Genomic DNA, 57,671 nt, shown 5'->3' with positions numbered 1-57,671 from the left:
TTGAGGACCTTGCCGTCGCGCTTGACGACCATCGTGTGCTTCTTGGCGTCGACGGTGGTGACCTGGCTGCGGCCGATCGTGAAGCTCACGGTCTTGGCCTGCTTGCCGTAGACGCCGGGCCGGCCCTCGACGCCGTCGAGATCGAGGGTGACGGTGACCTTCGTACCGGCCGCCCAGTACTGCTCGGGACGGAAGTCGAGGCGGTCGTTGCCGAACCAGTGGCCCTGGACGTCGACCGCGGGCTCGGTCTTGAACTTGATGGCCTTCTCGACGTCGTCGGGGTGCGTGATGCCCCGCGTGAAGTGGACCGAGAAGGGCATTCCCACGCCGACCTTGGAACCGTCCTCGGGCGTGTAGATGCCGACGAAGGTGTTCTTGGGGGTGAGGGTGGTGAACGCCGACTCCTCGGCCGCCTGACGGCCGTCGGAGTCCTTGGCCACCGCGTGGACCTTGTACTTGGTGGCCGAGGCGAGGTGGGTCGAGGGCGTCCAGGTGGCGCCCCCGTCCGTGATCTTGCCCTCGACCGCGTTGCCCTTGGTGTCCTCGACCTTGACCTCGGTCAGCTTGCCCTTGGCGGCGGACACCTTGAGGGCACCGCTGGTCTTCACATCGGCGGCGCCGTCCTTGGGGGCGATGGTCACCACGGCCTGCGAGGCCTTGGTGTCCGCCGTACTGGAACTGCCGGCACTCCTGCCCTTGCCGTCCCCGGACCCGGTGTCCGAGTCCCCTCCCCCGCCGCAGGCGGTCACGGCGAGCAGCAGGACGCCCAGCAGGAGTGCCAGGATTCCCTTGCCCTTGTGTGTCCGCGCGCCAACCGACGCCCCCGATATCGGTCGCCCGTTCAAAATGGTTCTCCCCTCGCACGGCCTGATCAGGCCCGCACTCCAGCGCGTCCCACGCGCGTATCGCGCTAATTAATCACACGACCTGGAGCGATGGCTCCCCGGGAATGTCACTGTTCAGTCCCAACTTCGGCCGTACGGGGTGCCACTGGAGCACATCATGCGCGTACCCCTATGTCGGGCTACTTCACCGTGCCACCCGCTTTCCACTGCTTCCAGCGCATGTTCCATCCTCCGAGCCCGTTGTCGGGAGCGACCTCTTTGTCCTTGCTGTTGACGACCTCGATGACGTCCCCGACGAGGCTGCGGTCGAAGAACCAGCCCGCCGGGGTGTCCGAGCTGCCGCCCTTCACGTCCCTCAGCCCCACACAGCCGTGGCTGACATTGGTGTTGCCGAAGGCGTCCGGCGCCCAGTAGTTGCCGTGCAGGAAGGTCCCGGAGTCGGTGAGCCGCATCGCGTGGGGGACGTCCGGGATGTTGTACTCGCCGCCGAAACCGACCGTGCGGCTGTTCATCCGCGTCATCTCCAGCATCTCCATGACGACCATTTTCCCGTTGTACGTCGTCCTCTTGGGAGCGCCCGCCGTGATCGGCACCGTGGCGAGAAGGTCACCGTCGCGGCGTACCTCCATGGTGTGCTCGGCGGCGTCGACGAGCGAGACCTGGCTGCGTCCGACGGTGAACGAGAAGGTCTTGGACTGGAGTCCGTACACACCCGGTGCCGCCTCGACGTCGCGCAGTCGCAGTCCGACCGTGACCTTCGTCCCCGGTTTCCAGTAGTTCCGCGGGCGGAAGTCGAGGCGGTCCTTGCCGAACCAGTGCGGCCGGATCTCGACGGCGGGCTTCGCTGTCACCTGGATGGCGCGCTCGACGGCGGCCCGGTTCTCGATCTCCCGGTTGAATTCGAGCGAGACGATCATTCCGGTGCCGACGGTGGACCGGTTCTCCGGAGTGACGTATCCGATGAACCGCTCGCCGGGGACGGCCGTCGTGAACGTCGTGTGCCGTGCCGAGCGCCGCCCGTGCTCGTCGAGAGCCACCACGTCGACGGTGTACTTGGCCGCCAGGGCGAGCCGCGGATCGTCGGGTTTCCAGGTCAGGCCGTCGTCGGTGATGTGCCCGGGCACCCGTGAATCCTGCGCGTCCTGGGACTTGACGACCTTCACGGATTCCAGCCGCCCACTGGGCACCCGCACCTTGAGCGGCTCGTCGGGGCGTACGCCCTTGCTGTCGTCGCCCGGCCAGACGCGGATGGCGTCCTCGGGCGACTGTGGTTTGCCGAACACCTCGTCGATCGGGTCCGAGGTGCAGCCGGACGCTCCGGCCAGCAGGCCGGCCCAGGTCAGTACGGCGGCCAGCGCGGCCCCTGCGCGCCGCGCGCGCGTCTGTACGTGCTTCACGTCGGGCCCAACGACTGTGCCCCTCTGGGGAAACGTGAGTGCGAGGCACGCTCTGGGCAGAACAGTGGGGAGGACGACGCGATGGGGAGCCGCGGCCGGGACGCCGCACGCCCCTTTTTCGGGTCGTTCCATGAGCCGCGGGAGGCTGAACCGGTGTCGAGCGCACCCGAGCAGGAGGCAGTCCAGGAAGGGCGTGCCGTGGGCGGCGGGCTGCCCGCGCAGTCGGCCGCTCCCGCGCTGAACGGCGCCCGGGCGCCGCACGACGACACCGGGGCCCGGCGGCCGGCGGCGCCCGCCGTGTCCGTGTGGCCGGGCGCCCCGACCCCGCTCGGTTCGCGCTTCCGCGTCGGCCCCGACGGCGTCGCGGGCACCAACTTCGCCCTCTGGGCGGGCGGCGCGGAAGCCGTGGACCTGTGTCTCTTCGACGAGCGGGACGGTGAGATCCACGAGACCCGCGTACCGCTCACCGAACTCACCCATGAGATCTGGCACGGCTTCGTCCCCGACGTACTGCCCGGCCGCCGTTACGGCTACCGCGTGCACGGCCGCTGGGACCCGTGGACCGGCGCCCGCTGGAACCCGGCGAAGCTGCTCCTCGACCCGTACGCCCGCGCCGTCGACGGTGACTTCAGCCTGCCGCCCGAGGTGTACGGGCACGTCCGGGACTGGCCCCAGCAGCAGGTCGCCGACACCGTGCGCGACGACCGGGACTCGGCGCCGTACGTCCCCAAGGGTGTCGTCGTCCACGATGACGACGACTGGTCGGACGACCACCGCCCCAAGACCCCGTGGGCGGACTCGGTGATCTACGAACTGCATGTGCGGGGGTTCACCCGACTGCATCCGGGCATTCCGGAGGAGTTGCGGGGCACGTACGCCGGGCTGGCGCATCCGGCCGCGATCGAGCACCTGGTGAAGCTCGGCGTGACCGCCGTGGAACTGCTGCCGGTGCACCAGTTCGCGCACGAGGACCATCTGCTGCGGCGGGGGCTGAAGAACTACTGGGGCTACAACTCGATCGGCTACTTCGCGCCGCACGCGGGATACGCCGCGTCCGGGACGACCGGGCAGCAGGTCGGCGAGTTCAAGCGGATGGTGCGCGCGCTGCACGCCGCGGGGATCGAGGTCATCCTCGACGTGGTCTACAACCACACCGCGGAGGCGGGCGAGTTGGGACCGATGCTGTCGCTGCGCGGCATCGACAACCGGGGGTACTACCGGCTGCAGTCGGACGCCCGGCGATACGCGGACTACACAGGGTGCGGGAACACCTTGCACGTGGTGCAGCCGCATGTGCTGCGGCTGATCACGGACTCGCTGCGGTACTGGGTGACGGAGATGGGGGTGGACGGTTTCCGCTTCGATCTCGCCGCGGCGCTCGCCCGCTCCATGCACGACGTCGACATGCTGTCGCCGTTCCTCGCCGTCATCGCCCAGGATCCGGTGCTGCGTCGGGTGAAGCTGATCGCGGAGCCCTGGGACGTGGGATCCGGGGGATATCAGGTGGGGTCCTTCCCCCCGCTGTGGACGGAGTGGAACGACCGGTACCGGAACGCCGTACGGGATTTCTGGCGGGGCGCGCTGCCGGACGTACGGGATCTGGGGTACCGGCTGTCGGGGTCGAGCGACCTCTACGCCTGGGGCGGTCGCCGGCCGTACGCCTCGGTGAATTTCGTGACCGCGCATGACGGTTTCACACTGCGGGATCTCGTGTCGTACGAGCGCAAGCACAACGAGGCGAACGGGGAAGGGAACCGGGACGGTTCCGACGACAACCGGGCGTGGAACTGCGGGGCGGAGGGGGAGACGGGCGACGAGCGCGTACGAGGGCTGCGGCGCCGGCAGTTGAGGAATCTGCTGACGACGCTGCTGCTGTCCACCGGGGTGCCGATGCTGGTCGCCGGGGACGAGTTCGGGCGGACTCAGCGCGGCAACAACAACGCGTACTGCCAGGACAACGAGATCAGCTGGGTCGACTGGTCGCATCTCGACGATCCCGGGTGGCGGGCGCTGTTCGAGCTGACGTCCCGGCTGATCGCTCTGCGGCATGAGCATCCCGTGCTGCGGCGCCGTGCCTTCTTCTCCGGGCGGGCCCATTCGGCCGACGGGTTGCGGGACTTGGCGTGGTTCACCGCTCGGGGCACGGAGATGACGGAGCGGGACTGGTACGCGCCCGCCGCGACGCTGGGCATGTATCTGTCCGGGCGGGACATTCCCGGGCGGGACGCCCGTGGGGTGCCCGTCGTGGACGACAGCTTCCTCGCCGTGCTGCACGGCGGGGATCGGCCGGTGAGTTTCGTTCTTCCGGGGATGCCTTGGGCCGAGCGGTACGAGGTGGTTGTCGATACGTCCCGGGAGGAGCAGGGGGAGGCTCCGGGGGTGGTGCACCGGGCGGGGGCGGCGGTTACCGTGCCGGCGCGGGCTGTGCTGCTGCTCCGGGTGGTGGGGTAGGGAGTGTGAGCCGGCTGCGGGTGGGTGGGGGCTGGTCCAAAAGATTACGCAGTTCCCCGCGCCCCTTTTAGGGGCGCGGGGAACTGCGCAATCTTTTAGGGGGGTCTGGGGGCGCAGCCCCCAGGGATGGGACGGGTAGGGGCGGCGGGGGCGAGGTGGCCCGGCGTCCACACCATGGACGGTGGCTTGACCTGCGGGGCTTCTCGCTGGCAGCGTCCATGGTCATGAGGCCCTCCGCTGATCACCCGTGCGCGCTCGTCGCGCTCGTGGAGCGGCGCCACGTCGACCTGTGCCGGCAGTCCAGCGCCATCTGTCGCTGACCGAGCCCGCAGGCTCCTCGCGCCCCCTCTCACTCCCTCTTCCTTCTCCGAGGATCCCTCATGTCCGAAATATCCCGTCGGGCTTTCGGTGGGCTGGTTGGTGGCGGTGCCGTGACCGCCGTCGCCGGCACGGCCACCACCGCCGAAGCCACCACCGCCGAAGCCGCCCCCACCGAGCGCCCGTTCCAGGCCCGTACCGCCTCCCCCGCGTCCGCCCGGCGCCCCAACCTCCTGGTCATCCTGGGTGACGACCTCGGCTGGGCCGACCTCTCCTCGTACGGCGCACCGCACATCAGGACGCCGAACCTGGACCGGCTGGCGCGCCAGGGGGTGCGGTTCACCGACGCGTACTCCGGGTCCGCCACCTGCTCGCCGACCCGGTTCAGCCTGTACACCGGCCGCTATCCGGGCCGTACGAAGGGCGGGCTCGCCGAGCCCATCGCGAACAGGACCCAGGGTCTGGACCCGAACCACCCCACGCTCGCCTCACTGCTGAAGAAGGCGGGCTACTCGACCGCGCTGATCGGCAAGTGGCACTGCGGCTGGCTGCCGGACTACAGCCCCACGAAGTCGGGTTGGGACGAGTTCTTCGGCAACCACGGGGGCGTGCTGGAGTACTTCTCCAAGCTCGGTCAGCTCGGCGACTACGACCTCTACGAGGGGGACGCGACCTACAAGGACCTGCGCTACTACACCGAGGTCCTGACCGAGCGTGCCGTGGAGTACGTCGGCCGGAAGCACGACAAGCCGTGGCTGCTCAACCTCAACTTCACCACCCCGCACTGGCCTTGGCTCAGCGAGGACGACGCCGAGACCGGTGCCGGGATCGCCGCGAAGATCCGGGCCGCCGGGAGTCAGGCCGAGGTCACCGCCGCGCTCCTGCACAACGACGGCGGCTCGGTGGAGAAGTACACGCAGATGGTGGAGAGCCTGGACGCCGCCGTCGGTGAGGTGCTCACCGCCCTGCGCCGCTCCGGGCAGGAGGAGAACACCGTGGTGTTCTTCGCCAGCGACAACGGCGGTGAGCGCTTCTCGTACCTGTGGCCGCTCAGCGGTGAGAAGGCCTCGCTGCTGGAGGGCGGCATCCGGGTGCCGGCCATCGTGCGCTGGCCGGACCGGATCGACGGTCACCAGGTCAGTCACGAGCCCAACTTCTCGCCCGACTGGACCGCGACCCTGCTGGAGCTGGGCGGCGCCCGGCCCGACCCGGCGTATCCGCTGGACGGCACCAGCCTCGCGGGCTATCTGCTGCGGGGCGAGAAGCTGCCGGAGCGGGAGCTGTTCTGGCGGGTGCGGGCCAACCGGGCGCTGCGGCGCGGGGACTGGAAGTACTACCAGGACGCGAACGGCAAGGACCATCTCTACGACCTCGCCCGCGACGCCCGTGAACAGGCCGATCTCGCGCCGGACCGGCCGGAGCTGCTCGCCGAGCTGAAGGCGGCCTGGGAGAAGACCGCGGGCGGGCTGCTGCCCTACCCGGCCGCGTAACCGGCCGGTCGCGCGGTCAGCCGAGGATCCCCCGGTCGTACGCCACCGCCACCGCCGCCGCGCGGTCCTTCACGCCCAACTTGGCGTACAGGTGCGTGAGGTGGGTCTTCACCGTGGCCTCGCTGATGAACAGGACGCGGGCGATCTCACGGTTCGACGTCCCCTTGGCGACCAGGGCCAGCACTTCGCGCTCGCGCGCGGAGAGCGGCTCGTTGCCGGGAGCCTGGGGGCTGCGGACCGCGGAGACCAGGCGGGAGGCGACGGCGGGAGACAGCACCGTACGGCCTTCCGCCGCCGCGCGGACGGCGGTGAAGAGTTCGTCGCGCGGGGCGTCCTTCAACAGATATCCGGTCGCGCCCGCCTCGATCGCGGGGAGGGTGTCCGAGTCGGTGTCGTAGGTCGTCAGGACCAGTACCTTCGCACGGGCCGAGCGGCGGGTCAGCCGGGCGATGGCCTCGACTCCGCCGCCGCCGGGCATGCGCAGGTCCATCAGGATCACGTCCGGGTCGAGGGCGGCGGCCCGTTCCACGGCCTCGATGCCGTTGGAGGCCTCGCCCAGGACCCGGAATCCGGGCGCGGACTCGAACATGCCGCGCAGGCCGTCCCGTACGACGGGGTGGTCGTCGACGATCAGCAGGGTGATCGCCTTGTGTGCGGTCGCGTCATCGGTCATCGCGGACCAACGGTACGCGAGCCGAGACCGCCGTGCCGTGACCCGGCTCGGCCTCGATCGTGAGGGTGCCGGCGATGCGTTCGGCGCGGGCGCGCATGCCGTCGAGGCCGAAGCCGCCTGTGCGGGTGCGTTCGGGGAGGGCGTCCGGGTCGAAGCCGCGGCCGTCGTCGCGGATGTCGAGGATGACCTCGTCGCCCAGGAAGGAGAGGGTGACACCGAGGCGGGTGGCCCGGGCGTGCCGGGCGGCGTTCGACAGGGCCTCCTGGACGATCCTGAGGAGGGTCGCCGCGAGCTCCTCGTGGAGCTGCTCGGCGGTGCCGGTGACGGTGAACTCGGCGCGTATGCCCGTCCGTTCGGCCCATTCGGCGACCGTCTTCTTCAGCGCCTCCGGCAGGCCGTCGTCGGCCAGCGCGACGGGAGCGAGGTTGTGCACCGAGCGGCGGGCCTCGCCGAGGCTGTGGCGGGCGAGGGCGGAGGCGCGTTCGAGGTGGGTGCGGGCGATGGTCAAGTCGGGTGCGCTCGCCACGACTTGGAGCTGGGCGATGATTCCGGTCAGGCCCTGGGCGATCGTGTCGTGGATTTCGGCGGCAAGACGGCGGCGCTCGTCGGCGACCCCGGCTTCCCGTGCCTGGACGAGGAGTTGGGCGTGGAGGGCGGCGTTCTCGTCGAGGGCCTGCTGCAGGGCGGCGTTGGTGCGTTCGAGTTCGGCGATGGTCTCGGTGCGCTCGCGGGAGCGCTGTGTCTCCTGCGTGGTGAGATGGGCGACCGCCATCTGCAGGCCGGAGTTGGCGACCAGGAGCGCGGCGAAGAGAACCCACTGGAGCGCGCTCCCGAACGGCATCCCGCCGGCCTGCGCACCGGCCACGATGACCGCGCTGGCGAGCAGTCCGATCCGCTGCCGCACCACGCCCGGGATCAGTTCGTCGGCGTCCATGTAGCCGGAGGCGGCGTAGAACGCGAAGAACGGGTCGATCCAGGTGAGGGCGAAGGCGAGGGCCCAGCGGACAACGTAGTACACCGTGCCCGCCCGCGACGGGGTCCGGCCGCGGCCCGGACGCCGGGAGCGGGTGCCGTGCCACCACAGCTGGAGGACGAGCGCGGCACCAGCCAGGGCCCAGCCGGTGTACCACTCGGCGGTGGAGTAGTCGAACAGACCGGAGGAGGCGAGCGCGAGGACGACACTGATACCGAGCAGCCCGTACGGCCCCCACGTGTGCAGCTGCTCCCAGCGCCGATCGATCTGCCGGTCCCTGGTGGTCATCTCCCCAGTCTGCACGGCCGCCTCCCCTACTCCCAGCGGAACCAGCGCGAGGCGCCGGCCGTCAGCAGCACGGTCCAGGCCACCAGCACGCCCAGGTGCGCCCAGCCGGGCCAGTGCCCGGCCGCCGCCCGGTTCAGGGCCTCGGCGGCGGCGCCGAACGGCGTGTAGCCGACGATCCGCGCCATGACGTCCGGCATGGACTGCACCGGGATCCACACCCCCGCGCAGAACATCATCGGGAAGAACACGGCCGACCCGATGGCGCCCGCGATCTTCGTCGTCCGGGACAGCGCGGAGACCACCGCGCCCAGCGCGAGCGCGGCCAGGATCGCGAGGAGCAGGGCGAGGAGATAGCCGTACGGCTGCTCGGGCAGTCGTACGTCGAAGGCGAGGCGGCCGACGATCAGCGCACACAGGGCGGAGGCCAGGGCAGCCGTGCCGTAGACCAGCATCTGGGCGGCGAGCAGGGCGGACGGGCGGACCGGGGTGGTGGACATGCGGCGCAGGATGCCGCGCTCGCGGTAGCCGGTGAGGTTCTGCGGCATCGACTGGAGCGCGCCGACGATCATGCCGAGCAGCACGGTCACCGGGACGTACACGTCGACCGTGCGCAGGCCGCCCAGGTCGGCGTCGTGCTGGCGGAAGCCCGGGATGGAACCCAGGATCACCAGGAGCAGGGTGGGGAACGCCAGGATCCAGAAGAGGGCGCCCGGTTCACGGCGGAAGAGGCGCAACTCGGTGCGCAGGACGGCGGTGTTCATGCGGTGACCTCCGTCAGGTCCAGGAACGCGTCGTCCAGCGTGGCGTCGGACACGCGGAGTTGGTGGGCCGTGATGTGGTTGCGGGCGAGCAGCGTGATGACCGCGTTGACGGTCTCGTCGGTGCCGGAGAGTGTGATCCGGCCGTCCTTGTGCTCGACCGACGCGAGCGCGGGCAGCGCGTTCAGGTCACCCTCGTCCAGCGGGGCGGAGGGCGTGAAGCTGATGACGGTGGAGCCTGCTGAACGGCGGATCAGCCCTGCCGGGGTGTCCAGGGCGGCCACCCGGCCCTTGTCGATCACGGCGATCCGGTCGCACAGGCGCTGCGCCTCCTCCATGAAGTGCGTGACGAGCAGGACGGTGACCCCGCTCGCCCGGACGTCCTCGATGAGCTGCCAGGTGTCGCGGCGGGCGCGCGGGTCGAGTCCGGTGGTCAGTTCGTCGAGGACGACGACGCGGGGGTTGCCGATGAGGGCGAGCGCGATGAACAAGCGCTGTTTCTGACCGCCGGAGAGCTTCGCGAAGCGCGTGGTGAGCCTGGCGGTCAGGCCGAGGCGTTCGGCGAGGGGCTGCCAGTCGGCGGGGTTCGGGTAGAAGGCGGCGTACAGCTCCAGTGCCTCGCGGACGGTGAGCTTGGCCTGGAGCTCGCTCTCCTGGAGCTGGGCGCCGAGGACGCGGGCGACCTGCTCGTGGTCGGCGACGGGGTCGAGGCCGGAGACCCGGACGCGGCCCGCGTCGGGGACGCGCAGGCCCTCGACGCATTCGACGGTGGTGGTCTTGCCGGCGCCGTTCGGGCCGAGGATCCCGAAGATCTCGCCCTCCTCGACGGCGAAGGAGACACCGTCGACGACGGCCCGGCCGCCGTAGGACTTGCGTAGTCCGCTGACTTCGATGACTGACATGCTCCGAGGGTCCCGGGGAGGCGGCGGGCGGCACATCGGCCATCGCGCTCGAAGCGGCATCAGCCGATCGGTTGATGCCGCGGTACGACCTGCTGATCGACCTGCAATGAGATCGTTGAACGATTCAGGACCGGCCAAAACTCGGTGGGCACTGTCAGTGGTGAACCGTAGGCTCGCCGATGATGCCCACAACAGATGCAGTGACCAAGGATCGTGTCGACCGTTCGACCGTACGCAGCCTGTTGCGCCTGTGGCCGTATGTGCGGCCGGTGCGGGTGCGGCTGTTCGGCGCGGCCTTGGTCGCGGTGGTCGCCTCCTGTACGGGCCTGGTGTTCCCGCTCGTCCTGAAGTGGATGGTGGACGGTCCGGTGGCCGGCCACGATCCGGCGGGCGTCTGGCTCGGGGCGCTGTATCTGCTGCTGCTCGGGCTGGCCGAGGCAGGGCTGTTCGGGCTGCGGCGGTGGCTGGTGGCGCGGCCGCTGGCGGGGGTCGAGGCGGCGATGCGGGCGGATCTGTACCGGCATCTGCAGCGCCTCCCGGTCGCCTTCCACGACCGCTGGGCCTCCGGTCAGCTGCTGTCCCGGGGCACCACGGACCTGATGCTGGTGCGCATGTTCCTGGCGTTCCCGCTGACCTTCCTGCTGGTCAACTCCGTGACGATCCTGGTGGGCGTGGCCATCATGCTGGCCCAGGAGTGGACGCTCGGGCTGGTGCTGCTCGCTCCCGCCGTCCCCGTCATGATCGTCTGCTGGCTCTTCGAGCGGCGCTACTCGGAGGTGGCCCGGCGCTCCCAGGACCAGGTCGGTGATCTGACGACGGTCGTCGAGGAGAGCGTGCTCGGCATCCGTATCATCAAGGGCTTCGGCCGCCATCGCAGCCAGGCCCGCGCCTTCCGCGAGCTGTCCGGGACCCTGCGCGGCACGGAACTCGTCAAGGCCCGTCTCCTCGCCTCCATCTGGGCCGTCATCGTCACCCTGCCCGAACTCGCCATCGGCGCCGCCCTCGTCCTCGGCACGGTCCAGGTCGCCGACGGCCACCTCTCCGCCGGCACGCTGGTGGCCTTCCTCTCGACGGCCCTCGCGCTGCGCTGGCCCGTCGACTCCATCGGCTTCCTCCTCGCGATGAGCCAGGAGGCGGGGACGGCGACGGAACGGTATTTCGAGGTGATGGACGCGGCTCCTGAGGCGGAGACCGCTGGGTCCGGCGCTATTGCTGTGCCGGGCGCCGATGCGAAGAAGTCCAGGGACGACGGGCTTCGGTTCCACAGCGTCCGGTTCCGCTATCCAGATGCCCCGAAGGACACCGCCCCCGTCCTGGACCGCATAGACCTCCACATCCGCCCCGGCGAAAGCATGGCCCTCGTAGGCGCGACCGGCACGGGCAAAACCACCCTGACCGCGCTCGTCCCCCGCCTCCACGAGGTGACATCGGGCCGCATCACCCTGGACGGCGAGGACATCACCCAGATGTCCAGAGACACGCTGCGCGAACTCGTCGCCGTGGCCTTCGAGGAGCCCACCCTCTTCTCGGCGACGGTCGGCGAGAACGTCCTCATGGGCGCCGAAGACACCGCGGGCGAGGCCGAGTTGGACCGCGCCCTCGCCGTCGCACAGGCGGACTTCGCGCACGCGCTGCCGCAGGGCACCGCGACACAGGTCGGGGAGCAGGGCCTCAGCCTGTCGGGCGGGCAGCGCCAGCGTCTCGCGCTGGCGAGGGCGGTGGTCGGCCGCCCCCGCTTCCTCGTGCTCGACGACCCGCTGTCGGCCCTGGACGTGCACACGGAGGCCGCGGTCGAGGCCGCCCTGCGCCGGGTGCTCGCGGAGACGACCGCCCTGATCGTGGCGCACCGCCCGTCCACGGTCCTGCTCGCCGACCGCGTGGCCCTGCTCTCCGGCGGCCGCATCGCCGCGGTCGGCACCCACCACGAACTGCTGCGCACGAACGCCGAGTACGCCCATCTGATGTCGGGTGCAGAGGAGGACGACCGATGACGGCGGCGCCCACGACCACCGCGCCGAACAAGGAGCCGGACAGGGAACCGGACAAGGACCGGCCGGGCCGGGAACCCGAGCGGTACACGGACCCTTTCGACCGCGACACGCTCCCCACTCCCCCGGGCGCGACCGCCGCGCTGCTGCGCTCCCTGCTCGCCCCGCTCAGGGCCCGGGTGGTCGTGACCACCGTCCTGCTGCTCCTCCAGCAGGCCGCGGTGCAGGCGGGCCCGCTGCTCGTGGCGTACGCCCTCGACCGCGCCGTACCGGCGTTCCGGCACGACGACCACGGCCCGCTCATCGTGGTGGGCGTCGGGTATCTGCTGTGTTCGCTGGTCTCCGGCGGACTCCAGTACGCCTTCATCATCGCCTCGGCCCGCGTCAACCAGGACGTGCTGCTCGATCTGCGCGGCCGGATCTTCCGCCATGCGCAGGCGCTGAGCATCGACTTCCATGAGCGGTACACCTCAGGCCGGCTGATCTCCCGCTCCACGACGGACGTCGAGTCATTGCGCGAGCTGCTCAGCGAGGGTCTGCAGGAGCTCGTCACGGTCATCCTGTCGTTCGTCTACATCTCGGCGATGCTGCTCTGGCTGGACCTGGGCCTCGGTGCGGTGGCGGTGGTGTCCTTCGTGCCGCTGTATCTGCTCATCCGCCTCTACCAGCGCCGCGCGGGCCGTATCTTCGCCCGGCGGTCGACCGCGATCGCCGCCGTGATCGTGAAGTTCGCGGAGACGATGAACGGTATCCGCCCGGTGCGCGCGTTCCGCCGTGAGGCCGCCAACGACGCGGACTTCCGGGTGCTCAACCAGCGCCACGAGAAGACGAACGGCGACGCGCTGCTGGAGATGGCCCGCTATGTCGTCGGCTCCCGCCTGGTCGCCAACACGGCGGTCGCGGGGATCGTGCTGTGGGGCGCGTACCGGGTGGCCTCGGGGTCGCTGGCGCTGGGTGTGCTGGCCGCCGCGGTGCTCTATCTGCGCCGTCTGTACGACCCGATCGACCGGCTCGGTATGTTCCTCAACTCGTACCAGTCCGCGGCGGCTTCGCTGGAGAAGATCGCGGGCCTGCTGGCCCAGACGCCGTCCGTGCCGGAGCCGTCCGCGCCGAAGCAGCTGCCCGCTCTCGCGTCGGAGCACCCCGGCCGCGAGGTCGTCTTCGACGACGTCCGCTTCGCGTACCGCACCGGCGGCGAGATCCTCCCCGCCTTCTCGCTCACGCTCCCCGCCGGGCAGACGGTGGCCGTGGTCGGCTCGACGGGCGCGGGCAAGTCGACGCTGGCCAAGCTGCTGGCCCGCTTCTACGACCCCTCGGACGGCCGGGTCCTCCTCGACGGCGTGGATCTGCGCGATCTCTCCGTGCCGGAACTGCGGCGCGGTGTGGTGATGGTGACCCAGGAGGCGTTCCTGTTCTCCGGCACGGTCGCCGAGAACATCGCGATCGGCCGCCCCGACGCGTCCCGCGAGGAGATCCAGCAGGCGGCGAAGGCGATCGGCGCCCATGACTTCATCAGCGCCCTGCCCGACGGCTACGACACGGACGTACGCAAACGGGGTGGCCGTATCTCGGCGGGCCAGCGCCAACTGGTGGCGTTCGCGAGGGCGTTGCTCGCCGACCCGGCGGTCCTCATCCTCGACGAGGCGACCAGTTCCCTGGACATCCCCGGCGAGCGGGCCGTCCAGCGGGCGATGTCGACGGTTCTGCGCGGCCGTACGGCGGTGGTCATCGCGCACCGGCTGTCGACGGTGGAGATCGCCGACCGGGTGCTGGTGATGGAGCACGGCCGGATCGTCGAGGACGGCACACCCGACGAACTCGTCGCGGGTACCGGCAGGTTCGCGGATCTGCACCGGGCGTGGCGCGACAGCCTCGTATAGCGGCGGACAGAGGCGAGAGGGGGGCGGATGATCGACGCGTACGAGGATCCGGGGACGCCGGACTGTCGTGGCGGCTGGCGGTATCTGTGGTGGCTGGTCACGCGGCAGGCGGGCCGGTCCGTCGCCGGGGCGCTGATCGCCAGCGTCTGGATGGCGCTCACGGCGCTGCCGCCGTATCTGCTGTCCCGTGCGATCGACGACGGTCTGGAGCCGGGCGACCAGACCGCGCTGGCCGGCTGGACCGCCGCCGTGCTGGGCATCGGGGTGTTCAACGCCTGGCTGGGCGTGGTGCGGCACCGCACCATGACCAAGCTGCGGATGGACGCCAACTTCCGTACGGTCAAGGTCGTGGTCGAGCAGTCGGTCCGGCTGGGTGCCGCGCTGTCGCGGCAGGCCGGGGCCGGGGAAGTCGTCACCATCGGGGTCGGTGACGTGCAGACGATCAGTACGTCGCTGACCGCCGTCGGCCCCGGCGTCGCCGCACTCTTCACCTACGCCGTGGTGGCCGCGCTGCTGCTGTCGGTCTCGCTCCAGCTGTCCGTGGTGATCCTGCTCGGAGTGCCGCTGATCGCCGTACTCGTCGGCCCGTTGATGGGACGGTTGCAGGGCACCGAGACGGGTTACCGCGAGCGGCAGGGCGTGCTGACGGCCCGGATCGCCGACCTCGCGGGCGGCCTGCGCGTCCTCAACGGGCTGGGCGGCAAAGGGCTGTTCGCCGACGCCTTCCGGCGTGACTCACAGGAGCTGCGGGAACAGGGGTACCGGGTCGGGGCGGTGACCAGCTGGATCCAGGCGCTGGGCGTGGGGCTGCCGAGCCTGTTCCTCGCCGTCGTGACCTGGCTCGCGGCCCGGCTGGCCGCCCGAGGGGACATCACCGTCGGCGAGTTGGTGTCCGTGTACGGCTATGTCGCGGTCCTCGTGATGCCGGTGGCCTTCTTCATCGAATGCGGCTACCAGCTCAACCGGGGCGTGGTCGCCGCCCGGCGCGTTGCACGGTTCCTGTCCCTGAAGCCCGCCGCCGATCGCGCCGACGCGCTGGACGCGCCCTCGTCCCCGGCGGTGCTGCACGATCCGGACTCGGGTGTCCGGGTGGTGCCGGGGCGGCTGACCGCGCTGGCCGGTGGCCGTCCCGCGGAGTCCGAGGCCGTCGTCGACCGCCTCGGCAGGTACGCGGAGTCGGCGGTGACCTGGGGTGGCGTACGGCTCGACGCGATCGCCCTGGCGCAAGTGCGCGAGCGGATCCTGGTCGCGGACAACGAGGCCGACCTGTTCGCGGGCCCCTTGCGCGACCTGGTCTCGGGACGCCGGGACCACGACGACGAAGCCATCACCCGGGCGGTGCACGCGGCCGTGGCGGACGACATCGTCCTCGGCCTGCCGGACGGGCTCGACTCGGCCGTCGACGCGCAGGGCCGCAGTCTCTCCGGCGGTCAGCGGCAGCGGGTACGTCTGGTGCGGGCGCTCCTCGCCGACCCCGAGGTGCTGCTCGCGGTCGAGCCCACCTCGGCGCTCGACGCGCACACCGAGGCGGCCGTGGCGGCCCGGCTGCGCGAGGCGCGCTCCGGCCGCACGACCCTCGTCACCAGCACCTCGCCGCTCCTTCTGGACCGGGCGGACACCGTGTACTTCCTGGTCGACGGCAAGGTCGCCGCGAGCGGCAGCCATCGCGAACTCCTCGACGGGGAGCCGGGATACCGGGCGCTGGTGGCCCGCGACGTGGACTCCGAGGAGGTCGTCCGATGAGCGCGCAGCTGCCGGTCGCCGAGCCCGCCGAGGTACGGCGGGCGGCGGTGCGGCTGATCCGGGCGGACGGGCGGGCCTTCGCCGCCGTGCTCGGCCTCAACGCGCTGGCCGCCGCGGCCGGTCTGGTCGGCCCCTGGCTGCTCGGGCGGATCATCGACGACGTACGGGCCGGGGGCGGTGTGGCCGTCGTGGACCGGCTGGCGCTGGTCATCCTGGTGTGCTCGCTGGCGCAGCTGCTGCTGGCGCGGTGGGCCCGTTATGTGGGGCACCGCTTCGGGGAGCGGACGCTGGCGCGGGTGCGTGAGGAGTTCGTGGAGCGGGCGCTGACGCTGCCGGCCTCGGTCGTGGAGCGGGCGGGCACGGGCGATCTGACCGCGCGCGGCACCGCCGACGTCACCGTCGTGGGCAACACTCTGCGCGACGCGGGACCCGAGCTGCTCATCTCCTCGGCCCAGGCGCTGTTCATCCTCGGCGCGGTCTTCGTCATCGACCCGCTGCTCGGCGGCTGCGGAGTGCTCGGCCTGGTCGGCATCCGGTTCGCCCTGCGCTGGTATCTGCGCCGGGCCCGCACCGGCTATCTCGCCGAGGGCGCCGCCACGTCGGAGGTCGCCGAGATCCTCGCGGCCACCGCGTCCGGCGCCCGCACGATCGAGGCGTTCGGGCTGCGGGAGCGCCGGACCGCCGCGAGCCGGGACGCCCTGGAGACCTCCCGCCAGAAGCGGATGTGGACCCTGTTCCTGCGCAGCGTGTTCTTCCCGGCCGTGGAGATCTCGTACGTCCTTCCCGTGGTCGGCGTGCTGCTGGTGGGCGGCGCCCTGCACGCGCGGGGTGCGATGAGTCTGGGTGTCGTGGTCTCCGCGGCCCTGTACATGCGCCAGCTCGGTGAGCCGCTCGACCAGATCCTGAACCAGGTCGAGCAACTCCAGAGCAGCAGCGCCTCCTTCGCCCGCGTGGAGGGCCTCGGCCGGGCGCCGAAGGCCGTTCCGTCGGGCTCCCCCACTCCGGTGGACGACCGCATCGACGTGAGGGGTGTGCGCTACTCCTACGACCGCGGGGGCGAGGTGCTGCGCGGGGTCGACCTGACCGTGCGGCCCGGGGAGCGGCTGGCCGTGGTCGGCCCGTCCGGCGCCGGGAAGACCACCCTGAGCAGGCTGCTGGCGGGCGTCGACGCACCGGGCGCCGGCTCGGTGACGGTCGGGCGGGTGCCGATCGTCGCGCTCGACCCCGAGCAGCTGCGCCGGCAGGTGGTCCTGGTCACCCAGGAGCACCACGTGTTCCTGGGCACGGTCCGCGACAATCTGCTGATCGCCGAACCGGCCGCCACGGACGCCCAGTTGTGGGCGGCGCTCGCGGCGGTCGGCGCCGACGACCTGGCCGAGGAGCTGCCGGACGGCCTGGACACCGCACTGGGCCCGGAAGGCTTCCCCGTGGACGGTTCCCGGGCCCAGCAACTCGCGCTGGCCCGGGTGGTCCTGGCCGATCCGCACACCCTGATCCTCGACGAGGCCACCGCACTCCTGGATCCGACGACCGCCCGCCATACGGAGCGCGCGCTGGCGGCCGTACTCGAAGGCCGCACCGTCATCGCCATCGCCCACCGCCTGCACACCGCGCACGACGCCGACCGGGTGGCCGTGATGGAGGACGGCCGGCTGACCGAACTCGGCACGCACGACGAGCTGGTGGCGGCGGAGGGGGCGTATGCGGCGCTGTGGCATTCGTGGCACGGGGAGCGCCGGCCTTCGGGCGGCTGACCCGGGCGCACGGAGACCTACTCGGCCGCGATCGAAGCCTTCGACCGGCCGGGCGTCTGGTTCAACGGCCCGTCCTACCGCCTGCTCGACGTGGCCTCCGCACCGGCTGACCACCCCGAGGGCGGGCTCGGCCTCACTTTCGCGCTCGGCCGCTACTTCGACGGCCTGGACACCACCGAGCCGCTTGCCTACGAGGAGGCACTGCGCCGGCTGAAGGGCGGGGCCGGGCCGTTCCAGGGCCCGATCAGACGGGGCCTCGGCAGTCCTTTCGCGCTGGACAGGAGAGCCGCGCTCCCGGGGGTGAGCACGCTGACGGTCCGGGCCGAGGAGGACGACGCGTACTTCTTCATGCACCGGCGCGAGGCCGGCAAGGTCGCCGCGGCCATGGACACCACGCACGTCGCTCCGCCCGGGGAGTTCCAGCCGCACGCCGACGTACTGCCCGTGTGGCGGTCCGACCTCGACCTGTGACACAACACGATGCGCGAGTACACCGAGGACGAAATCTTCGCGAGCATGGGCGAGCGCAACGAGGAAGGCGTCCTCGTGGTCGGCACCCGGGCCCAGGAGGGCTACCGGGGCATCCTCTTCACCGCCGACAACGTGCTCGGTTACGCCGAACACGCCGGAACCCTGCCGGCGGGCCGGGCGTGTCTGACGCTGGCGTGGCGCTGGCGCCGTGAACTGGGTCTGGGCTGAGCGGTTTCGGCGCCCCCTGGGGGTGTGGGGAGAGTCCCGTGCGGTGCCCCTAGGGCTTGTCCCCGATTCCCGTGAGCGGGTCTCGCGATTACCGTCGTGAGGAGTGGCGGCCCGCTGGGACCGGTCGGTCTCTCCCGCCGCTTCCGCCCCGAATGCATGTGTTACGGAGACCCGATGAAGGCGATCGCCCAGGACCGGTACGGCTCTCCGGACGTGCTGGAGGTGCGGGAGTTCGACAAGCCGGAGCCCGTCGGCAGCGAGGTACTGGTGCGGGTGCACGCGGTGTCGGTCAACGCCTACGACTGGCACCTCATGCGGGGCGATCCATATCTGGCGCGGCTGTCGTTCGGCGCGGTCCGGCCGAAGGTGCGGATCCGGGGCCGGGACTTCGCGGGGCGGGTGGAAGCGGTCGGCCCGGACGTGCGGCAACTGCGTCCCGGGGACGAGGTGTTCGGCGAGGCCGACGGGGCGTTCGCCGAGTACGTGTGCGCGCCCGAGGCGGCGGTGTCGGCGAAGCCGGCCGGCCTGACGTTCGAGCAGGCGGCCGCGCTGCCACTGGCCGGGAACACGGCCCTGATCGGGCTGCGCGACGTGGGGCGGCTGGCGTCGGGGCAGCGCCTCCTGGTCAACGGCGCGTCCGGAGGAGTCGGCACCCTCACCGTGCAGATCGCCAAGTCGTACGGCGCGGAGGTGACCGCGGTGTGCAGCGCGAGGAACGCGGAGCTGGTCCGCTCGCTCGGCGCGGACCGGGTCATCGACTACGCCGAGGAGGACTTCACACGCGAAGGCCCGCGGTACGACGTCGTGTTCGACCTGGTGGCCAATCGCTCACTGAGCGACCTGCGCCGCGCGCTGACACCCACGGGCACGCTCGTACTGTCCGGCGGCGGCGTGTCCGAGGGCGGCAGCCTCTTCGGCCCGATGAGCCTCACCCTCAAGGGCCAGGCGCTGTCCCGCTTCGTCGGACAGCGGGTCCTCACGTTCTTCGCCCAGCCGACCGGGGAGAACCTGGCGGCCCTGCGGGAACTCGCCGAGTCCGGCAAGCTCGCCCCGGTCATCGACCGGACGTACGGCTCACTGAGCGAGATACCCGACGCCATCCGGTACATGGAGATCGAGCACACCCGGGCGAAGGTCGTCATCACGGTGTAACCGCTCACACCGCGTCCGGCCCCCGCTCCCGCGTCCGAATGCGCACCACCTCCTCCACCGGCGTCACCCACACAACCCCTCCGCCCGTACCGCGGGCCCCCGCCGCACGGATGACACGGACAAGGTCTGCGGCATCGAAGTCCAGTGTGAGGACATCGAGCCGGAGCCGAGGGCTGAGGTCCACCCGGTATTCGGCGCCGCGATAGATCTCCACACGGACCCTCTTCGGCGTGTACCCCTGGACTTCGGTCACGGTCACCCCGCGCACCCCGAAGGACTGGAGCGCCCGCATCACGTCAGGCACCCGATGCGGAGGGAGGACCGCGGTGACAAGCTTCACGGGCCCTCAACTCCCCATCAGTCAGCCGGAGTCCGTATCGCCCGCCGGTTCCTTCTCCGGGGCCTTCTGCGTCACCGCGGCGGCGGCGACCGGCTCCGGAGCCAGTCCCGTCACCGCCGTCTCCGCCGGGTACGCCTCCTCGTCGTGCACCGCGAGGTCCCCGCCCTCCAGGACCTCGTCCGGGGCGCGCAACTTCACGAACAGGCCAATCGCGCGCAGGATGAGGAAGGTCATCACGGCGTCGTAGACGATGACCGTGCCCGCGGCGCCCGCCTGCTTCCACAGCTGGTCCAGGTTGCCGTACAGCCAGCCGCTGGTTGACCAGGCGGTGGAGCCGTCCTTGTTGAGGTAGACCGCCATCGCCGGGTCGGCGAAGATCCCGACGAGCATGCCGCCCGCGAGGCCCGCGATGCCGTGGGTGTAGACGACGCCGAGCGCGTCGTCGACCTTGTTGAACGGCGGCACCTTGGACAGGTAGTTCCAGGCCAGCCACACCAGGGACGACGCGATGATGCCGATGTAGATCGCGCCGATGCCGGTGACGAATCCGGCCGCCGGGGTGATCGCCACCAGGCCCACGATCATGCCGTTGACCGAGCCCAGGAAGGTCGGTTTGCGCTGCGGGCCCGCGAACATGTCCCACACCACCCAGGTCAGCAGCGCGACCGCCGTGCAGAGGTTGGTGTTGAGGACGGCGGCCGCGGCGTTGTGGCCGCCGAAGTACATGTCGCCGCCGTTGAACCCGTTCCAGCCGAGCCACAGGATGCCCGCGCCGACGGCGACCATGGGGAGGTTGTTGGGGACGCCGTGCGCGCGGTCGCGGGCCAGGCGGGGGCCGATGACCGCGGCCGCCACGAACCCCGAGGTGCCGGCGGCGAGATGGATGACGTACCCGCCGGAGTAGTCGAGCGCGCCCTTGGCCGCCCACCAGCCGCCGCCCCACAGCAGGAAGGCGTTGACCGTGTAGACCAGGGTCGACCAGAGGGGGACGAAGAGCAGCCACGCGCGGATGTTCATCCGGCCGACCACGCTGCCCATGAAGAGCAGTGGGGTGATGGCCGCGAAGGCGAAGTGGAAATACGCGAGCGTGGACTGCGGGAAGTGGAAGCTCGGCATCAGGTCATTGCCGTTGACGAGCGGGATGTACGCCTGCGCCTGTTCGCTCGCCGAGCCGACGATGGTGCCCGGGCGGCCCACAAACGCGCCGAGGATGCCGGGCCAGTCGGAGTTCAGGGGTTCGCCGAACCCCATCTTGAACTCCCAGAGCACCCAGCCGACGAGCACCAGCGAGAAGCCGGTGAAGGCCATGAACATGGTGTTCACGACCCACTTGCGCTGGACCAGACCGCCGTAGAGGATCGCGATACCGGGGATGCTCATCAGGCCGACCAGGGTGGCCGCGACGAGCTGCCAGGCGTTGTCGCCGGCATCCAGCCAGTTGGGATAGGGGATCACTGCGCCGTCAACTCCCCTCGTGGGAGCGGCGGTCCGGCGGACCGCCGGTGTGCACGGCAGGATCGTGCCGGATCTATTGCGGGTCGGTTCCGGGGGCATGTCGCCCGAGCAAATTTGTCCTCACCCTCAACGGCCCGTTTCTGGCCGGTAGTTGAAGAGTTCGTATAACGAACATGACCAACCGGACAACGGACGATTTCCGGCCAACTTCTTGATGCGCTCCTGACAGACAGCGCAATCTGCTGCCACTCTTCCCACGGCAAGTTCACAGCAACCCCACAGCCTTACCGCTGTGCCGTGCCGTACGACCCCATGCACCTGGTTCCGCGTACCGCCCTGTTCTGCCCGGACGGGTCACCCATCGTCCGGTCTCCCCTGGCCGCGCGACCCGCGGCCACGCAGAAGGAGTCAGTGTTGAGTAGCAGTTCTCCCCACAGACGCACCTCCCACATCACCCAGCGCCGTATCGCGGGCGTCGCCCTCGTCGGCGTCGCCGCCCTGTTGACCGCGGCCGTCCAGTCGGGCGCCGCGAGCGCCGCCTCGGAGAAGGCACCTCGGGCGGGCAAGGTCAACCCGGGCGCGGTCGCCCTGAAGCTCACGCCCTCGCAGCGCGCCGAGCTGATACGCGACGCCAACGCCGCCAAGGCGACCACCGCCAAGGACCTGGGCCTCGGGGCCAAGGAGAGCCTGGTGGCCCGCGATGTCATCAAGGACCACGACGGCACCGTCCACACCCGCTACGAGCGGACGTACGGCGGACTCCCGGTCCTCGGCGGCGACCTGGTGGTCGACACCGCCAAGTCCGGCAAGACCGGGCACGTCTACAAGGCGACGAAGGCCACCATCAAGGTCTCCTCGCTCAAGCCTTCCATCGCCGCCGCCAAGGCGGAGAAGCAGGCCCTGTCCGCCGCCAAGGCCGCCGGTTCGAAGCAGACCGACGCGGACCGCGCGCCCCGCAAGGTGATCTGGGCGGGCAGCGGCAAGCCGGTGCTGGCGTACGAGACGGTCGTCGGCGGTCTCCAGGACGACGGCACCCCGAACCAGCTGCACGTCATCACCGACGCGGCCACCGGCAAGAAGCTCTTCGAGTGGCAGGGCATCAAGACCGGTATCGGCAACACCCAGTACAGCGGCCAGGTGACCCTGACGACCACGCAGTCGGGCTCCACCTTCACGCTGAACGACAGCGCGCGCGGCGCCCACAAGACGTACAACCTGAACCACGGGACGTCCGGCACCGGCACGCTGTTCTCGCAGACGAACGACACCTGGGGCAACAGCACCACGTCGAACGCCGCGACCGCCGGCGCCGACGCGCACTACGGCGCCGCCGAGACCTGGGACTTCTACAAGAACACCTTCGGCCGCAGCGGCATCAAGAACAACGGCGTGGGAGCGTACTCGCGCGTCCACTACGGCAACGCGTACGTCAACGCGTTCTGGGACGACAGCTGCTTCTGCATGACGTACGGCGACGGGTCCGGCAACGCCGACCCGCTGACCTCGCTGGACGTCGCGGGCCACGAGATGAGCCACGGTGTCACGGCGAACACCGCCGGCCTCAACTACTCGGGTGAGTCCGGCGGCCTCAACGAGGCGACCTCCGACATCTTCGGCACCGGCGTCGAGTTCTACGCGGCGAACTCCACCGACGTGGGCGACTACCTCATCGGCGAGAAGATCGACATCAACGGCGACGGCACCCCGCTGCGCTACATGGACAAGCCCAGCAAGGACGGCGGCTCGGCGGACTCCTGGTACTCGGGTGTCGGCAACCTCGACGTGCACTACTCGTCGGGTGTCGCCAACCACTTCTTCTATCTGCTGAGCGAGGGCAGCGGCGCCAAGGTCATCAACGGCGTCAGCTACAACTCGCCGACCTCGGACGGCCTTCCGGTCACCGGCATCGGCCGCGACAAGGCGCTGCAGATCTGGTACCGGGCGCTCACCACCAAGTTCACCTCGACCACCAACTACGCGGCGGCCCGCACCGGCACGCTCGCGGCGGCGGGTGAGCTGTACGGCACCACGAGCGCCGAGTACACGGCCGTGCAGAACGCGTGGGCCGCCGTGAACGTCGGTTCGCGCCCCGGCGGCGGCGGTGGCGGTACGTCGTTCGAGAACACGACCGACGTATCGATTCCGGACAACGGAGCGGCCGTCACGTCGTCGATCACGGTCAGCGGCCGCACCGGCAACGCGCCGTCGAACCTCGCGGTCGCCGTGGACATCATCCACACCTGGCGCGGTGACCTCGTCGTCGATCTGGTGGCCCCGGACGGCTCGGTGTACAACCTGAAGGCCTTCAGCTCCTCCGACTCGGCAGACAACGTCCAGACGACCTACACGGTCGACGCGTCCTCCGAAGTCGCCAACGGTACCTGGAAGTTGAGGGTCCAGGACAAGGCGGCACAGGACACCGGCTACATCAACAGCTGGAAACTGACCTTCCCGTAAACCGCATCGGAAGGTCGCACGAAGACAGGGCGCCGTCCCGGAGGTTCAACTCCCCGGGGCGGCGCCCTCTTTGCCCGGTCAGGGGTTTGCGTTGACCTACCTTTGACGAAGATCGACTCCGCGCGCGCACCCCCCACTGTTCACCCGATGGTCGATTTTCGGCCAAGGTCTTTATGGGCTCCTGACATGTACGCGCCCCTGATGGCACTCTTCACACCGCACGGCTCACCCGCACCGCAACTTCACAACCTTCCGTTCGGCTACCCCACGCCGTCCGGTCGCCCCCACATAAGGAGCTTGCGTGACCCCCCTCTACGCGCGTCACAAGCGCACCACTCTGGCCATCGCCACCGCTGTCGCGGCCGGAGCCCTGCTCGCCACCGGTATGACCACCGGTGCTTCCGCCCAGACCGAAGCGACCCCGGCGGGCAAGACCACGCTCGCCGGCGCCCAGGTGCTGCTCTCCCCCACCGCGCGCACCACCCTCATCCAGAAGGCCCAGGCCGCCTCCACGGACACCGCCAAGAAGATAGGCCTCGGCGCCAAGGAGAAGCTGGTAGTCAAGGACGTCATCAAGGACGCCGACGGCACGGTCCACACGCGTTACGAGCGCACGTACAACGGCCTTCCGGTCCTCGGCGGCGACCTCGTCGTCCACGAGACCAAGGCCGGCAAGACCACCGGTGTCACCAAGGCGACGAAGGCCACCATCAAGGTCGCGTCCCTGAAGCCCGCCATCGCCGCCAACAAGGCGGAGAAGCAGGCTCTGACGGCCGCCAAGGCCGCCGGCTCCGAGAAGACCGCCGCGGACAGCTCCCGCAAGGTGATCTGGGCCGCGGACGGCAAGCCGGTCCTCGCCTACGAGACGGTCGTCGGCGGTCTCCAGGACGACGGCACCCCGAGCCAGCTGCACGTCATCACCGACGCCGCGACCGGCAAGAAGCTCTTCGAGCGCCAGGGCATCGAGACCGGCACCGGCAAGAGCCTCTACTCGGGCACGGTGAGCCTCAACACCACCCTGTCGGGCTCGACGTACCAGCTGACCGACGGAACCCGCGGCAGCCACAAGACGTACAACAAGAAGCACACCAGCACCTCGTCCGCGGGCACGCTGTTCACCGACGCGGACGACACGTGGGGCACCGGTGCGGCCTCCAGCTCCACCACCGACCAGACCGCGGCCGTCGACGCCGCGTACGGCGCCCAGGAGACCTGGGACTTCTACAAGAACACCTTCGGCCGCAGCGGCATCAAGAACAACGGCGTCGCGGCCTACTCCCGCGTCCACTACGGCAACGCGTACGTCAACGCGTTCTGGGACGACAGCTGCTTCTGCATGACGTACGGCGACGGCGAGAGCAACACCCACCCGCTGACCTCGCTGGACGTGGCCGGCCACGAGATGAGCCACGGCGTCACCTCCAACACCGCGGGCCTGGACTACAGCGGTGAGTCCGGCGGTCTGAACGAGGCGACCTCCGACATCTTCGGCACCGGCGTCGAGTTCTACGCGGCGAACGCCTCGGACCCCGGTGACTACCTCATCGGCGAGAAGATCGACATCAACGGCGACGGCACCCCGCTGCGCTACATGGACAAGCCCAGCAAGGACGGCGGCTCCGCCGACTCCTGGTCCTCCAGCGTCGGCAACCTCGACGTGCACTACTCGTCGGGTGTCGCCAACCACTTCTTCTACCTCCTCTCGGAGGGCAGCGGCGCCAAGACGATCAACGGGGTCAGCTACAACTCCCCGACGTCCAACGGCTCCACGGTCACCGGCATCGGCCGCGACAAGGCCCTGCAGATCTGGTACAAGGCGCTGACGACCTACTTCACGTCGTCGACGAACTACAAGGCCGCCCGCACGGGCACGCTCTCCGCGGCGTCGGCCCTGTACGGCTCCAGCAGCACGGAGTACGCGGCGGTCGCGGCGGCGTGGTCCGCGGTGAACGTCAGCTAGTTCCGGCGTAGTCGAACGGGGCGGTACCCGGAGAGAGGGCAACTCCGGGTACCGCCCTACGCTGTCCTCCATGCCCTACACGTACGAGGACGTGGGCGCGACCCGCGAGGACCGCTGCCCGCCGGGCTTCCATCGACTGCATGTGCGCGCCCGGATCGGCGAGGGTGAGGCCGTCTTCCGGCGTGCCTCCGACGCCCTCATGACCTGGGAACTGCACCGAGCCATGGGCGTCGGCATCACCTGCGACGCGGACAAGGCGGCCCCCGGCGTCGACGTCACGGTCGGCCTCGGTCCGATCAAGGCGCCCTGCCGCGTGGTCTGGACGGCCGAGGAACCCCGCCGCACGGCCTGGGCCTACGGGACGCTTTCCGGCCATCCGGAGTGCGGCGAGGAAGCCTTCGTCGTCGACCGCACCGGCGACGGCACCGTCTGGCTGACGATCACCGCCTTCAGCCGCGCGGCGAAGTGGTACTCCCGCGCGGCCGGACCGGCGACCCGAGGACTCCAGCACGCCTACGCCCAGAGGTGCGGAAAGGTTCTGCGCCGGTTGTGCGCGGGCCTGGACGACTAGAGCCTCGACCCCCTCACCGCATCAGAACCCCCGCCTCCTCCCCCTTCTCCTCCGCCGGCACCGCCACCAGACCCAGCTCGGCGCCGGACGCCAGCAGACGGTGCGTGGGCAGGATCCGGACCGTGTAGCCGAAGGGGCCCGTGCGGTCCAGGGAGAGCGGGCCCTCGTAGACCCAGCGGCCCTCCAGGTCCGGGCCGCCCGCCGGTTTCAGCGCCACGCACACCGCGTCCGCGATCCGGTCGTCCGCGTCGACGCGCCCGGCGACGGCCTGGACCTCGACATCGTCGGGGGCGAGGTCACCGAGGCCGACGCGGACGTGCAGCGACAGGGTCGTGCCGAGTTCGGCGGACGTCGTGGCGGAGGAGGCCTCGACGTGGTCGACGGTGACCTGGGGCCAGGCGGCGCGGACCCGGGACTTCCAGGAGGCGAGTTCGCGGGCCGTGTCCGCGGTGAGCGAGCGGTGGGCCTGGGCCGCGGGGGCGTAGAGCCGCTCCACGTACTCGCGGACCATCCGGCCCGCCAGCACCTTCGGACCGAGGTGGGTCAGCGTCTGGCGGACCATCTCGATCCAGCGGTCGGGCAGGCCGTGCCGGCCGCGCTCGTAGAAGCGGGGAGCCACACGCTGTTCGAGCAGCTCGTAGAGAGCCGCGGCCTCCAGGTCGTCGCGGCGGTCGTCGTCGGTCGCCGTGCCGTCCGCCGTCGGGATCGCCCAGCCGAAGTCGGGCTGGAACCACTCGTCCCACCAGCCGTCCAGGACCGACAGATTCAGACAGCCGTTGAGCGCCGCCTTCATGCCGGACGTGCCGCAGGCCTCCAGGGGCCGTAGCGGGTTGTTGAGCCAGATGTCGCAGCCGGGGTACAGCTTCTGCGCCATCGCCATCCCGTAGTCCGGCAGGAACACGATCCGGTGGCGGACCCGCGGGTCGTCCGCGAACCGGACCAGCTCCTGGACCAGGCGCTTGCCGCCGTCGTCCGCGGGGTGGGCCTTGCCCGCGACCACGATCTGGACCGGGCGTTCGGCGTGCAGGAGGAGGTCCATGAGGCGGTCACGGTCGCGCAGCATCAGGGTCAGCCGCTTGTACGAGGGGACCCTGCGGGCGAAGCCGATGGTCAGGACGTCGGGGTCCAGCACCCCGTCGATCCAGCCGAGTTCGGCCGTGCCGGCGCCGCGCTGGCGCCAGGACGCGGTCAGCCTCTCCCGTACCTCCGCCACCAACTGCTCCCGCAGTACACGCCGCAGGTCCCAGATCTCCTGGTCCGCGATGGCCGCCACCGCGTCCCAGCGGTCCGAGCCGCCGACCGTCAGCGCGTCCTCGGTGCGCGGCGCGCCGATCTGCCGTGCGCCCAGGCGGAACACCTCCGGCGCGACCCAGGTCGGTGCGTGCACACCGTTGGTCACCGAGGCGATCGGGACCTCTTCGGGGTCGAAGCCCGGCCACAGGCCCGAGAACATCTCCCGGCTGACCTGGCCGTGCAGCAGCGAGACCCCGTTCGCCCGCTGGCCCAGCCTGAGCCCCATCACCGCCATGTTGAAGAGGTTCGGCTCGCCTCCGGGGTAAGTCTCCATGCCGAGGGCCAGGATGCGTTCCACGTCGATGCGCGGGAGTTCGGCGTCCGGTCCGAAGTGGCGGGCGACCAGCTCCCGGTCGAAGCGGTCGATGCCGGCCGGGACGGGGGTGTGCGTGGTGAAGACCGTGCCGGCCCTGACCGCCTCCAGCGCGGCCTCGAAGTCCAGCCCCTGGTCGGCGAGTTCAGCGATCCGCTCCAGGCCCAGGAAGCCCGCGTGCCCTTCGTTCGTGTGGAACACCTCGGGCTCCGCGTGGCCGGTGAGACGGCAGTACGTCCGCACCGCGCGCACGCCTCCGATGCCGAGGAGCATCTCCTGCGACAGGCGGTGCTCGCTGCCGCCGCCGTACAGCCGGTCGGTCACCCCGCGTTCGCCGAGGTCGTTCTCCTCGACGTCGGAGTCGAGCATGAGCAGCGGGACACGGCCGACCTGGGCCAGCCAGATCCGGGCCCGCAGCGCCCGCCCGCCGGGGAGGGCCAGCGAGACATGGGCCGGGGTGCCGTCGCTCTCGCGCAGGGGCACCAGCGGGAGTTCGTTCGGGTCCAGGACCGGATAGTGCTCCTGCTGCCAGCCGTCGCGGGACAGGGACTGGCGGAAGTAGCCGTGCCGGTAGAGCAGCCCCACGCCGATCAGCGGGACGCCCAGGTCGCTGGCGGCCTTCAGATGGTCGCCCGCGAGGATGCCGAGGCCCCCGGAGTACTGCGGCAGCGCGGCCGTGATGCCGAACTCGGGTGAGAAGTAGGCGATGGCGGCGGGGAGTTCGGAGGTCTGGGACTGGTACCAGCGGTCGCCGGTCACATAGTCGCGCAGATCGTCGGCGACCGCGGCGAGACGGCGCAGGAAGCCGCCGTCCTCGCCGAGCTCCGCGAGACGCCCCGTCGACACGCTGCCGAGCAGGCGTACGGGGTCGCCGTCCGACGCGGCCCAGCGCTCCGGGTCGACGGACTGGAACAGGTCACGGGTCTCGGCATGCCAGGACCAGCGGAGATTGCGCGCCAGGTCGCTGAGCGGGTGAAGGGCTTCGGGGAGTACGGGTCGTACGGTGAATCTGCGGATGGCCTTCACGGGCTTCCACCTTCACGGAGGACGTACGCGGCAGAGGGACGCACGTCCGTGTGCGCCCTTCGTCACCCACGACGGTAGCGGCGCGGGTGCCCTCGCAACACGGCGCATCGGGGCCCTGGCAGCCGATCGGGCCGACTATGTGACTTCGGCGGGAATTCGCCGCAACCTTCACCCGTACCCCACGGCCGATATGGCCGATTCCGCCCTCCTGGGCGGCCTTGTGGTGCTTCACCCCGCACGAGAGGCTCGCCGGGTGGCGTACGACAGGGCCTCGGCCTGCACCGGCCGGCTCCGGCCTCCGTACGCCGAGTTGAGGAGGGGAACTCAAGTCATGGCACAGACGAGACAGAGGCGTCTGCGCTGGGCGGGGGGCGTCACCGCGGTCGCGACGGCCGCGGTGCTTTCGGCCATCACCCTGCCCGCGCACGCCGCCCCGGAGGGGCAGATACTCGGGGCCGGCGATCCCGGCTCCGTCAGCGGGAGTTACATCGTGACGCTCAAAGGGGGCACACAGACTCCGTCGTCGGCGGGTAAGAGCATCGCCGAGAAGTACGGGGCGAGAATCAGCCACACCTACGGCACGGCCCTCAACGGCTTCGCCGTGAAGGTCAACGAGAAGCAGGCCCGGCGGCTCGCGGCGGACTCCCGCGTGGCCTCGGTCGTACAGGACACCCGGGTGACGCTCGACCACTTCGAGAAGAACCCACCCTCGTGGGGCCTGGACCGGATCGACCAGCCTGACCTGCCGCTCGACAAGGGTTACACCTGGCCCGAATCGGCGGGCGCCGGCGTGACCACGTACGTCATCGACACCGGCATCCGCATCACGCACAAGGACTTCGGCGGCCGGGCGAGCTACGGCTGGGACTTCGTCGACAACGACAAGACGGCCAAGGACGGCAACGGGCACGGCACACACGTCGCCGGGACCATCGTCGGCACCAAGTACGGCGTGGCCAAGAAGGCCAAGGTCGTCGCCGTCCGCGTCCTCGACAACGACGGCTCCGGCACCACCGCGCAGGTCATCGCGGGCATCGACTGGGTGACCAGGCACGCGAAGAAACCGGCCGTGGCGAACCTGAGCCTGGGCGGGTACGCGAACACACAACTGGACACCGCCGTACGCAACTCCATCGCCTCCGGCGTGACCTACGCGGTGGCGGCGGGCAACGACGGCCTTCCCGCCGGTCTGTACTCCCCGGCCCGGGTCACGCAGGCCCTCACGGTCGGCGCGAGCGACAAGACGGACGCACGGGCGAGCTTCTCGAACACCGGTTCCTCGCTCGACCTGTTCGCGCCCGGCGTGGCGATCACCTCGGCGTCGTACGCGAGTGACACGGGGAAGGCGACCTATTCCGGTACGTCGATGGCGAGCCCGCACGTCGCGGGCGCGGCCGCGCTCTATCTGGCCGACCATCCCAAGGCGACACCGGCCCAGGTGGCCAAAGCGCTGGTGAAACAGGCGGTTTCGGGCAGGATTTCAGGTGCGGGGCTCGGTTCGCCGAACAAGCTCCTGCACGTCGAGAACCCCTAGCGGGCCCCGGGGACACCAACCGGCCTCGACCTCACAGGACGAGGCCGGTCTTGTGTGTAGACATACGCGTGAGTAGTTAACAAAGTGCCGGAATGCCCACCCGCATAGGGTGGGAAGGCTCCTCCGGTACGCCCGCAGGCCCCATCTCCCGACACCCTCATCCGCCCACCCACGTTGACGCGGACAGGAGCGGTCATGCCCGCAACGCACCACTCGTCCCACACGTCGCCACCCCCGACGACCACCCCCGACACACCCCCCATACGCAGGGCCGACGCCGGTTCCCGCACCCCGGAGAAACCCTCCGCCGCGACCGGCGCCACCAGCACGGCCGTCACCACCACCGCCACCGTCACCACCACGGCATCCACGTCGTCCGCCACGCCGTACGCGTCATCCACGGCGCCCACGGCGTTCACGGCGTCCGTCGGGCGCATCCCCGTCCTGGACGTCCGCCCGGTCGTCGAGCACGGGCGACGGCCCGCGAAGGCGGTGGCCGGCGAGCGCTTCGAGGTTTCGGCCACGGTCTTCCGCGAGGGCCATGACGCGGTCGCCGCGAACGTCGTCCTGCACGATCCGGACGGCCGCGCCGGCCCCTGGACCCCGATGCGCGAACTGGCCCCCGGCACCGACCGCTGGGGCGCCACGGTGTCCGCGGAGAAGGAGGGCCGCTGGACGTACCGGGTGGAGGCCTGGGGGGATCCGATCTCCACCTGGCGGCACCACGCGGGGATCAAGATCCCGGCAGGCATCGACACCGAGCTGGTCCTGGAGGAGGGCGCACGGCTGCACGAGCGGGCGGCCACCGGGGTGCCGAAGGGCAAGGGCCGCCGGGACACGATCCTCAAGGCCGCCGAAGCACTGCGCGACCTCGACCGCCCCGCCGCGGCCCGTCTCGCCGCCGCGCTCACGCCCGAGGTGGACAAGATCCTCGCCCGCCATCCGCTGCGCGAACTCGTCACGTCCTCAGAGCCGTTGACGCTGCTGGTGGAGCGTGAGCGGGCACTGTACGGCGCCTGGTACGAGTTCTTCCCGCGCTCGGAGAACGGGCAGCCCGAGAGCGGGCTGTCGGAGAACGGACGGCCGGTCCCGCCGCCGCACGGCACGTTCCGCACGGCCGCCGAACGCCTGCCCGCCATCGCGGAGATGGGCTTCGACGTCGTCTATCTGCCCCCGATCCACCCCATCGGGAGGACCTTCCGCAAGGGCCCCAACAACAGCCTGTCGGCGAGCCGTTCGGATGTCGGTGTGCCCTGGGCGATCGGCTCCCCGGAGGGCGGGCACGACGCCGTCCATCCGGACCTGGGCACGATCGACGACTTCGACGCGTTCGTACGCCGGGCAGCGCGCGAAGGCCTGGAAGTCGCCCTCGACTTCGCGCTCCAGTGCTCCCCCGACCACCCGTGGGTGGAGAAGCACCCCGAGTGGTTCCACCACCGCCCGGACGGCACGATCGCGTACGCCGAGAACCCGCCGAAGAAGTACCAGGACATCTATCCGATCGCCTTCGACAAGGACATGCCGGGCCTGGTCCGGGAGACGCTGCGCGTGCTGCGGTACTGGATGGATCACGGCGTACGCATCTTCCGCGTCGACAATCCGCACACCAAGCCGGTGGTGTTCTGGGAGCAGGTGCTCGCGGACATCAACCGCACCGACCCGGACGTGATCTTCCTGGCGGAGGCGTTCACCCGCCCCGCGATGATGCGCACACTCGCGGCGGTCGGCTTCCAGCAGTCGTACACCTACTTCACCTGGCGCAACACCAAGGAGGAGCTGACCGACTACTTGACGGAGCTGTCGGGTGAGACGGCCGCGTACATGCGGCCGAACTTCTTCGTCAACACCCCTGACATCCTTCATGAGTTCCTCCAGCGAGGCGGCCGGCCCGCCTTCGAACTGCGGGCGGTTCTGGCCGCGACACTGTCGCCGACCTGGGGGATCTACAGCGGGTATGAACTCTGTGAGAACGCCCCGCTGCGTGCCGGGAGCGAGGAGTATCTGAACTCCGAGAAGTACCAACTGCGGTCTCGCGACTGGGAGTCGGCGGAGCGTGACGGACGTAGCATCGCGCCATTGGTGGGCGCGCTCAACGCGATCAGGCGGCGCAGCCCCGCGCTGCGTCAGTTGCGCGACCTCCATTTCCATCACACGGACAAGGAGGCGGTGATCGCCTACTCGAAGTCTGATCGGAACGCACGCGGTTCGAACACGGTTGTGGTGGTGGCCAACCTCGATCCTCACCACACCCAGGAGGCCACGGTCTCGTTGGACATGCCGCAACTCGGCCTGGACTGGCACGAGTCCGTGCCGGTGCGCGACGAGCTCACCGGCGAGACCTACCACTGGGGCAGGGCCAACTATGTGCGTCTGGAGCCTGGGCATAGGCCCGCGCACATCCTCACCGTCCTGCGACCGTCCTCACCGCAGATCGGAGGGTCACCCACAACATGATCGTCAACGAGCCCGTCCCGGACACGTTCGAGGACACACCGGCCAAGGACCGCGATCCCGAATGGTTCAAACGCGCCGTCTTCTACGAGGTCCTGGTCCGCTCCTTCCAGGACAGCAACGGGGACGGTGTCGGCGACCTCAAGGGCCTCACCGCGAAGCTGGACTATCTGCAGTGGCTGGGCATCGACTGCCTGTGGCTGCCGCCGTTCTTCAAATCGCCCCTGCGGGACGGCGGGTACGACGTCTCGGACTACACCGCGGTGCTGCCCGAGTTCGGTGACCTGGCGGACTTCGTCGAGTTCGTGGACGCCGCCCACCAGCGCGGCATGCGGGTGATCATCGACTTCGTGATGAACCACACCAGCGACCAGCACCCGTGGTTCCAGGAGTCGCGGTCGAATCCGGACGGCCCGTACGGCGACTACTACGTCTGGGCCGACGACGACAAGCAGTACCAGGACGCCCGGATCATCTTCGTCGACACCGAGGCCTCCAACTGGACCTTCGACCCGGTCCGCAAGCAGTACTTCTGGCACCGCTTCTTCTCGCACCAGCCGGACCTCAACTACGAGAACCCGTCCGTGCAGGAGGAGATGATCTCCGCGCTGCGGTTCTGGCTGGACCTGGGCATCGACGGCTTCCGTCTGGACGCGGTGCCGTACCTCTACCAGGTCGAGGGAACCAACTGCGAAAACCTTCCGGCAACGCACGAGTTCCTCAAGCGGGTGCGCAAGGAGATCGACACGCACTACCCCGACACGGTGCTGCTGGCGGAGGCGAACCAGTGGCCGGAGGACGTGGTCGACTACTTCGGCGACTTCCCCTCGGGCGGCGACGAGTGCCACATGGCGTTCCACTTCCCGGTCATGCCGCGCATCTTCATGGCCGTACGACGTGAGTCGCGCTACCCGGTGTCGGAAATCCTGGCCAAGACCCCGGCGATCCCGTCCGGCTGCCAGTGGGGCGTCTTCCTGCGCAACCACGACGAGCTGACCCTGGAAATGGTCACCGACGAGGAACGCGACTACATGTACGCGGAGTACGCCAAGGACCCGCGCATGCGCGCCAACATCGGCATCCGCCGCCGCCTGGCCCCGCTGCTGGACAACGACCGCAACCAGATCGAACTCTTCACCGCCCTGCTGCTGTCCCTGCCCGGCTCGCCGATCCTCTACTACGGCGACGAGATCGGCATGGGCGACAACATCTGGCTCGGCGACCGCGACGCCGTCCGCACCCCCATGCAGTGGACCCCCGACCGCAACGCCGGCTTCTCCTCCTGCGACCCCGGCCGCCTCTTCCTCCCCACGATCATGGACCCCGTCTACGGCTACCAGGTCACCAACGTCGAGGCGTCGATGTCGTCACCGTCGTCGCTGCTGCACTGGACCCGCCGCATGATCGAGATCCGCAAACAGAACAAGGCATTCGGCCTCGGCTCCTACACGGAACTCCAGTCCTCCAACCCGGCGGTCATCGCGTTCCTGCGCGAAGCCCCCTCGACAGAGGACGAAGGGGACGACCTCGTCCTGTGCGTCCACAACTTCTCCCGCTTCGCCCAGCCCACCGAACTGGACCTGCGGGCGTTCAGCGGAAGACATCCGGTGGAGCTGATCGGCGGGGTGCGATTCCCGGCCATCGGTGAGCTTCCGTACTTGCTCACGCTCGCGGGTCACGGCTTCTACTGGTTCCGGCTCCGGAAGGACGCCGTCTAGAACCCGGACGGCGGGGCGGTTTCTCCCGCCCCGCCCTGGGCACGCATCACTCACACCCCGACTCGCCCGGTCTCCGGGCCCCTGGGGAAAGGACGCGACGCCATGTCGGAAGCCGCAACCCCCTCTGTCACGGCCCCCGTCGCACGCCCCGAGCTGCTCGCGTCCCTCGATCCACTGCTGCGGGAGTGGCTGCCCCGACAGCGCTGGTTCGCGGGCAAAGGGCGTCCGGTGACCGGATTCTCCCTGGTGGCGGCGGTGGAACTGCTGCCGCCCACAGCCAAGTTGGGCCTGCTCCATCTGCTCGTACGCGCACACCAGCCACTCACCCCCGCCCGGGGAGCCGCCCCGCACCCCGGGGACTGCTACCAGCTGCTGATCGGCGTACGCGAGGTGCTGCCGCCACGGCTCGCACCCGCGCTGATCGGACATCTGGAGGAGGGGCCGCTGGCCGGCCGCACGGTGTACGAGGCGCTGTACGACCCGCGCCCCGCCGGCGTACTCCTGGAAGCCCTGCGCACCCGGGCCCGCATCGGCGAGCTGCGCTTCGAGCGTGAGCGGCGCCGGGGAGACGGGGAACTCCGGGAGGCCCGGGAGATCCGGGGCGATCTGGTGCCACGGGTGGTGACGTCGGAACAGTCCAACTCGTCCATCGTCTACGGCGATACGTTCATCCTGAAGCTGTTGCGCAGGATCGTGCCGGGGACCAATCCGGATCTGGAGCTTCCGCTGGTGCTGTCCCGGGAGGGCTGTATACGGGTGCCCGCCCCGGTGGCGTGGATGGTCGCAGACCTGGGCGAGGAGAAGACGTACATACTCGGTGTGCTCCAGCCCTTCGTGCAGGGCGCTTCGGACGGCTGGGAGCTGGCGCTGCGCCAACTGGCCAAGGGCGAGGACTTCACCGGCGAGGCGCGGGAACTGGGCCGTGCCACGGCCGAGGTGCACACGGCGCTGGCCGGTGCGCTGCCCACGACCACGCTCGGCCGCGCGCAGATGGGGCCGCTCGTCGACGGCATGACCGAGCGCCTGGAGGCGGCCGCACAGGCGGTGCCCGCGCTCCGTCCCTACGCTCCCGGCCTGCGCACCGCCTTCGAGGCGCTGGCCGACCTGGCGGCCGAGGGCCACACCTGGACCGCGCAGCGCATCCACGGCGACCTGCACCTCGGCCAGTGCCTGCGCTCCCCCTCCGGGGAGTGGTCGCTCATCGACTTCGAGGGCGAGCCCTCGAAGTCGCTCGCCGAACGCCGCATGCCACAGCCTCCGGCGCGGGACATCGCGGGCATGCTCCGCTCCTTCGACTACGCGGCCCACTCGCAGCACCCCCCGGTACCAGGCTGGGCGGATGCGTGCCGGGCCGCGTTCTGCACCGGGTACGCCGAGGTCGCCGGCGTCGACCCGCGCACCGACCCCGTACTGCTCCACGCCTACGAGACGGACAAGGCGGTCTACGAAGTCCTGTACGAGGCCCGGCACCGGCCCGACTGGCTGCCGGTGCCGCTCGCGGCTGTACGCCGGCTCGCCGCGAACCCCTGAACGCCCTTGCCGTTCCCGAGCTCACCCTGCCGAGGAGGCCCTGCCCGTGACGCCCCGCCCCCCGTCCGACGACAGTCCGAAGAAGAACGGTGCGACTGGTGAGACTGGTGCGAAGAAGCCGGCCGCAGTGAAGAAGACGGCGGTGAAGAAGGCCGCCGAGGGGAAGACGACGGCCAAGAAGGCCGCTGCCGGGAAGAAGGCCATCGCAGGGAAGAAGGCTGCCACGGGGAAGAAGGCCGTGGGCAAGAAAGCTCCAGGGAGCAAGCCCACTGCGAGCAACCCTGTTCTGGCCCCCGTTTTCGCCGGTGTCGACCCCGGTGACCGGGAGCGGCTGCTCAGCGGCACGCATCACAATCCGCACGGGGTGCTGGGAGCCCATCCGGTGCAGGACGGCGTGGCCTTCCGGGCCTTTCGCCCGTACGCGCTCGGGGTGACCGTCGTGACGGACGACCTGCGCGCCGAGCTGCACGACGACGGGGACGGGTTCTTCTCGGGGCTGCTGCCGCTGCGCGCGGTGCCGGCGTCGTACCGGCTGGTCGTGGCGTACGAGGAGACGGAGCAGGAGACCGAGGACGCGTACCGCTTCCTGCCCGCGCTGGGCGAGTTCGATCTGCATCTGCTCGGCGAGGGCCGCCACGAGCAGTTGTGGCGTGCGCTCGGCGCGGAGCCGATGGTGCACCAGGGTGTGACCGGAACCCGCTTCGCGGTGTGGGCCCCGAACGCACGCGGCGTGCGCCTCGCCGGCACCTTCAACTTCTGGGACGGCACGGGATATCCGATGCGGTCGCTGGGCTCTTCCGGGGTGTGGGAACTGTTCGTGCCCGCGATCGGCGAGGGCGAGCTCTACAAGTTCGACATCACCCGCCCCGACGGCACGCACACGCTGCGCGCCGACCCGATGGCCCGGCGCACCGAGGCTCCGCCCCGCACTTCGTCGATCGTTCACGCGTCGCACCACGAGTGGCGGGACGAGGACTGGATGACCGGGAGGGGGGTGCGGGCCGCGCACGAGGCTCCGTTCTCGGTCTACGAGGTGCATCTGGCGTCCTGGCGCCCCGGGCTGACGTATCGCCAACTGGCAGAACAACTCCCTGCGTACGTCAGCGACTTGGGCTTCACCCATGTGGAGCTGATGCCGGTGGCCGAGCATCCGTTCGGCGGGTCCTGGGGCTACCAGGTGACGGGCTTCTACGCCCCGACGGCACGTCTTGGCACGCCGGACGACTTCAAGTACCTGGTGGACGCGCTGCATCAGGCAGGCATCGGTGTCCTGATGGACTGGGTTCCGGCCCACTTCCCGCGCGACGACTGGGCGCTGGCCGAGTTCGACGGCCGACCGCTCTACGAGCACGAGGACCCGCTGCGGGCCGCGCACCCCGACTGGGGCACCCTGGAGTTCGACTACGGACGCCGCGAGGTCCGCAACTTCCTGGTCGCCAACGCCGTGTACTGGTGCGAGGAGTTCCACATCGACGGCCTGCGCGTCGACGCCGTCGCCTCGATGCTCTACCTCGACTACTCCCGCGAGCCGGGCCAATGGGTGCCCAACGAACACGGGGGCCGCGAGAACCTCGACGCGGTCGCCTTCCTCCAGGAGATGAACGCCACCGTGTACCGCCGCAACCCCGGCGTGGTCACGATCGCGGAGGAGTCCACGGCCTGGGACGGCGTCACCAGGGCCACGCACCACATCGGCCCGGGAGGCTTCGGAGGGCTGGGCTTCGGGCTGAAGTGGAACATGGGCTGGATGCACGACTCGCTGGACTATGTGGCCCATGACCCCATCCACCGCCAGTACCACCACAACGAGATGACGTTCTCGATGGTGTACGCCTACAGCGAGAACTACGTCCTGCCCATCTCGCACGACGAGGTCGTTCACGGCAAACGCTCACTCGTGTCGAAGATGCCCGGCGACTGGTGGCAGCAACGCGCCAACACCCGCGCCTACCTCGGCTTCATGTGGGCCCACCCCGGCAAACAACTCCTCTTCATGGGACAGGAATTCGCCCAGGGCGCCGAATGGTCCGAGGCACACGGCCCCGACTGGTGGCTCCTCGACCCCGCCTACGGAGCGGAGCCGGACCACCGGGGCATACGCGACCTCGTCCGCGACCTCAACACCGTCTACGCCCGCGAACCCGCTCTCTGGCAACGCGACACCGACCCCACCGGCTTCACCTGGATCGCCGGCGACGCCGCCGAGGACAACGTCTTCGCCTTCCTCCGCCACGACGCCGACGGCACCCCGCTCCTGGCCGTGTCCAACTTCTCCTCCGCCGTCCGCCACGGCTACCGCCTCGGCGTCCCCGAAGACATCCCCGCCTGGCACGAAATCCTGAACACCGACGCCGCCCACTACGGCGGCAGCAACGTCCTCAACCAGGACCCCGTCAAACCCGAACCCCACCCCACCCACGGCCGCCCCACCAGCATCCAACTCACCCTCCCACCCCTCGCCACCCTCTGGCTCCGCCCCGCCTAAACGTTCTCCGCCCCCGCCGCCCCTACCCGTCCCATCCCAGGGGCTCCGCCCCTTCAACCCCGGCAGGTAGTGCGTCAGGCGCGAGTGGGTGGGGGCTGGCCGCGCAGTTCCCCGCGCCCCTTGGGTGGGTGGGGGTGAGGGTTGTTCGTCGGCTGCAGGCCCCCGCGCCCCTTAGGTGGGTGGGGGTGAGGGTTTGTTCGTCGGCTGCAGGCCCCCGCGCCCCTGGAGGCACGGGGCTGCGCCCCGATCCCCCGCCCGCCCCGGTTCGTCGGGGCGGGGCGGTGAGGGTTGCTCTTGCTTTTGCTTTTGCTTTTAGGGGCGCGGGGAACTGCGCGACAAGCCCCCACCGGCCCGCAGCCGACGTTCAACCCCCGGGGTCGAAGGGGCGGAGCCCCTGGGGGATGGGACGGGTAGGGGCGGCGGGGGCGAAAACCCCTACGCCGGCCCAGACCCCCGCAGCGAATCCGGCAACTCCCCGGTATAGAGCACCCCAAGCGCCTGAGTAGCCCGAGTCAGAGCCACATACAGGTCACTCGTCCCGTACAACGCCGGCTCGACCACCAGCACGGAGTCGAACTCCAACCCCTTCGCCTGCCGAGGGTCGAGAAGGACGACGGCGCGGGTCAGATCGGGCTCCGATCCCGCCGTAACCCCCTCCAGCCGCGAGGCCAGCGCAGCGTGCAGCGCACGAGGCGCAATCACCGCAAGCCGCCCCTCGACGGGAGCCAGTTCGCCGACGGCCTTGGCGACGGCGCCGGGCAAGTCGTCCCCCGCGGCCCGCACCCACGGCCGTACCCCCGTAGACCGCACGGACCGAGGCGGCTCAAACCCGGGCCGCTCCGCCCGCACCACCCCCGCCGCGACATCCATGATCTCGGACGGAGTCCGGTAGTTGACGGCGAGACGCGTGTGGTCCCAGCGGTCCTCCACATACGGGGAGAGGATCTCCTCCCACGATCCGACCCCCGCCGCCTCCGCGGTCTGCGCGGGATCACCGACGAGCGTCATGGACCGCGTGGGACTGCGCCGCATCAGCAGCCGCCAGGCCATGGGCGACAGTTCCTGCGCCTCGTCGACGATGATGTGGCCGAAGGCCCAGGTCCGGTCGGCGGCGGCACGCTCGGCGGCGCTGCGGTGGTCCTCCTCCTCGTGCCGCTCGGCCATCCGTTCGGCGTCGATGATGTTGTGCGCGGAGAGGACCTCGGAGTCCTCCTCGTCCTTGTCCTCGAACTCGTAGGTACGAGAGGCGTAGGAGACGTCCAGGACGCCCTGTGCGTAGGCGACCTGGGTGCGGCGCTCCTGGTCCGCCAGCGCCCTGGCCACCCGGTCGTCCTCGCCGAGCAGCTCGGCGGCCTCGTCGAGGAGCGGCACGTCCGCGGTGGTCCACTCGCCGGTGACCGGACGGCGGATCGCCTCGGCGTCCTTGTCCGGGAGGTAGCCCTCCGGGCCGGCCAGGAAGTCGGCGACCAGCCGCTGTGGTGTCAGTCTCGGCCACAGCTGGTCGATCGCGCCCCAGACTTCGGGGTTCTCGGCCAGCTCGTCGCGCATCTGTGTGATGTCGCTGGCGTCGAGGAGGTTGGAGCCGTCGAAGGGGTCGGTGCCGATGCGTTCGGCGAGCATGTCGGTGAGGGTGTTGAGGATGTGACCCTCGAAGTATTCGCGCGCCACGTTGTGCGGCAGCTTGGCCTCGCGGGTGCGTTCGCGGGCGACCTGGACGAGCCCGGCGTCGAGCATCAGTATGTCCCGGTCGTGCTCGATCGCGATCACGGGGTCGGGGAGCTCCTGGCGGTCACGGACCACCGAGGCCAGTACCTCGGCCATGTCCGCGCGGCCCTTCACGGCGGCTGCCTCGGGGGTGTCGGCCGCCGTCGCCTTCACGCCGGGGAACAGCTCACCGACCGTCGCGAGCAGGACGCCCGTCTCGCCGAGCGAGGGCAGTACCTCGCCGATGTAGCCGAGGAAGGCCGGGTTGGGGCCGACGATGAGGACGGCGCGCTTGGCCAGCAGTTCCCGGTACTCGTAGAGGAGGTACGCGGCCCGGTGCAGGGCGACAGCCGTCTTGCCGGTGCCGGGGCCGCCCTCCACCACCAGTACACCCCGGTGCGGGGCGCGGATGATCTGGTCCTGCTCGGCCTGGATGGTCTGCACGATGTCGCTCATGCGGCCGGTGCGCGCGGAGTTGAGCGCGGCGAGCAGCACGGCGTCGCCGGTCGGGTCCTCGTGACCGGTGCGTTCGTGGTCGCCGAGGTCGAGGATCTCGTCGTGCAGGTCGGTGACGTGCCGGCCGTCGGTGGTGATGTGCCGGCGGCGGCGCAGGCCCATGGGGGTGTGGCCGGTGGCCAGGTAGAAGGGGCGGGCGACCGGGGCCCGCCAGTCGATGAGGATCGGGGTGTGCTCGATGTCATCGGCGCGGACGCCGATCCGGCCGATGTGGTGTTTGACACCCGTGGTGAGGTCGATGCGGCCGAAGCAGAGCGAACCGTCCACGGCGTTCAGCGCGGCGAGCAGGCCCGAGCGCTCGGCGACCAGGACGTCCCGTTCGAGGCGTGCCTGCATGGGCGTGCTGCCCTGCGCGAGCGCGTCCCCGACGGATGCCTCCGTGACACCGCGCAGGGCGTCCACGCGCGCGTACAACCCGTCGATGAATTCCTGCTCATGGCGCAATTCATCGTCGGGAAATTCTGTGTGTGAGCCCCTGTTTGACAATTCCGCTCCCGCCCGGATATGATGTGGCCAGTGAACTTCTTTGCGACTCAATCCCCTTGAAGTCGCGAACCATTGAATATACGCAAAGAAATCCCCCGAGCGCAATCGCTCGGGGGATTTCTTGTATACCGGTGGGTATCGGTGAGGTCAGAGCACGTCGGACAGCTCCTCCAGCAGCCGTCGCTTGGGCCGGGCCCCCACCATCGCCTTCACGGGCTCACCGCCCTGGAACACCATGAACGTGGGCATCGACAGCACTTTGTACGCGTTCGTCGTCTCCGGGTTGGTGTCCACGTCCAGCTGGACCACCTTCAGCCGGTCGCCCTCCTCGGAGGCCAGTGCGCTGAGCACCGGCCCCATCTGCCGGCAGGGCGGGCACCAGTCGGCGGTGAACTCCACCAGCACGGGCAGATCCGCCCCGATCACCTCCGTCGCGAAGTCCGCGTCCGTCACCTCGGCCACACCTGCCGCCTTGATCACCGCGTCAGCCCTCCCAGTTCGCATACGGGTTCCGGGCCGCCCGGAACCTCCGCGTCGGCCGCCAGCTCGTCCCGAGCCCGCTCCGCCCGCGCCAGCTGCTCGCCGACCTTCGCGCGCACCGACACCAGCTCGTCGATCAGCGCGTCGAGCTCGCCGAGCTTGCGGCGGTAGACCGCCAGCGACGCGGGGCACGAGTCGCCCTCCGGGTGCCCGGCCCGCAGACACTCCACGAAGGGCCGCGTCTCCTCCAGGTCGAACCCGAAGTCCTGCAACGTCCTGATCTGCCGGAGCAGCCGCAGGTCGTCCTCGTCGTACGTCCGGTACCCGTTCTCGCCCCGCCGCGCGGGAAGCAGCCCCCGCGACTCGTAGTAGCGCAGAGTCCGCGTGGTCGTCCCCGCCTGCGCCGCCAGCTCGCCGATTCGCATGCCTTGACGGTAATCCTTGACGCCGACGTCAAGGCAAACCCGGGCGCCGGGCCCCTAAGGCCCGTCCCTTTCCGATCAGGCCGGCGGCAGCAGCGGCTTCCGCTCCACCGGTGACGACAGGACGATCGAGGTCGTCGTACGGCCCAGCGCGGACGTCTGCTCAAGGACGTCCTCCAGGTGGATGGTGTCCTGGACGGCGACCTTGAGGATCCAGCAGTCCTCGCCGACGACGTGGTGGACCTCGATGATCTCGGGGCGGGCCAGCAGCTCCAGGGTCCTGGGGTGCTTCAGGGTGTAGCCGCCGTGCGGGTTGACGCGGATGAAGGCCCGGAGGCCGTAGCCGAGGCGGGACGCGGAGACGTGGGCGCCGTAGCCGGTGATGGCGCCCGCGGACTCCAGGCGGCGGACGCGCTCGGCGACGGCCGCCGGGCTCAGCCGGACGCGGCGGCCCAGCTCGCTGAGCTTGATCCGGCCGTCGCTCTGCAGCTGCTCCAGGATCTGCCGGTCCAGCGCGTCGAAGGCCACCGACGTTTCGTTGGCGGCGGCACGCAGATGCCGTGGTTCCTTCGGTGCCTCGGCCGGATCTCCCATGACTCCCCCTTCAGAACTCCTGCGTACGTCGGGAGAATTATGACCACAAGGCCGCAGCTCATTGAATGGGATCGGGGGAGAGCGCCATGCGTGAGGTAGCCGTCATCGGCGGAAGCCGGTATTTCGGAAAGCGCCTGATAGACCGGCTGATGGCCGCGGGAGACCGGGTCACCGTCATCAATCGCGGCTCGTCGGCACCGCCCGCGGGGGCAATTCACCTCATCGCCGACCGCAATGATGAGAATTCCCTGGAGAAGGCCCTGGGTTCGCGGACTTTCGATGTGGTCATCGACCAGGTCTGCTATACGCCGAGGCAGGCGGAGATCGCGCGACGGGTATTCGCGGGACGCACACGGCGGTACGTCATGACGTCCACCGTCGAGGTGTACGAGTACGAGGACTCGGCGGCCCTCGTGCGCGAGGACGCCGTGGACCCCCGTACCGTCGCCGTCGACCTCGAACTCCCCTGGGGCGACCCGGAGTTCCTCGACGCGCACTACGGCGAGGGCAAGCGGCAAGCCGAAGCGGTCTTCACGGCCGACCCCGCATTCCCGTACGTGGCCGTCCGCGTCGCCCACGTCCTGGGCGGGGCCGACGACTTCACCGGCCGCCTCGACCACTACACCGACCGCATCCGCACCGGCGAGGCGATCGCGGTCCCCGCCGTGAACCACCCGGCCACGTACATCCATGTCGAGGAGATCGCGGACTTCCTCGCCTGGACTGCGGGTGCCGACTTCACCGGCCCGGTGAACGCCGCCTCCCACGGGGTGCTCACCACCGAGGAGTTGTGCGAGGCCGTTGCCGTGCATGTGCCGGAAGGCAAGACGGTCTTCCAGAGTGTCGAGGTCGGAGAGGCCTCGCCGTTCTCCTTCGCCCGTTCGTACGGGATGGACAACGCGCGGGCCACCCAGCTCGGTTTCGCGTTCGGCGAGGCCCGCCAATGGCTCCCCCAGGCCGTGGCCGAGACGCTCGGAAAGGACAACTGACATGCGGTACAGGCTTCTTGGAGATCTCCGCGTCGGCGCCATCGGCTTCGGAGCGATGCCGCTGTCGATCGGGGGCCACCCGGACGAGGCGCGCGCCCTGGCCACGGTGCACGCCGCCCTCGACGCGGGCGTGACCCTCCTGGACACGGCGGACTCGTACCACCTGCCCGGCGCCGAGCCCGGCCACAACGAACAGCTCGTGGCCCGCGCCCTGGCCACGTACGGCGGTGATACCAGCGAGGTGCTAGTCGCCACGAAGGGCGGGCGCGGCAGACCCGCCGACGGCAGCTGGACGGTGACGGGTTCCCCGGCCCACCTGAAGTCGGCCGCGGAGGCTTCCTTGAAGCGGCTCGGTGTGGAGGCGATCGGCCTCTACCAGCTGCACAAGCCCGATCCCGCCGTCCCCTTCGAGGACTCGGTCGGCGCCCTGCGCGAACTCCTCGACGCGGGCAAGATCCGCCTGGCCGGCATCTCCAACACCACCACCGACCAGATCCGCCGGGCCCACACGATCCTCGGCGACCGTCTGGTCTCGGTCCAGAACCAGTACTCCCCCGCGGTTCTGGACAGCGAGCCGGAGCTACAGCTCTGCGCCGAACTGGGCATCGCCTTCCTTCCGTGGAGCCCGCTGGGCGGCATCTCCCGCAGCTCCCTGCGCGGTCCGTCGAGCGTGCGGCCCGACGACCGCTTCGCCGCCTTCCACGAGGTGGCCCGCGAGCGTGGCGTCAGCCCCCAACAGATCTGCCTGGCCTGGCTGTCGACCCGGTCGCCGACCGTCATCCCGATCCCGGGCGCCAGCCGCCCGGAGACCATCCGGGACTCGGCGGGCGCCGCGGACCTGGTCCTGGACGCGGAGGAGCTGGCACGGCTGGACGCGGAGGCCGGGCCCCGGGGCTAGTCGTCGTCCCCTGTTGCGAGAGAGTCCTCGGGGTCCCGCACGCCCAGCAGCCGGCGCGTCAACCGGTCCCGGTCGGACAGCAGTTCATCCACCGCGGCCCGGAGGTCGTCCGGCTCCGTCCGCTCGGCCTCCCGTTCGGCCGCGATCAGCACGGCCCGTCGTACGAGCTCCTTGGTGAAGGACGCCGTCGTGCCCGTCGTGCGGGCGACGATCTCGTCGGTGAGGTCCTTGCCGAGGTCGAGGGAGGCGCCGTACAGGGCAAGGAGGCGGGCGCGGCCCTCGGCGTCGGGTACGGGGATCTCGACGGCGAGGTCGACGCGGCCGGGGCGTTGGACGAGGGCGGGCTCCAGCAGGTCCGCGCGGTTGGTGGTGAGCAGGAAGGCGACGTCGGCGTCGTCGCCGAGGCCGTCCATCTCGTTCAGCACCTGGAAGAGCAGGGGCTGTTCGCCGCCGCCGTAGTCGCGGGCCTCGGCGATCAGGTCGCAGTCCTCCAGGACGACGAGGGCGGGCTGAAGCATGCGTGCCAGGGCGCACGCGGGGCCGATGGCGTCGATGCTCGTCCCGGCCAGCACCACGACCGTGAACTCCGGGAGGTGGGAGAGGAGATAGCGGATCGTGTGGGTCTTGCCGGTGCCGGGCGGGCCGTAGAGGAGAAGGCCGCGGCGCAGGTGCTGGCCCGCGGCGCGCAGGCGTTCGCGGCGGCGCGCCACTCCGACCACCTGGCGCTCCACGCGTTCCAGGAGACCGTCCGGCAGCACGATCTCCTCGCGGGAGAGACCGGGGCGGCGGTGGAAGCGGAACGGGCCCAGGCCGTGGCCGAAGTCGGAGCCCTCGAAGGAGAGGACCTGGCCGCGGAAGATGTTGTGCGCGCGGACCAGCGCGTCGATCTCCGCCAGCAGCCGGTCCGCGAACTCCTTCTTCTCGGCGAGGACTTCGATCTCCACCTTGTTGCGGCCGTACTCGTCCGCCGGGCCGCGCAGCAGCACCGCGAACCGCTCGTCGCCCTCCTGGCCGAGGTAGAACCCGAAGGAGACACAGGCGAGTTCCTGGTCGGGAGAGATCGGCAGATGCGCGTAGTCGACCGCGCCGATCACGAACCGGTTGTACCGGTCGGCCGATTCGAGAATGTCGCCCAGCGTCAGGTCCCCGTGATGGGAGGAGCCGCGCATGCCGATCAGTTCGTAGGAACGCCCCTCGGCCGCGAACCAGCGCTCCACCGCCAGATGCACATTGGGCAGGTCGTAGGAGGCATACGCGGCCTTGACCACCGGCTGGTCCCCGGGTGCCGTGCCCAGATGCGCGCGCATCCGCTCGGCGAGATTCCGGCCGTCCGCGACCTGGGGCTTGGGCCGCGCGACCGCGTCGAGGAACTGGCTGAACAACTCGCCGACCTCTTCAAGGGACAGCGGCGAGCCCTGCCCCTCGGCGGCAAGCCGGGCCTTGTACTCCGCGTTGCTGATGATCTCGGTCTCGCCCATGTTCCGCCTCCGCGCTGTCCGGCCCAGCTGTCCGGCCGACCACTCTGGTCTCCCAGCCTGGGCCCGAACACGTAGGCCGGTCAAAGCATTTGGGACGTATCTCCCCGAACGTGTGGCTGCTGTGTGCTCGGGCTCAGCTGCCCACCGAGAGGTGGGCGACCGACCGTCCAGGCATCATGAACACCACCGCCGCCCCGGTCGCGACGAGCAGCCCCGCCGCCACCCAGAACGCGTCCTGTGCTCCGCCCCGGAAGAAGACACTCCCGAGCAGCGCCACCCCGAGGGTGGAGCCGAGCTGCTGCACCGCGTTGAGCAGCCCGGCCGCCGAACCGGTCTCGTGCGGGCGGACCCGGTGCAGGGCCGTCGTGAAGAACGGCACGGCGAACAGCCCCTGGCCAACGCCGCATACGGCGAGCGCGGCGAGCAGCGGCCATGGGTAACCGGTGTCCGGCGCGCCGGCGTACGCCGCGATGGCGCCGAGCGCTCCGGCGAGCAGGGCGGCGAGACCGGCGTACATCACCCGGGCCCCATGGCGCGGCACCAGACGCCGGCCCGCCGTCCACGAGGAGATCCCCATCGCGCAGGACCAGGGCAGCAGCGTCAGGCCGGCGGCCAACACGCCGATGTGCGGGCCGAGTTGCAGCTGCACCACGACCACCAGCATCAGTCCGCTCACCACGGCGAAGAAGAGCACCGAGCAGAGCAGGGCGGCCGAGAAGCCCCGGTTCCCGAAGAGGCTCGGTTCGACGAGAGGGCTCAGCTCGCGGCGGACGCGGTGACGCTGGTGGAGGACGAAGGCCGCGAAGAGCGCGAGGCCGGGTCCCCAAGTCAGCGCGTACACACCTGAGTCGGCGCCTTGGATCAAGGGGTACGTGATCAGCCCGACCGCGCCGCTCACCAGCACCGTGCCGACGAGGTCGAGGTGTGGGCGGCGCGCCGGCCGGTCCTCCCTGAGCAGCGGTGTCGTGAGGAGCACGGCGACACCCAGCGGCACATTGACGAAGAACACCGCGCGCCACGACGCGGCATGGGTCAGCACTCCGCCGGCCACCGGTCCGCAGACGGCCGCCAGGCCCATGACCGGGCCGATGCTCCCCATGGCCCGGGCGAGTTCGTCGCCGTCGAACATGACGCGGATCAGTCCGATCGTCTGCGGGATGACGAGCGCGGCGGCGGCGCCCTGGACGGCGCGCGCGGCGATCAGCAGCCCCGCCGAGGGGGCGAAGGCGCAGGCCAGCGAGGCGAGGACGAATCCGGCGACGCCGATCCGGAAGACGGTTCTGCGCCCGGCGATGTCACCGAGCCGCCCGCCCGCGATCAGCAGCACCGCGAACGGCAGGGTGTACGCGGCGCCGTACCACTGGATGTCCGAGACCGGGCCGCCCAGGTCGGCGTGGATGGCCGGGGCGGCCACGGTCATGATCGTGGCGTCGAGCAGATTCATGGCCTCGGCGACCAGCAGAACGGCGAGGGCGGACCAGCGGTGCGGGTGTTCCTTCTTCGGCAAGGGCACCATGGGTGGCTTCCTCCGGTACGTCGATGGGGCGGGCGCCGTGCGGTGGCGCGTTCGCCCATGAGCGTGCGGAGGCAGACCGTCGGCCTTCCACTTCTGAGAGGCGAGCTGTGGATACTTTCCACCGACGGCCATTCGATGAGGGATTCATCCATGCTCGACGAGATCGACCGCGGTCTGGTGCAGGCGCTGCACATCGACGGGAGGGCGCCCTTCAGCCGGATCGGTGCGGTGCTGGGCGTATCGACGCAGACCGTCGCCCGGCGCTACCGGCGGCTGTGCGCGGAGGCGTCGCTGCGGGTGGTCGGCCTGGCGGAGCCACGGCACGCGGGGCGCGTCCAGTGGCTGGTGCGGCTGACCGCGGGACCGCACACCGCGCAGGATCTGGCGCACGCCCTGGCCCGCCGCTCGGACACGTCGTGGGTGCGGCTCGCGTCGGGCGGCACGGAGATCCTGGCCGTGATCCAGACACCGGCCGACGCTTCCGACGGGCACGCGCTGCTGCTGCACGACATCCCGCGCACGGCCGGAATCACCGCGGTGTCGGCGCACTGCCTGCTGCACACCTACCTCGGCGGCCCGACGGCGTGGCGGGGCAGGGCGGGTGCGCTGAGCGAGCGGCAGCGGCGTCAACTGGAGCCGCGGCGAGGTGAGTCGGCCGATTCGCGTCCGCTCGCCGACGCCGACCACGCCCTCCTCACCGCCCTCGCGCACGACGGTCGCGCGAGCCATGCCGAGCTGGCCGTGGCCACCGGCTGGTCCCCCGCGACGGTCGCCCGGCGGCTCGCGGGCCTCCAGGCAAGTGGCGCCCTGTTCTTCGACGTCGACATGAACGACACACTGTTGGGCGCGACCGCGCAGGCCCTGCTGTGGATGTCGGTCGCCCCGGCCCACCTCGACAGCGTGGCCCACGCCCTGGCCGGGCACGACGAGTTGGCGTTCGTGGCGGCGACCACCGGCCCGACCAACCTGGTCGCCCAGGCCCTGTGCCCGGACCCGGGCGCCCTGCACGACTATCTGACCCGCCGGCTGGGCGCGCTCGACGCCATCCGCACGCTGGAATCCGCGCCGGTGCTCCGTACGGTCAAAGCGGCGGGCCCGTCGTCAGGACCCGCCGCTTCGCTCCCCCGTGGCGCCTCCCCCGGGCGCCGGCCGGCCCGCTGACGCGGGCGCATGTCCTGTGGGCTCGGCTCAATTGCCCGGCGGAACCGCCCCGTTGAGCCGGTGCGAGGCCGCCGCCGTACACCCCGTCAGCAGAAGCAGCAGCGCCGAGACCGGGCCGCTGATCTCCTCGCCCTCACCCCGCGTCCACTCCACGTCGGTGGCGACGAGCCGGTGGCGCGGAAGCGGCCAGGGCCGGGGCGGGAAACGCATGGTCCACACCCGGTCGGCGGCGTCGCGGGCCGCCTCTACGGGCATGGCGCGCTCCCGGCCGAGCGCGAGGGCGATGTCCTGGCCGTGCACGAGGATGTCGAGCAGAGGCTCACGGCGGGTCGTGCCGGGGGCGAGGCGCCGGGTGCCGATGGTCGAACGGAAGTTCGCGACGATCTCGGTGACGGGCAGCTCGCCCTCACGGACCGAGGTGTCGTGGATCATGCGGTCGAAGCTGCCGCGGGCGCGGACGAATTCCCGTAGGACAGCCCCGTACGAGATGCGCGCGGCGATCGTCAGATGCGCGGCGACGTCCCGCACCCGCCAGTCCCCGCACTGCGTGGGCTTCTCCCACTCCTGCGGGCCCAGCCCCTCCAGCAGGTCCACCAGACTCGCCCGCTCGCGGTCGACGACCTGCCAGGACTCGTCCACGCCCAGCACGACACCCGCAGGACCCATAGAACCCATAGAACCCGTAGAACCCATAGGATCACCACCTACTCAAAGTGGTAAGCTTCTCTGACCAAAGTAGTCAGAGATTCTGACTACTGTCAAGCAATACCCGAGGGGTGGCGACCATGGTGGCGGAGAGCGAGCTCAACACGGGGCTGCTCCTGTTCATCCCGTACCGGGCCCTGGAGAATCGTGTCTTCGCCGCCCTCGCCGAGGCCGGTTTCGACGATTTCACGCCCGCCCAGGCCCGGGTCCTCCAGCGCGTCGGACCGAACGGCACACGGCTGACGGACCTCGCCGAGCAGGCGCAGGTCACCAAGCAGACCGCGGGCTTCCTGGTCGACCAGCTGGAGAAGGCGGGCTATGTGCGCCGGATGCCGGACCCGACCGACAAGCGGGCCCGGCTGGTATGTCTCGCCGAGCGGGCACGCGCGGCGCAGCCCGTCGCCGGCGCCGTGATCGCCGAGATCGAGAAGGAATGGGAGGCCCACCTCGGCAAGCGGCGCATGACCCAGTTGAGACAGGCGCTGACGATGCTGCGGGAGATCACCGACCCGTACGCGTGAGGCGGACCGTCGTCTACGCGTGGGCCGCGACTCCCGCCGACTCCTCCACCTCCAGCAGCGACGCGCTCTGCCGCTCCTCCTCGAACGCCTTGCGCCCGCCGCGCAGGCCGAACAGCCGCTTGGCGAGGGCGATGTAGAGCACGGCCAGGATGTTGAGGACCAGGGTGGCGATCTTCAAGTAGCTGACGTGCTCGGTGAGTTCGTAGATCTCCAGGGGCAGGAACGCGGCGGTGGCGACAACAGTGAGGTACTCCGCCCAGCGCTTGGCGTACCAGAGGCCGCCCGCCTCGACGAGCTCGATCAGGGCGTACGCCAGCAGCAGCACGGCCACCAGCGTCAGCGTGGAGTGCTTGTAGCCGAAGGTCTTCTGGATGGTGCCGACCACGGGCGAGTGGTCGAGGTCGTAGTGGAAGTGCCTGAAGACCGGGCGAAGGACGTCGAGGTACTCGTCGAAGAGCCGGCGCACCGAGTCCTGGCTGTTGCTGAACTTCCACACGGCGGCCGCCACCAGCACGATGAACACGCCGCGCACGGCCCGCTCGATCGCCAGGAAGCGCAGGATGAACAGATCGCGCAGCACCTTGCCGCGCGGCACCAGCGGAGCCTCGTCCGCCGGGCCGGAACCATGCGGGTCGCCCAGCACGAAGTCACCGCAGCGCAGACAGCGCCATGCCTCGCCCAGGCTCGTCCCGGCACGCAGCCGCGCCCGCAGCTCCGACTCGTTCGGCGCGTACGTCACATGGCCGCGCCGCGCGCACGTGCGCCGGTCCCAGTCGATCTTCATGCTCCCGTTTCCTCCGCAGAACGTGCCGTGCCGTGCCGGTCAGTCCGGCACGGCACGGTAGTGCATGTTCTACGAGACGGTGGACCGAGGGTCGCGGTTCCGGGGTCGGTCAGCGCGTGGCGATGCCGGCGGGTTCGGACTCTTCGGCTTCCGGGGAGGCCGACGCGTCGGCCTCGGGCGCGAACGTGTCTGTCGCGCCGGCCTCGGCCTCCGCCGTACGGCCGTTCCGCGGCAGCAGCACAGCCACGAGCACCGTCCCCACCCCCAGGATCACCGCACCGATGAGGCTGGTGTGCGCGACCGCGTCCGCGAAGGACGAGCCGACCGCGTCGGCCATCTGGTGGGCGCCCTGGGCGAGTTGGTCGGCCTGCGCCTTCACCTGCGCGGCCTTCTCCACATCCCCCGTCCGCGCGGCCTGCTCGGCGAGCTGCCGGGCCTTGTCACCGATGCCCTGGGCGACCACGTACCCCGCGCCCACCGAGTCCTGCGCCGTGGACAGGGCACCCGCCGAAAGCTTGCTGCCCGCGGTCGCGTCCGAGAGGTGCGAGGAGTACGAACTCGCCAGCACCGAACCGAGGATGGCGATACCGAGCGAGCCGCCGAGTTCCAGGGAGGTGTCGTTCACCGCGCCGCCGACACCCAGTTCGGACTCGGGGAACGCGCCCATGATGGCATCCGTGCAGGGCGACAGCGCGAGCCCGATCGCGAGGCCCAGCATGACGAGGGGCAGGACGAAATCGCCGTACGACGATGACGCGTCCACCCGGGTGAGCAGTGCGAGCGCCGCCGTGCCGCCGACCATGCCCGCGGTGACCGTGATCTTCATGCCGATGCGCGGGGTGAGGTGACCGGTGAGCGCCGAGCCGACGAAGACGGCCCCGGCGAGCGGCAGCATGCGCACTCCGGTGTCCAACGCGTCGTATCCGAGGACGAATTGGAGGTGCTGGGTCAGGTAGTAGAAGGCACCGAAGACGGCCAGGAAGAAGAGCGCGACGGCGAGGTTGGAACCGGCGAAACGGCGGTTCGCGAAACGGCGTACGTCGATGACCGGGCGGGGGTGGCGAAGCTCCCACACCACGAAGAGCACGAGGCCGACACCCGCGACGACCGCGGCGGTCACGGCCTTGACGCCCCAGCCGAAGTGCGGCCCTTCGATGATCATGTAGACCAGCGAGCCGATCCAGACCACGGACAGCAGACCGCCCACGTAATCGATGCGGTGCTGGTGCCCGGCCTTGGACGGCGGTACGAGCACGAGGGCGCCGATGATCGCGAGCGCGGCGATGGGCACGTTGATCAGGAACGTGGACGACCAGCCGTGGCGCTCCAGGAGCAGGCCCGCGACCAGCGGACCGGCGGCGATCGCGAGTCCGGCGGTGGCGGTCCACAGCACGATCGCCTTGGCCCGCTCCGCGCGCGGGAAGGTCGCGGCGAGCAGGGAGAGCGTGGCGGGCATGATCAGCGCGGCGCCGACGCCCATGACGGCACGGGCCGCGATCACCCCCGTGGAACTGCCGACGAGCGAGCCCGCGACGGCGCCTCCCCCGAAGACCACGAGTCCCAGAATGAGCGCCCCGCGCCGGCTGTACTTGTCGCCGATCGCGCCGAGCAGCAGCATCAGCGCGGCGTACGGGACGGTGTAGCCGTCGATGACCCACTGGAGGTCGGCGCTGGACAGGCCCAGGTCCTGGGTCATGTCCGGGGCCGCGACCGTGAGGGCGGTGTTCGCCATCACGATGATCAGCAGGCTCAGACAGAGGACCAGCAGCGCCCACCAGCGCCGGGCATAGGGCCGGTCCATCCTCTCGACCGGTTCGTTCATGACGAGACGCATGGCTACGGTCGCCCTTCCTCATTCGACGTGTACGGAGGACTTGCACAGTGGCGTGCAATTGCTCAACCATGTGCAATGTACGTCGTTGCACAGTGCTGTGCAAATGGAGTCGTCGGAGGCCTTGTGGACGGGAGACCGGCCATCGGCGAAAGGCGGGCAGAATGGCAGCCATGACCACGGGTAACGCCAGCCGCGCGGATGTGAACCGCCGCCGCATCCTCGATGTCGCACTCGCAGAGCTGCTGCGCGACCCCGACGCGTCCATGGACCAGATCGCACGGGCCGCGGGCGTCGTACGGCGCACGGTGTACGGGCACTTCCAGAACCGCGAGGCCCTGGTCGGCGCCCTGACCGACGAGGCGGTCGAAACGGTCGCGGCGGCGCACGCGGCGGGCCGCGAGGGCGTCGAGGACCCGGCGGAGTCGCTCGCCCGATCGACCCTGGCCATCTGGGAGATCGCCGACCGCTACCGGCTGCTGGTCGCGCTCGCGCAGCGCAGCGTCACCATGCAGGGCATCCGCGACCGCCTCGCGCCGGTCCGCGAGGCCTGCGCGGAGATCCTCCGGCGCGGCCTGGAGCAGGGCGTGTTCGAGTCCCCGCTGCCGCCGCGCGCGCTGGCGTACGTACACGAGCAGTCGCTGTTCGCCCTCATGGACGCGGTGAACGACGGCCTGCTGGCAGCGGAAGAGGCGGGCCGCTCCGCCGCGGTCACCATGCTGACCGCGGCGGGCGTACCCGCCTCTCGTGCCACCGAGTTGGTGGCGAAGCTGAGCGATTGAGCTTCCTCAGCTGGTTCCTCAGCCGCTTCTTCAGCCGCTTTTCAGTGATGCACCGAGCGGCCAGGCCTACGGGGGAGTGGCCCAGCCGCTCGGCGTCTTGGGGGGCGCGCCCCGTTCAGGGAGGCGCGCCCGGTCAAGAGGGGGCGCCCGTCAGGCGGGCGCCCGCGCTTACGCCTTGGCGAGTTCCTTCTCGCCACCCTGCTCAGGCACCTCGGGCAGCTCAGCGGCGGCGTTCTCGTCATAGTCGTCCAGCAGCGTCTTCTCGTCGAAGGGCAGCTCACCGGCGAGAACCCGGCTCACCCGATCCTTGTCGATTTCCTTCGTCCACGTGCCGATCAGGACCGTCGCCACCGCGTTGCCCGCGAAGTTCGTCAGGGCGCGCGCCTCGCTCATGAAGCGGTCGATGCCGACGATGAGGCCGACGCCGTCCACCAGGGCGGGCTTGTGCGACTGGAGACCACCGGCCAGCGTGGCCAGACCGGCGCCGCTGACACCCGCCGCGCCCTTGGAGGCGAGGAGCAGGAAGAGCAGCAGCGGGATCTGCTCGCCGATGGACATCGGGGTGCCCATGGCGTCGGCGATGTAGAGCGACGCCATGGTCATGTAGATCATGGTGCCGTCGAGGTTGAAGGAGTAGCCGGTCGGGACGGTGATGCCGACCACCGGCTTGCTGACGCCCAGGTGCTCCATCTTCGCGATGAGCCGCGGAAGGGCGGACTCGGAGGAGGAGGTGGACAGGATCAGCAGGAACTCCCGGGCCAGGTACTTGAACAGCGAGAAGATGTTCAGCCCGGCGAAGGCGCGCAGCATCGCGGCGAGCACGATGAAGACGAACAGGAAGCAGGTCGCGTAGAAGCCGAGCATCAGCACGGCGAGGCTCTTGAGCGCGTCCACACCGGCCGAACCGACCACCGCGGCGATGGCACCGAAGGCACCGATCGGAGCGGCCCACATCACCATGGCGAGGATGCGGAAGACGAGCCGCTGAATGTGCTCGACACCGCGCAGCACCGGCTGGCCGACCGGCCCCATGGCCTGGAGCGCGAACCCGGCGAGCAGCGCGACGAGCAGGGTCTGCAGGACCTGGCCCTCGGTGAAGGCGGAGACGAAGGTCAACGGAATGATCGACAGCACGAAGTCGACCGGCGGCAGCGCGTCGGCGGACACCTGGTCGTGCCCCGTCGCCTTGATCGCTTCGGTCAGGTGCATCCCGTCACCCGGGTGCAGGATGTTGCCGACGACGAGACCGATGGTGAGCGCGACGAGCGACATCACCATGAAGTAGCCGAGCGCGATACCGCCGACCGCGCCGACCTTGGCGGCCTTCCGGACCGATCCGATTCCGAGCACGATCGTGCAGAAGATGATCGGCGAGATCATCATCTTGATCAGGCTCACGAAGCCCGTACCGAGGGGCTTGAGCTCGACCCCGGCGTCGGGCCAGATCAGTCCGACGGCGATACCGAGCGCCACCGCGACGATGACAGCGATGTACAGGTAATGGGTGCGATCCCGCTTCACAGCGGGTGCGGCAGGTGCGGTTCTGGGGGTGCTGGCCACGGCTGCCCTCCTTGACGACGTCGTCGGCATCATCCGGCGTGCGGCTCACGACCGGCGGAATCCCGGAGTGCGGCTCACGTCCGGGGGGGATCCGGGAGGCGTGGACTCCCGGGGGATGCGGTGACTATCTCCCGGCTTGTGAGGGCGGTCACCCTTCCGTTCATTTAGTTCACACTTATATGGAGAGGCAGACTGAACGACATGCGCCTTCCCCGCGTCCCGCGACCCCGCAGCCTGGCCGGCCAGCTCTTCGGCATGCAGGCCGTGCTGATCGCGGTGCTCGTCGCCGGGTACGCGCTCTTCACCTACGTCAGCGACCGCGGCCAGGCCGAGGACGCGGCGCGCAGCCGGGCCACGGCCGTCGCCCGCTCGGTCGCGGACGCCCCCTCCGTGCACGAGGCGATCCGCACCACGAACCCCACGAAGACCCTTCAGCCGTACGCCCTCCAGGTCCAGCGGGACACCGGCATCGACTTCGTGACGATCATGAACCCGCAGGGCATCCGCTGGACCCACCCCGACGAGAAGCTGATCGGCAAGCACTTCCTCGGCCACATCGGCCCCGCCCTGAACGGCACGTCGTTCACGGAGACGTACACGGGCAGCCTCGGCGCGTCCGTGCGTGCCGTCACCCCGGTCTACGACAACGGCCACATCGTCGGACTGGTCAGCGCGGGCATCAAGGTCGAGGCGATCACCAAACGCGTCCAGGAGCAGGTATCGGCTCTCGTAGGGGTCGCTGCGGGCGCCCTGGCGCTGGGCGGCATCGGCACGTACGTCATCAACGCCCGGCTGCGCCGCTCCACGCACGGGCTGAACGCGGCCGAGCTCAGCCGTATGCACGACTACCACCAGGCCGCGCTGCACGCCGTGCGCGAGGGGCTGCTGATGCTGGACGGGCAGTTCCGGGTGGCGCTGATGAACGACGGCGGGCGGGAACTGCTCGGCGTGACCGACGACGTGGTCGGCCGCTCGGTGGCCGAACTCGGCCTGCCCGCACCGCTGACCGGCGCGCTGCTGTCGGCGGAGCCCCGGGTCGACGAGGTGCACCTCACCGCGTCGCGCGTCGTGATCGTCAACACCTCACCGGTGACCGGCGGCGAACGCCGGGGCACGGTGGTGACCCTGCGCGACGTCACCGAACTCCAGTCCCTGATGGGCGAGTTGGACTCGGAGCGCGGCTTCACCCAGGCGCTGCGCTCACAGGCGCACGAGGCCGCGAACCGCCTGCACACAGTGGTGTCCCTCATCGAGCTGGGCCGCGCCGAGGAGGCCGTCGACTTCGCCACGGCGGAGCTGGAACTGGCGCAGACGCTCACCGACCAGGTGATCTCGGCGGTCAGCGAACCGGTCCTCGCGGCGCTGCTGCTCGGCAAGGCCGCGCAGGCGAACGAGCGGGGCGTGGAGCTGGTGGTGTCCGACGACAGCGCCATCGACGACGGACTCCTCCCCGAGAGCCTTCCGGCCCGCGACCTGGTCACCGTCCTCGGCAACCTGATCGACAACGCGGTGGACGCGGCACAGGGAACGGTGCGCGCACGGGTCACGGTGACGGCGTTCACCGACGAGTCCGTCCTGGTGCTCCGGGTCGCCGACACCGGCACCGGGGTGGACCCGGCCCACGCCGAGCAGGTCTTCCAGCGCGGCTGGTCCACGAAACCGGCGGGACCCGGCGGCCGCGGCCTGGGCCTCGCCCTCGCCCGGCAGGCGGTGAGCCGCCACGAGGGCACGCTGACCGTGCGGGAGGCGACCGGCGGCGGGGCGGAGTTCGAGGTGCGGCTGCCGTTGCCTACGGTGTCCTCGGCGCCAGCCGCGACACCGGCCTCCGCGTCGGGCGCGGCGGGGGACGCTGTCGCCGAGCCCGAGCCCACCCCGTCCGAGCCGGCCCCGCCCAAGCCTGCCCAGCACGCCTTGCCTGGAGGCGACGCATGACCGATCCCATCCGCGTACTCGTCGTCGAGGACGACCCGGTCGCCGCCGACGCGCACGTCATGTACGTCGGCCGGGTGCCCGGCTTCACGGCGGTCGGCAAGGCCCACACGGGAGCCGAGGCGCGCCGCGCCCTGGACCGTACGCCCGTGGACCTGCTCCTGCTCGACCTGCACCTGCCGGACGTGCACGGGCTCCAGCTCGCCCGCTCCCTGCGCGCCGCCGGGTATCACGCCGACGTGATCGCGGTGACGTCCGCGCGGGACCTGGCGGTCGTACGGGAGGGGGTCTCGCTGGGGGTCGTCCAGTACGTCCTGAAGCCGTTCACCTTCGCCACCTTGCGGGACCGGCTGGTGCGGTACGCCGAGTTCCACGCCTCGGTGGGCGAGGCGAGCGGCCAGGACGAGGTGGATCGGGCGCTGGCGACCTTGCGCGCTCCGGGGCCGGCCGCGCTCCCGAAGGGCTTGAGCGCGCCGACTTTGGAACGGGTCACCGTCGCCCTGAGGGACTGCGCGGAGGGGCTCACGGCGGCGGGGGTCGCCGAGGCGGTCGGCATTTCCCGGATCACGGCTCGGCGGTATCTGGAGCACTTGGTGGAGTCGGGGCGGGCGGCTCGGGCTCCGCAGTATGGGCAGGTGGGGAGGCCTGAGTTGCAGTATCGGTGGGTTCGGGGGGTTTGAGCGGGGGCGTTAGGTGGGGGTGCCTGGTGGGGTGTCGTTGAGTTCGGCGGCCCAGGCGCGGGCTTGGGCGGCTCGGTCGGGGGCTTCGGCGCGGGTGAAGGCGTCGGCGGCCCGGAGCCAGTGGGTGCGGGCCTCGGCCGGGCGGTGTGCGTCCTCGTGGGCGTGGGCCAGGTTTTCGAGGACCTGGCCCA

45 protein-coding genes (2 of these 45 running past the window's edge) are annotated in these 57,671 nt (G+C 70.4%); 25 read left to right on the top strand and 20 right to left on the bottom strand.

What is annotated here, in order from left to right:
• Window positions 1–845, bottom strand: the 5' portion of a protein-coding gene (locus AB5J50_RS34700) for an Ig-like domain-containing protein (protein WP_369262370.1). 406 nt of this gene lie to the left of the window's left edge; only the first 845 of its 1,251 coding nucleotides appear in the window; its start codon is at window positions 843–845; its stop codon lies beyond the left edge, outside the window.
• A 179-nt stretch (window positions 846–1,024) separates the two neighbouring features.
• The gene (locus AB5J50_RS34695; RefSeq protein ID WP_369262368.1) at window positions 1,025–2,242 is read right to left on the bottom strand and encodes an Ig-like domain-containing protein; all 1,218 of its coding nucleotides are present in this window, start codon (window positions 2,240–2,242) and stop codon (window positions 1,025–1,027) included.
• A 153-nt stretch (window positions 2,243–2,395) separates the two neighbouring features.
• On the opposite strand from AB5J50_RS34695, the gene glgX reads away from it, so the two are divergent.
• The 3 genes from glgX (at window position 2,396) to AB5J50_RS34680 (ending at window position 6,501) form a co-directional block, all read left to right on the top strand.
• Window positions 2,396–4,693 carry a glycogen debranching protein GlgX gene (gene glgX / locus AB5J50_RS34690; protein ID WP_369262366.1) on the top strand — a complete coding sequence of 766 codons (2,298 nt, stop codon included), beginning with the start codon at window positions 2,396–2,398 and terminating at the stop codon, window positions 4,691–4,693.
• Window positions 4,694–4,911: 218 nt separating this feature from the next.
• The gene (locus tag AB5J50_RS34685; RefSeq protein ID WP_369262365.1) at window positions 4,912–5,013 is read left to right on the top strand and encodes a putative leader peptide; all 102 of its coding nucleotides are present in this window, start codon (window positions 4,912–4,914) and stop codon (window positions 5,011–5,013) included.
• A gap of 60 nt (window positions 5,014–5,073) precedes the next feature.
• Window positions 5,074–6,501 (top strand): sulfatase, encoded by a 1,428-nt coding sequence (locus tag AB5J50_RS34680; RefSeq protein ID WP_369262364.1) that lies wholly within the window; start codon window positions 5,074–5,076, stop codon window positions 6,499–6,501.
• A gap of 16 nt (window positions 6,502–6,517) precedes the next feature.
• On the opposite strand, the gene AB5J50_RS34675 is transcribed toward AB5J50_RS34680, so the two are convergent.
• Genes AB5J50_RS34675 through AB5J50_RS34660 form a run of 4 tightly spaced genes read right to left on the bottom strand, consistent with a single transcriptional unit; the run spans window position 6,518 to window position 10,095 of the window.
• Complete coding sequence (locus tag AB5J50_RS34675) at window positions 6,518–7,174, bottom strand: response regulator (RefSeq protein ID WP_369262362.1); 657 nt, start codon at window positions 7,172–7,174, stop codon at window positions 6,518–6,520.
• Entirely contained in the window at window positions 7,164–8,435 is a 1,272-nt protein-coding gene (locus tag AB5J50_RS34670; protein ID WP_369262361.1) for a sensor histidine kinase, read from the bottom strand. The genes AB5J50_RS34675 and AB5J50_RS34670 overlap by 11 nt, the downstream gene beginning before the upstream one ends.
• Window positions 8,436–8,461: 26 nt before the next feature.
• On the bottom strand, window positions 8,462–9,196 hold the full coding sequence (locus AB5J50_RS34665; protein WP_369262359.1) for an ABC transporter permease: 735 nt from the start codon (window positions 9,194–9,196) through the stop codon (window positions 8,462–8,464).
• A complete protein-coding gene (locus tag AB5J50_RS34660) occupies window positions 9,193–10,095 on the bottom strand; it encodes an ABC transporter ATP-binding protein (protein ID WP_369262357.1) in 903 nt (300 codons plus the stop codon). The genes AB5J50_RS34665 and AB5J50_RS34660 overlap by 4 nt, the downstream gene beginning before the upstream one ends.
• A gap of 182 nt (window positions 10,096–10,277) precedes the next feature.
• Here AB5J50_RS34660 and AB5J50_RS34655 point away from each other — a divergent pair, with 182 nt between their 5' ends.
• From AB5J50_RS34655 to AB5J50_RS34625, 7 genes are all read left to right on the top strand, one after another.
• Window positions 10,278–12,086 carry an ABC transporter ATP-binding protein gene (locus AB5J50_RS34655; protein ID WP_369262355.1) on the top strand — a complete coding sequence of 603 codons (1,809 nt, stop codon included), beginning with the start codon at window positions 10,278–10,280 and terminating at the stop codon, window positions 12,084–12,086.
• Window positions 12,083–13,963 carry an ABC transporter ATP-binding protein gene (locus AB5J50_RS34650; RefSeq protein WP_369262353.1) on the top strand — a complete coding sequence of 627 codons (1,881 nt, stop codon included), beginning with the start codon at window positions 12,083–12,085 and terminating at the stop codon, window positions 13,961–13,963. Before AB5J50_RS34655 ends, AB5J50_RS34650 begins: the two co-directional genes overlap by 4 nt.
• Before the next feature lie 27 nt (window positions 13,964–13,990).
• Window positions 13,991–15,706 (top strand): ABC transporter ATP-binding protein, encoded by a 1,716-nt coding sequence (locus tag AB5J50_RS34645; RefSeq protein ID WP_369262351.1) that lies wholly within the window; start codon window positions 13,991–13,993, stop codon window positions 15,704–15,706.
• Window positions 15,703–17,460: an ABC transporter ATP-binding protein gene (locus AB5J50_RS34640; RefSeq protein ID WP_369262349.1), complete on the top strand. Its 1,758-nt coding sequence runs from the start codon at window positions 15,703–15,705 to the stop codon at window positions 17,458–17,460. Before AB5J50_RS34645 ends, AB5J50_RS34640 begins: the two co-directional genes overlap by 4 nt.
• A 90-nt stretch (window positions 17,461–17,550) precedes the next feature.
• Window positions 17,551–17,931, top strand: a complete 381-nt coding sequence (locus tag AB5J50_RS34635; protein ID WP_369262347.1) for a hypothetical protein — start codon at window positions 17,551–17,553, stop codon at window positions 17,929–17,931.
• Between the two features lie 9 nt (window positions 17,932–17,940).
• Window positions 17,941–18,159, top strand: a complete 219-nt coding sequence (locus AB5J50_RS34630) for a hypothetical protein (RefSeq protein WP_369262346.1) — start codon at window positions 17,941–17,943, stop codon at window positions 18,157–18,159.
• 174 nt (window positions 18,160–18,333) lie between these two features.
• Window positions 18,334–19,311: an NAD(P)-dependent alcohol dehydrogenase gene (locus AB5J50_RS34625; protein WP_369262344.1), complete on the top strand. Its 978-nt coding sequence runs from the start codon at window positions 18,334–18,336 to the stop codon at window positions 19,309–19,311.
• A gap of 4 nt (window positions 19,312–19,315) precedes the next feature.
• On the opposite strand, the gene AB5J50_RS34620 is transcribed toward AB5J50_RS34625, so the two are convergent.
• Together AB5J50_RS34620 and AB5J50_RS34615 are read right to left on the bottom strand one after the other, a co-directional pair.
• Window positions 19,316–19,651, bottom strand: coding sequence for a P-II family nitrogen regulator (locus AB5J50_RS34620; RefSeq protein ID WP_327431852.1), 336 nt, complete (start codon window positions 19,649–19,651; stop codon window positions 19,316–19,318).
• A gap of 21 nt (window positions 19,652–19,672) precedes the next feature.
• Window positions 19,673–21,106, bottom strand: coding sequence for an ammonium transporter (locus tag AB5J50_RS34615; protein WP_369262343.1), 1,434 nt, complete (start codon window positions 21,104–21,106; stop codon window positions 19,673–19,675).
• A gap of 414 nt (window positions 21,107–21,520) precedes the next feature.
• Here AB5J50_RS34615 and AB5J50_RS34610 point away from each other — a divergent pair, with 414 nt between their 5' ends.
• The 3 genes from AB5J50_RS34610 to AB5J50_RS34600 all read left to right on the top strand — a co-directional run bounded on the left by AB5J50_RS34610 (window position 21,521) and on the right by AB5J50_RS34600 (window position 26,094).
• On the top strand, window positions 21,521–23,563 hold the full coding sequence (locus tag AB5J50_RS34610) for a M4 family metallopeptidase (protein WP_369262342.1): 2,043 nt from the start codon (window positions 21,521–21,523) through the stop codon (window positions 23,561–23,563).
• 301 nt (window positions 23,564–23,864) lie between these two features.
• Window positions 23,865–25,523, top strand: coding sequence for a M4 family metallopeptidase (locus AB5J50_RS34605; protein ID WP_369262340.1), 1,659 nt, complete (start codon window positions 23,865–23,867; stop codon window positions 25,521–25,523).
• Between the two features lie 70 nt (window positions 25,524–25,593).
• On the top strand, window positions 25,594–26,094 hold the full coding sequence (locus AB5J50_RS34600; RefSeq protein WP_369262338.1) for a DUF1990 family protein: 501 nt from the start codon (window positions 25,594–25,596) through the stop codon (window positions 26,092–26,094).
• Window positions 26,095–26,107: 13 nt separating this feature from the next.
• Here the strand turns inward: AB5J50_RS34600 and AB5J50_RS34595 are convergent, their stop codons facing one another.
• Window positions 26,108–28,726 carry a glycosyltransferase family 1 protein gene (locus AB5J50_RS34595; RefSeq protein ID WP_369262336.1) on the bottom strand — a complete coding sequence of 873 codons (2,619 nt, stop codon included), beginning with the start codon at window positions 28,724–28,726 and terminating at the stop codon, window positions 26,108–26,110.
• A gap of 331 nt (window positions 28,727–29,057) precedes the next feature.
• On the opposite strand from AB5J50_RS34595, the gene AB5J50_RS34590 reads away from it, so the two are divergent.
• From AB5J50_RS34590 to glgB, 5 genes are all read left to right on the top strand, one after another.
• Window positions 29,058–30,260 carry a S8 family peptidase gene (locus AB5J50_RS34590; protein ID WP_369262335.1) on the top strand — a complete coding sequence of 401 codons (1,203 nt, stop codon included), beginning with the start codon at window positions 29,058–29,060 and terminating at the stop codon, window positions 30,258–30,260.
• 195 nt (window positions 30,261–30,455) lie between these two features.
• Entirely contained in the window at window positions 30,456–32,714 is a 2,259-nt protein-coding gene (locus AB5J50_RS34585) for a maltotransferase domain-containing protein (RefSeq protein WP_369262333.1), read from the top strand.
• Window positions 32,711–34,429 carry a maltose alpha-D-glucosyltransferase gene (gene treS / locus AB5J50_RS34580; protein ID WP_369262332.1) on the top strand — a complete coding sequence of 573 codons (1,719 nt, stop codon included), beginning with the start codon at window positions 32,711–32,713 and terminating at the stop codon, window positions 34,427–34,429. Before AB5J50_RS34585 ends, treS begins: the two co-directional genes overlap by 4 nt.
• 102 nt (window positions 34,430–34,531) lie before the next feature.
• Window positions 34,532–35,959 (top strand): phosphotransferase, encoded by a 1,428-nt coding sequence (locus AB5J50_RS34575; RefSeq protein WP_369262330.1) that lies wholly within the window; start codon window positions 34,532–34,534, stop codon window positions 35,957–35,959.
• Window positions 35,960–36,005: 46 nt separating this feature from the next.
• Complete coding sequence (gene glgB, locus AB5J50_RS34570) at window positions 36,006–38,444, top strand: 1,4-alpha-glucan branching enzyme (protein WP_369262328.1); 2,439 nt, start codon at window positions 36,006–36,008, stop codon at window positions 38,442–38,444.
• 435 nt (window positions 38,445–38,879) lie between these two features.
• Here glgB and AB5J50_RS34565 read toward each other — a convergent pair whose 3' ends face one another.
• From AB5J50_RS34565 to AB5J50_RS34550, 4 genes are all read right to left on the bottom strand, one after another.
• Entirely contained in the window at window positions 38,880–41,168 is a 2,289-nt protein-coding gene (locus tag AB5J50_RS34565) for a UvrD-helicase domain-containing protein (protein WP_369265593.1), read from the bottom strand.
• A gap of 129 nt (window positions 41,169–41,297) precedes the next feature.
• Complete coding sequence (locus AB5J50_RS34560; RefSeq protein WP_330310292.1) at window positions 41,298–41,612, bottom strand: thioredoxin domain-containing protein; 315 nt, start codon at window positions 41,610–41,612, stop codon at window positions 41,298–41,300.
• Between the two features lie 14 nt (window positions 41,613–41,626).
• Complete coding sequence (locus AB5J50_RS34555) at window positions 41,627–42,055, bottom strand: MerR family transcriptional regulator (protein WP_327431840.1); 429 nt, start codon at window positions 42,053–42,055, stop codon at window positions 41,627–41,629.
• A 75-nt stretch (window positions 42,056–42,130) separates the two neighbouring features.
• Entirely contained in the window at window positions 42,131–42,646 is a 516-nt protein-coding gene (locus tag AB5J50_RS34550; protein ID WP_369262326.1) for an Lrp/AsnC family transcriptional regulator, read from the bottom strand.
• 86 nt (window positions 42,647–42,732) lie between these two features.
• On the opposite strand from AB5J50_RS34550, the gene AB5J50_RS34545 reads away from it, so the two are divergent.
• Together AB5J50_RS34545 and AB5J50_RS34540 are read left to right on the top strand one after the other, a co-directional pair.
• A complete protein-coding gene (locus tag AB5J50_RS34545; RefSeq protein ID WP_369262324.1) occupies window positions 42,733–43,635 on the top strand; it encodes an NAD-dependent epimerase/dehydratase family protein in 903 nt (300 codons plus the stop codon).
• A 1-nt stretch (window position 43,636) separates the two neighbouring features.
• Window positions 43,637–44,533 (top strand): aldo/keto reductase, encoded by an 897-nt coding sequence (locus AB5J50_RS34540; RefSeq protein WP_369262322.1) that lies wholly within the window; start codon window positions 43,637–43,639, stop codon window positions 44,531–44,533.
• Here the strand turns inward: AB5J50_RS34540 and AB5J50_RS34535 are convergent.
• Both AB5J50_RS34535 and AB5J50_RS34530 read right to left on the bottom strand, forming a co-directional pair.
• Window positions 44,530–46,011 carry an AAA family ATPase gene (locus AB5J50_RS34535; RefSeq protein ID WP_369262320.1) on the bottom strand — a complete coding sequence of 494 codons (1,482 nt, stop codon included), beginning with the start codon at window positions 46,009–46,011 and terminating at the stop codon, window positions 44,530–44,532. The two genes, AB5J50_RS34540 and AB5J50_RS34535, sit on opposite strands and share 4 nt — an antisense overlap.
• A gap of 133 nt (window positions 46,012–46,144) precedes the next feature.
• On the bottom strand, window positions 46,145–47,527 hold the full coding sequence (locus tag AB5J50_RS34530) for an MFS transporter (RefSeq protein ID WP_369262319.1): 1,383 nt from the start codon (window positions 47,525–47,527) through the stop codon (window positions 46,145–46,147).
• A gap of 150 nt (window positions 47,528–47,677) precedes the next feature.
• Between AB5J50_RS34530 and AB5J50_RS34525 the strand changes: the two genes are divergently transcribed.
• Entirely contained in the window at window positions 47,678–48,688 is a 1,011-nt protein-coding gene (locus AB5J50_RS34525; RefSeq protein ID WP_369262317.1) for an Lrp/AsnC family transcriptional regulator, read from the top strand.
• Window positions 48,689–48,715: 27 nt separating this feature from the next.
• Here AB5J50_RS34525 and AB5J50_RS34520 read toward each other — a convergent pair whose 3' ends face one another.
• Window positions 48,716–49,354: a maleylpyruvate isomerase family mycothiol-dependent enzyme gene (locus AB5J50_RS34520; RefSeq protein WP_369262315.1), complete on the bottom strand. Its 639-nt coding sequence runs from the start codon at window positions 49,352–49,354 to the stop codon at window positions 48,716–48,718.
• Between the two features lie 119 nt (window positions 49,355–49,473).
• Between AB5J50_RS34520 and AB5J50_RS34515 the strand changes: the two genes are divergently transcribed.
• Window positions 49,474–49,914: a MarR family transcriptional regulator gene (locus AB5J50_RS34515; protein WP_327431832.1), complete on the top strand. Its 441-nt coding sequence runs from the start codon at window positions 49,474–49,476 to the stop codon at window positions 49,912–49,914.
• A gap of 13 nt (window positions 49,915–49,927) precedes the next feature.
• Here AB5J50_RS34515 and AB5J50_RS34510 read toward each other — a convergent pair whose 3' ends face one another.
• Window positions 49,928–50,698, bottom strand: coding sequence for a DUF2127 domain-containing protein (locus AB5J50_RS34510; RefSeq protein WP_369262314.1), 771 nt, complete (start codon window positions 50,696–50,698; stop codon window positions 49,928–49,930).
• A gap of 109 nt (window positions 50,699–50,807) precedes the next feature.
• Entirely contained in the window at window positions 50,808–52,532 is a 1,725-nt protein-coding gene (locus AB5J50_RS34505) for an MFS transporter (RefSeq protein WP_369262313.1), read from the bottom strand.
• Window positions 52,533–52,702: 170 nt separating this feature from the next.
• Between AB5J50_RS34505 and AB5J50_RS34500 the strand changes: the two genes are divergently transcribed.
• Entirely contained in the window at window positions 52,703–53,311 is a 609-nt protein-coding gene (locus tag AB5J50_RS34500) for a TetR/AcrR family transcriptional regulator (protein ID WP_369262311.1), read from the top strand.
• Window positions 53,312–53,479: 168 nt separating this feature from the next.
• On the opposite strand, the gene AB5J50_RS34495 is transcribed toward AB5J50_RS34500, so the two are convergent.
• Window positions 53,480–54,904: a cation:dicarboxylase symporter family transporter gene (locus tag AB5J50_RS34495; protein ID WP_369262309.1), complete on the bottom strand. Its 1,425-nt coding sequence runs from the start codon at window positions 54,902–54,904 to the stop codon at window positions 53,480–53,482.
• Between the two features lie 168 nt (window positions 54,905–55,072).
• On the opposite strand from AB5J50_RS34495, the gene AB5J50_RS34490 reads away from it, so the two are divergent.
• A complete protein-coding gene (locus tag AB5J50_RS34490; RefSeq protein ID WP_369262307.1) occupies window positions 55,073–56,803 on the top strand; it encodes an ATP-binding protein in 1,731 nt (576 codons plus the stop codon).
• Window positions 56,800–57,480, top strand: a complete 681-nt coding sequence (locus AB5J50_RS34485; protein WP_330307390.1) for a response regulator — start codon at window positions 56,800–56,802, stop codon at window positions 57,478–57,480. Before AB5J50_RS34490 ends, AB5J50_RS34485 begins: the two co-directional genes overlap by 4 nt.
• Window positions 57,481–57,489: 9 nt before the next feature.
• On the opposite strand, the gene AB5J50_RS34480 is transcribed toward AB5J50_RS34485, so the two are convergent.
• Window positions 57,490–57,671: the 3' end of a tetratricopeptide repeat protein gene (locus tag AB5J50_RS34480; protein WP_369262305.1), read on the bottom strand. The gene runs 2,215 nt beyond the window's last position; only the last 182 of its 2,397 coding nucleotides appear in the window; its start codon lies beyond the right edge, outside the window; its stop codon occupies window positions 57,490–57,492.

Origin of the sequence: Streptomyces sp. R35 (genome assembly GCF_041053035.1) — a bacterium.
Classification (GTDB): domain Bacteria; phylum Actinomycetota; class Actinomycetes; order Streptomycetales; family Streptomycetaceae; genus Streptomyces; species Streptomyces lutosisoli.
Note: the sequence above shows the minus strand (reverse complement) of the source record. Positions and strands in the feature narration are given on the sequence as shown.

What these genes read in the sequence shown, in the direction of transcription:
- AB5J50_RS34585 (WP_369262333.1), top strand. Translation starts at nt 30,456, where the DNA reads ATGCCCGCAACGCACCACTCGTCCCACACGTCGCCACCCCCGACGACC.
- AB5J50_RS34685 (WP_369262365.1), top strand. Translation starts at nt 4,912, where the DNA reads ATGGTCATGAGGCCCTCCGCTGATCACCCGTGCGCGCTCGTCGCGCTC.
- AB5J50_RS34520 (WP_369262315.1), bottom strand. Translation starts at nt 49,354, where the DNA reads ATGGGTCCTGCGGGTGTCGTGCTGGGCGTGGACGAGTCCTGGCAGGTC.
- AB5J50_RS34670 (WP_369262361.1), bottom strand. Translation starts at nt 8,435, where the DNA reads ATGACCACCAGGGACCGGCAGATCGATCGGCGCTGGGAGCAGCTGCAC.
- AB5J50_RS34600 (WP_369262338.1), top strand. Translation starts at nt 25,594, where the DNA reads ATGCCCTACACGTACGAGGACGTGGGCGCGACCCGCGAGGACCGCTGC.
- AB5J50_RS34680 (WP_369262364.1), top strand. Translation starts at nt 5,074, where the DNA reads ATGTCCGAAATATCCCGTCGGGCTTTCGGTGGGCTGGTTGGTGGCGGT.
- AB5J50_RS34550 (WP_369262326.1), bottom strand. Translation starts at nt 42,646, where the DNA reads ATGGGAGATCCGGCCGAGGCACCGAAGGAACCACGGCATCTGCGTGCC.
- AB5J50_RS34660 (WP_369262357.1), bottom strand. Translation starts at nt 10,095, where the DNA reads ATGTCAGTCATCGAAGTCAGCGGACTACGCAAGTCCTACGGCGGCCGG.
- AB5J50_RS34505 (WP_369262313.1), bottom strand. Translation starts at nt 52,532, where the DNA reads ATGCGTCTCGTCATGAACGAACCGGTCGAGAGGATGGACCGGCCCTAT.
- AB5J50_RS34645 (WP_369262351.1), top strand. Translation starts at nt 13,991, where the DNA reads ATGATCGACGCGTACGAGGATCCGGGGACGCCGGACTGTCGTGGCGGC.
- AB5J50_RS34650 (WP_369262353.1), top strand. Translation starts at nt 12,083, where the DNA reads ATGACGGCGGCGCCCACGACCACCGCGCCGAACAAGGAGCCGGACAGG.
- AB5J50_RS34490 (WP_369262307.1), top strand. Translation starts at nt 55,073, where the DNA reads ATGCGCCTTCCCCGCGTCCCGCGACCCCGCAGCCTGGCCGGCCAGCTC.
- AB5J50_RS34545 (WP_369262324.1), top strand. Translation starts at nt 42,733, where the DNA reads ATGCGTGAGGTAGCCGTCATCGGCGGAAGCCGGTATTTCGGAAAGCGC.
- AB5J50_RS34500 (WP_369262311.1), top strand. Translation starts at nt 52,703, where the DNA reads ATGACCACGGGTAACGCCAGCCGCGCGGATGTGAACCGCCGCCGCATC.
- AB5J50_RS34630 (WP_369262346.1), top strand. Translation starts at nt 17,941, where the DNA reads ATGCGCGAGTACACCGAGGACGAAATCTTCGCGAGCATGGGCGAGCGC.
- AB5J50_RS34525 (WP_369262317.1), top strand. Translation starts at nt 47,678, where the DNA reads ATGCTCGACGAGATCGACCGCGGTCTGGTGCAGGCGCTGCACATCGAC.
- AB5J50_RS34485 (WP_330307390.1), top strand. Translation starts at nt 56,800, where the DNA reads ATGACCGATCCCATCCGCGTACTCGTCGTCGAGGACGACCCGGTCGCC.
- treS (WP_369262332.1), top strand. Translation starts at nt 32,711, where the DNA reads ATGATCGTCAACGAGCCCGTCCCGGACACGTTCGAGGACACACCGGCC.
- AB5J50_RS34640 (WP_369262349.1), top strand. Translation starts at nt 15,703, where the DNA reads ATGAGCGCGCAGCTGCCGGTCGCCGAGCCCGCCGAGGTACGGCGGGCG.
- AB5J50_RS34675 (WP_369262362.1), bottom strand. Translation starts at nt 7,174, where the DNA reads ATGACCGATGACGCGACCGCACACAAGGCGATCACCCTGCTGATCGTC.
- AB5J50_RS34515 (WP_327431832.1), top strand. Translation starts at nt 49,474, where the DNA reads ATGGTGGCGGAGAGCGAGCTCAACACGGGGCTGCTCCTGTTCATCCCG.
- AB5J50_RS34655 (WP_369262355.1), top strand. Translation starts at nt 10,278, where the DNA reads ATGCCCACAACAGATGCAGTGACCAAGGATCGTGTCGACCGTTCGACC.
- AB5J50_RS34575 (WP_369262330.1), top strand. Translation starts at nt 34,532, where the DNA reads ATGTCGGAAGCCGCAACCCCCTCTGTCACGGCCCCCGTCGCACGCCCC.
- AB5J50_RS34555 (WP_327431840.1), bottom strand. Translation starts at nt 42,055, where the DNA reads ATGCGAATCGGCGAGCTGGCGGCGCAGGCGGGGACGACCACGCGGACT.
- AB5J50_RS34510 (WP_369262314.1), bottom strand. Translation starts at nt 50,698, where the DNA reads ATGAAGATCGACTGGGACCGGCGCACGTGCGCGCGGCGCGGCCATGTG.
- AB5J50_RS34535 (WP_369262320.1), bottom strand. Translation starts at nt 46,011, where the DNA reads ATGGGCGAGACCGAGATCATCAGCAACGCGGAGTACAAGGCCCGGCTT.
- AB5J50_RS34540 (WP_369262322.1), top strand. Translation starts at nt 43,637, where the DNA reads ATGCGGTACAGGCTTCTTGGAGATCTCCGCGTCGGCGCCATCGGCTTC.
- AB5J50_RS34625 (WP_369262344.1), top strand. Translation starts at nt 18,334, where the DNA reads ATGAAGGCGATCGCCCAGGACCGGTACGGCTCTCCGGACGTGCTGGAG.
- AB5J50_RS34590 (WP_369262335.1), top strand. Translation starts at nt 29,058, where the DNA reads ATGGCACAGACGAGACAGAGGCGTCTGCGCTGGGCGGGGGGCGTCACC.
- AB5J50_RS34530 (WP_369262319.1), bottom strand. Translation starts at nt 47,527, where the DNA reads ATGGTGCCCTTGCCGAAGAAGGAACACCCGCACCGCTGGTCCGCCCTC.
- AB5J50_RS34665 (WP_369262359.1), bottom strand. Translation starts at nt 9,196, where the DNA reads ATGAACACCGCCGTCCTGCGCACCGAGTTGCGCCTCTTCCGCCGTGAA.
- AB5J50_RS34495 (WP_369262309.1), bottom strand. Translation starts at nt 54,904, where the DNA reads ATGATGCCGACGACGTCGTCAAGGAGGGCAGCCGTGGCCAGCACCCCC.